At 71.5% G+C, this 57,079-nt stretch carries 53 protein-coding genes and 1 riboswitch (1 of these 54 only partly in view); of the genes, 21 read left to right on the top strand and 32 right to left on the bottom strand.

The genetic code is table 11. From position 1 onward, the window contains the following. The 9 genes in view from murG to rsmH are tightly spaced (at most 52 nt apart) and all read right to left on the bottom strand, a layout consistent with a single transcriptional unit that may run on beyond the window. A protein-coding gene (gene murG, locus OG842_RS29005; RefSeq protein ID WP_124718176.1) for an undecaprenyldiphospho-muramoylpentapeptide beta-N-acetylglucosaminyltransferase crosses the window boundary here: on the bottom strand, positions 1–654 show its 5' portion. The gene continues 441 nt to the left of window position 1, outside the view; only the first 654 of its 1,095 coding nucleotides appear in the window; its start codon is at positions 652–654; the stop codon falls past the left edge of the window. 6 nt (positions 655–660) lie between these two features. After that, complete coding sequence (gene ftsW, locus OG842_RS29000; protein ID WP_266736726.1) at positions 661–2,118, bottom strand: putative lipid II flippase FtsW; 1,458 nt, start codon at positions 2,116–2,118, stop codon at positions 661–663. A 43-nt stretch (positions 2,119–2,161) separates the two neighbouring features. Next, positions 2,162–3,595: a UDP-N-acetylmuramoyl-L-alanine--D-glutamate ligase gene (gene murD, locus OG842_RS28995; RefSeq protein ID WP_266736728.1), complete on the bottom strand. Its 1,434-nt coding sequence runs from the start codon at positions 3,593–3,595 to the stop codon at positions 2,162–2,164. Continuing rightward, positions 3,577–4,647: a phospho-N-acetylmuramoyl-pentapeptide-transferase gene (mraY, locus tag OG842_RS28990; RefSeq protein ID WP_266736730.1), complete on the bottom strand. Its 1,071-nt coding sequence runs from the start codon at positions 4,645–4,647 to the stop codon at positions 3,577–3,579. The genes murD and mraY overlap by 19 nt, the downstream gene beginning before the upstream one ends. Continuing rightward, entirely contained in the window at positions 4,644–6,050 is a 1,407-nt protein-coding gene (locus tag OG842_RS28985; RefSeq protein WP_266736732.1) for a UDP-N-acetylmuramoyl-tripeptide--D-alanyl-D-alanine ligase, read from the bottom strand. The genes mraY and OG842_RS28985 overlap by 4 nt, the downstream gene beginning before the upstream one ends. A 4-nt stretch (positions 6,051–6,054) precedes the next feature. Continuing rightward, complete coding sequence (locus tag OG842_RS28980; RefSeq protein WP_266736733.1) at positions 6,055–7,782, bottom strand: UDP-N-acetylmuramoyl-L-alanyl-D-glutamate--2,6-diaminopimelate ligase; 1,728 nt, start codon at positions 7,780–7,782, stop codon at positions 6,055–6,057. A gap of 18 nt (positions 7,783–7,800) precedes the next feature. Beyond that, positions 7,801–9,768, bottom strand: a complete 1,968-nt coding sequence (locus tag OG842_RS28975) for a peptidoglycan D,D-transpeptidase FtsI family protein (RefSeq protein ID WP_266736734.1) — start codon at positions 9,766–9,768, stop codon at positions 7,801–7,803. Between the two features lie 4 nt (positions 9,769–9,772). Next, positions 9,773–10,354, bottom strand: coding sequence for an FtsB family cell division protein (locus OG842_RS28970; protein ID WP_266736736.1), 582 nt, complete (start codon positions 10,352–10,354; stop codon positions 9,773–9,775). 52 nt (positions 10,355–10,406) lie between these two features. Continuing rightward, the gene (gene rsmH, locus OG842_RS28965) at positions 10,407–11,372 is read right to left on the bottom strand and encodes a 16S rRNA (cytosine(1402)-N(4))-methyltransferase RsmH (RefSeq protein WP_266736738.1); all 966 of its coding nucleotides are present in this window, start codon (positions 11,370–11,372) and stop codon (positions 10,407–10,409) included. Between the two features lie 317 nt (positions 11,373–11,689). Between rsmH and OG842_RS28960 the strand changes: the two genes are divergently transcribed. From OG842_RS28960 to OG842_RS28945, 4 genes are all read left to right on the top strand, one after another. Next, positions 11,690–12,316, top strand: coding sequence for a beta-class carbonic anhydrase (locus OG842_RS28960; RefSeq protein WP_401876411.1), 627 nt, complete (start codon positions 11,690–11,692; stop codon positions 12,314–12,316). A 243-nt stretch (positions 12,317–12,559) separates the two neighbouring features. Then, entirely contained in the window at positions 12,560–13,606 is a 1,047-nt protein-coding gene (locus OG842_RS28955) for an AAA family ATPase (RefSeq protein ID WP_266736740.1), read from the top strand. After that, the gene (locus tag OG842_RS28950) at positions 13,606–14,982 is read left to right on the top strand and encodes a DUF58 domain-containing protein (protein WP_266736741.1); all 1,377 of its coding nucleotides are present in this window, start codon (positions 13,606–13,608) and stop codon (positions 14,980–14,982) included. The genes OG842_RS28955 and OG842_RS28950 overlap by 1 nt, the downstream gene beginning before the upstream one ends. Further along, positions 14,979–17,477, top strand: a complete 2,499-nt coding sequence (locus tag OG842_RS28945) for a transglutaminase TgpA family protein (RefSeq protein WP_266736742.1) — start codon at positions 14,979–14,981, stop codon at positions 17,475–17,477. The genes OG842_RS28950 and OG842_RS28945 overlap by 4 nt, the downstream gene beginning before the upstream one ends. A gap of 332 nt (positions 17,478–17,809) precedes the next feature. On the opposite strand, the gene OG842_RS28940 is transcribed toward OG842_RS28945, so the two are convergent. The 3 genes from OG842_RS28940 to OG842_RS28930 all read right to left on the bottom strand — a co-directional run bounded on the left by OG842_RS28940 (position 17,810) and on the right by OG842_RS28930 (position 19,895). After that, positions 17,810–18,205 (bottom strand): DUF3040 domain-containing protein, encoded by a 396-nt coding sequence (locus tag OG842_RS28940; RefSeq protein WP_266736744.1) that lies wholly within the window; start codon positions 18,203–18,205, stop codon positions 17,810–17,812. 301 nt (positions 18,206–18,506) lie between these two features. Continuing rightward, positions 18,507–19,265, bottom strand: a complete 759-nt coding sequence (locus OG842_RS28935) for a class I SAM-dependent methyltransferase (protein ID WP_266736745.1) — start codon at positions 19,263–19,265, stop codon at positions 18,507–18,509. A gap of 102 nt (positions 19,266–19,367) precedes the next feature. Beyond that, positions 19,368–19,895, bottom strand: coding sequence for an SAV_6107 family HEPN domain-containing protein (locus tag OG842_RS28930; protein WP_266736747.1), 528 nt, complete (start codon positions 19,893–19,895; stop codon positions 19,368–19,370). Positions 19,896–20,063: 168 nt separating this feature from the next. Here OG842_RS28930 and OG842_RS28925 point away from each other — a divergent pair, with 168 nt between their 5' ends. The 5 genes from OG842_RS28925 (at position 20,064) to OG842_RS28905 (ending at position 26,096) form a co-directional block, all read left to right on the top strand. After that, the gene (locus tag OG842_RS28925; RefSeq protein ID WP_266736748.1) at positions 20,064–20,867 is read left to right on the top strand and encodes an ATP-binding cassette domain-containing protein; all 804 of its coding nucleotides are present in this window, start codon (positions 20,064–20,066) and stop codon (positions 20,865–20,867) included. Then, positions 20,839–22,926 carry a YhgE/Pip domain-containing protein gene (locus tag OG842_RS28920; protein WP_266736750.1) on the top strand — a complete coding sequence of 696 codons (2,088 nt, stop codon included), beginning with the start codon at positions 20,839–20,841 and terminating at the stop codon, positions 22,924–22,926. Before OG842_RS28925 ends, OG842_RS28920 begins: the two co-directional genes overlap by 29 nt. A 29-nt stretch (positions 22,927–22,955) precedes the next feature. Next, on the top strand, positions 22,956–23,567 hold the full coding sequence (locus OG842_RS28915; protein ID WP_266736751.1) for a TetR/AcrR family transcriptional regulator: 612 nt from the start codon (positions 22,956–22,958) through the stop codon (positions 23,565–23,567). Between the two features lie 363 nt (positions 23,568–23,930). Next, positions 23,931–24,548, top strand: coding sequence for a DUF4126 domain-containing protein (locus OG842_RS28910; protein ID WP_266736752.1), 618 nt, complete (start codon positions 23,931–23,933; stop codon positions 24,546–24,548). Positions 24,549–24,578: 30 nt separating this feature from the next. Continuing rightward, positions 24,579–26,096, top strand: coding sequence for a phytoene desaturase family protein (locus OG842_RS28905; RefSeq protein ID WP_266736753.1), 1,518 nt, complete (start codon positions 24,579–24,581; stop codon positions 26,094–26,096). Positions 26,097–26,157: 61 nt separating this feature from the next. Here the strand turns inward: OG842_RS28905 and OG842_RS28900 are convergent, their stop codons facing one another. The 7 genes from OG842_RS28900 to OG842_RS28870 all read right to left on the bottom strand — a co-directional run bounded on the left by OG842_RS28900 (position 26,158) and on the right by OG842_RS28870 (position 32,952). Next, positions 26,158–27,153 carry a hypothetical protein gene (locus OG842_RS28900; RefSeq protein WP_266736754.1) on the bottom strand — a complete coding sequence of 332 codons (996 nt, stop codon included), beginning with the start codon at positions 27,151–27,153 and terminating at the stop codon, positions 26,158–26,160. 49 nt (positions 27,154–27,202) lie between these two features. Then, positions 27,203–28,120 carry a methylenetetrahydrofolate reductase [NAD(P)H] gene (gene metF / locus OG842_RS28895; protein ID WP_266736755.1) on the bottom strand — a complete coding sequence of 306 codons (918 nt, stop codon included), beginning with the start codon at positions 28,118–28,120 and terminating at the stop codon, positions 27,203–27,205. A gap of 168 nt (positions 28,121–28,288) precedes the next feature. After that, a complete protein-coding gene (gene thiE, locus OG842_RS28890; RefSeq protein WP_266736756.1) occupies positions 28,289–28,942 on the bottom strand; it encodes a thiamine phosphate synthase in 654 nt (217 codons plus the stop codon). A 106-nt stretch (positions 28,943–29,048) separates the two neighbouring features. Beyond that, positions 29,049–29,414, bottom strand: coding sequence for an Rv2175c family DNA-binding protein (locus OG842_RS28885; RefSeq protein ID WP_266736757.1), 366 nt, complete (start codon positions 29,412–29,414; stop codon positions 29,049–29,051). Between the two features lie 43 nt (positions 29,415–29,457). Next, positions 29,458–31,164 carry a peptide-N4-asparagine amidase gene (locus OG842_RS28880; RefSeq protein WP_266736758.1) on the bottom strand — a complete coding sequence of 569 codons (1,707 nt, stop codon included), beginning with the start codon at positions 31,162–31,164 and terminating at the stop codon, positions 29,458–29,460. A gap of 158 nt (positions 31,165–31,322) precedes the next feature. Further along, complete coding sequence (locus tag OG842_RS28875) at positions 31,323–32,579, bottom strand: NAD(P)/FAD-dependent oxidoreductase (RefSeq protein WP_401876401.1); 1,257 nt, start codon at positions 32,577–32,579, stop codon at positions 31,323–31,325. A 28-nt stretch (positions 32,580–32,607) separates the two neighbouring features. Next, positions 32,608–32,952: a hypothetical protein gene (locus tag OG842_RS28870; protein WP_266736760.1), complete on the bottom strand. Its 345-nt coding sequence runs from the start codon at positions 32,950–32,952 to the stop codon at positions 32,608–32,610. A 51-nt stretch (positions 32,953–33,003) separates the two neighbouring features. Then, positions 33,004–33,116: riboswitch (TPP riboswitch) on the top strand. On the opposite strand from OG842_RS28870, the gene thiO reads away from it, so the two are divergent. The 6 genes from thiO (at position 33,114) to OG842_RS28840 (ending at position 38,913) form a co-directional block, all read left to right on the top strand. After that, entirely contained in the window at positions 33,114–34,298 is a 1,185-nt protein-coding gene (gene thiO / locus OG842_RS28865) for a glycine oxidase ThiO (protein WP_266736762.1), read from the top strand. (Overlaps the previous riboswitch by 3 nt.) Beyond that, complete coding sequence (gene thiS, locus OG842_RS28860; RefSeq protein WP_266736763.1) at positions 34,295–34,531, top strand: sulfur carrier protein ThiS; 237 nt, start codon at positions 34,295–34,297, stop codon at positions 34,529–34,531. The genes thiO and thiS overlap by 4 nt, the downstream gene beginning before the upstream one ends. A 2-nt stretch (positions 34,532–34,533) precedes the next feature. Further along, positions 34,534–35,328: a thiazole synthase gene (locus tag OG842_RS28855; RefSeq protein WP_266736764.1), complete on the top strand. Its 795-nt coding sequence runs from the start codon at positions 34,534–34,536 to the stop codon at positions 35,326–35,328. 112 nt (positions 35,329–35,440) lie between these two features. Beyond that, complete coding sequence (gene pknB, locus OG842_RS28850; RefSeq protein ID WP_266736766.1) at positions 35,441–37,357, top strand: Stk1 family PASTA domain-containing Ser/Thr kinase; 1,917 nt, start codon at positions 35,441–35,443, stop codon at positions 37,355–37,357. A gap of 6 nt (positions 37,358–37,363) precedes the next feature. Continuing rightward, entirely contained in the window at positions 37,364–38,218 is an 855-nt protein-coding gene (locus OG842_RS28845; RefSeq protein WP_266736767.1) for a deoxyribonuclease IV, read from the top strand. A 92-nt stretch (positions 38,219–38,310) separates the two neighbouring features. Further along, on the top strand, positions 38,311–38,913 hold the full coding sequence (locus OG842_RS28840) for a DUF4396 domain-containing protein (RefSeq protein ID WP_266736769.1): 603 nt from the start codon (positions 38,311–38,313) through the stop codon (positions 38,911–38,913). 44 nt (positions 38,914–38,957) lie between these two features. Here the strand turns inward: OG842_RS28840 and OG842_RS28835 are convergent, their stop codons facing one another. Continuing rightward, complete coding sequence (locus OG842_RS28835; protein WP_266736771.1) at positions 38,958–39,590, bottom strand: sulfite oxidase-like oxidoreductase; 633 nt, start codon at positions 39,588–39,590, stop codon at positions 38,958–38,960. Between the two features lie 154 nt (positions 39,591–39,744). On the opposite strand from OG842_RS28835, the gene bfr reads away from it, so the two are divergent. Then, positions 39,745–40,224, top strand: a complete 480-nt coding sequence (bfr, locus tag OG842_RS28830) for a bacterioferritin (protein WP_266736773.1) — start codon at positions 39,745–39,747, stop codon at positions 40,222–40,224. Positions 40,225–40,242: 18 nt separating this feature from the next. Here the strand turns inward: bfr and OG842_RS28825 are convergent, their stop codons facing one another. Next, positions 40,243–40,557: a (2Fe-2S)-binding protein gene (locus tag OG842_RS28825; RefSeq protein ID WP_266736775.1), complete on the bottom strand. Its 315-nt coding sequence runs from the start codon at positions 40,555–40,557 to the stop codon at positions 40,243–40,245. Between the two features lie 170 nt (positions 40,558–40,727). Beyond that, the gene (locus tag OG842_RS28820) at positions 40,728–42,074 is read right to left on the bottom strand and encodes a class II 3-deoxy-7-phosphoheptulonate synthase (protein WP_266736776.1); all 1,347 of its coding nucleotides are present in this window, start codon (positions 42,072–42,074) and stop codon (positions 40,728–40,730) included. 91 nt (positions 42,075–42,165) lie between these two features. Here OG842_RS28820 and OG842_RS45270 point away from each other — a divergent pair, with 91 nt between their 5' ends. Together OG842_RS45270 and OG842_RS28815 are read left to right on the top strand one after the other, a co-directional pair. Then, positions 42,166–42,234 carry a trp operon leader peptide gene (locus OG842_RS45270; protein ID WP_351257743.1) on the top strand — a complete coding sequence of 23 codons (69 nt, stop codon included), beginning with the start codon at positions 42,166–42,168 and terminating at the stop codon, positions 42,232–42,234. 93 nt (positions 42,235–42,327) lie between these two features. Beyond that, positions 42,328–44,214: an anthranilate synthase family protein gene (locus OG842_RS28815; protein ID WP_266736777.1), complete on the top strand. Its 1,887-nt coding sequence runs from the start codon at positions 42,328–42,330 to the stop codon at positions 44,212–44,214. A gap of 36 nt (positions 44,215–44,250) precedes the next feature. On the opposite strand, the gene OG842_RS28810 is transcribed toward OG842_RS28815, so the two are convergent. From OG842_RS28810 to OG842_RS28795, 4 genes are all read right to left on the bottom strand, one after another. Continuing rightward, positions 44,251–45,255, bottom strand: a complete 1,005-nt coding sequence (locus tag OG842_RS28810; RefSeq protein ID WP_266736779.1) for a 2-hydroxyacid dehydrogenase — start codon at positions 45,253–45,255, stop codon at positions 44,251–44,253. A 122-nt stretch (positions 45,256–45,377) separates the two neighbouring features. Next, positions 45,378–46,070, bottom strand: coding sequence for a response regulator (locus tag OG842_RS28805; protein ID WP_266736780.1), 693 nt, complete (start codon positions 46,068–46,070; stop codon positions 45,378–45,380). Then, the gene (macS, locus tag OG842_RS28800; RefSeq protein ID WP_266736782.1) at positions 46,067–47,290 is read right to left on the bottom strand and encodes a MacS family sensor histidine kinase; all 1,224 of its coding nucleotides are present in this window, start codon (positions 47,288–47,290) and stop codon (positions 46,067–46,069) included. The genes OG842_RS28805 and macS overlap by 4 nt, the downstream gene beginning before the upstream one ends. Positions 47,291–47,341: 51 nt before the next feature. Further along, positions 47,342–48,085 carry a lysophospholipid acyltransferase family protein gene (locus OG842_RS28795; protein ID WP_266736783.1) on the bottom strand — a complete coding sequence of 248 codons (744 nt, stop codon included), beginning with the start codon at positions 48,083–48,085 and terminating at the stop codon, positions 47,342–47,344. Positions 48,086–48,279: 194 nt separating this feature from the next. Here OG842_RS28795 and OG842_RS28790 point away from each other — a divergent pair, with 194 nt between their 5' ends. Then, complete coding sequence (locus OG842_RS28790) at positions 48,280–49,059, top strand: alpha/beta hydrolase (RefSeq protein ID WP_266736784.1); 780 nt, start codon at positions 48,280–48,282, stop codon at positions 49,057–49,059. After that, complete coding sequence (locus OG842_RS28785) at positions 49,052–49,738, top strand: hypothetical protein (RefSeq protein ID WP_266736786.1); 687 nt, start codon at positions 49,052–49,054, stop codon at positions 49,736–49,738. The genes OG842_RS28790 and OG842_RS28785 overlap by 8 nt, the downstream gene beginning before the upstream one ends. Before the next feature lie 123 nt (positions 49,739–49,861). Here OG842_RS28785 and OG842_RS28780 read toward each other — a convergent pair whose 3' ends face one another. The 6 genes from OG842_RS28780 to OG842_RS28755 form a co-directional block, all read right to left on the bottom strand. After that, the gene (locus tag OG842_RS28780; protein ID WP_266736787.1) at positions 49,862–50,620 is read right to left on the bottom strand and encodes an endonuclease/exonuclease/phosphatase family protein; all 759 of its coding nucleotides are present in this window, start codon (positions 50,618–50,620) and stop codon (positions 49,862–49,864) included. A gap of 78 nt (positions 50,621–50,698) precedes the next feature. After that, a complete protein-coding gene (locus tag OG842_RS28775; protein WP_266736788.1) occupies positions 50,699–51,640 on the bottom strand; it encodes an ROK family glucokinase in 942 nt (313 codons plus the stop codon). 74 nt (positions 51,641–51,714) lie between these two features. Then, on the bottom strand, positions 51,715–52,173 hold the full coding sequence (locus OG842_RS28770; RefSeq protein ID WP_266736789.1) for a DUF5304 domain-containing protein: 459 nt from the start codon (positions 52,171–52,173) through the stop codon (positions 51,715–51,717). Positions 52,174–52,256: 83 nt separating this feature from the next. Next, positions 52,257–53,543: an ArsA family ATPase gene (locus OG842_RS28765; RefSeq protein ID WP_266736790.1), complete on the bottom strand. Its 1,287-nt coding sequence runs from the start codon at positions 53,541–53,543 to the stop codon at positions 52,257–52,259. Positions 53,544–53,548: 5 nt separating this feature from the next. Then, on the bottom strand, positions 53,549–53,998 hold the full coding sequence (locus OG842_RS28760) for an SRPBCC family protein (RefSeq protein WP_266736791.1): 450 nt from the start codon (positions 53,996–53,998) through the stop codon (positions 53,549–53,551). Positions 53,999–54,105: 107 nt separating this feature from the next. Further along, a complete protein-coding gene (locus tag OG842_RS28755) occupies positions 54,106–54,912 on the bottom strand; it encodes a metallophosphoesterase family protein (protein WP_266736792.1) in 807 nt (268 codons plus the stop codon). 349 nt (positions 54,913–55,261) lie between these two features. Here OG842_RS28755 and OG842_RS28750 point away from each other — a divergent pair, with 349 nt between their 5' ends. Further along, positions 55,262–57,058: an AMP-dependent synthetase/ligase gene (locus OG842_RS28750; protein WP_266736793.1), complete on the top strand. Its 1,797-nt coding sequence runs from the start codon at positions 55,262–55,264 to the stop codon at positions 57,056–57,058. The last annotated feature ends 21 nt before the right edge of the window (positions 57,059–57,079 follow it).

Raw genomic sequence — 57,079 nt, 5'->3', positions numbered from 1 at the left:
CTGGATACCGGAGCGCTGCAGCAGCGGGGCGACCCGCTGGACCACCTCGTTGAGGTGGCGGGCGCCCTGCGAGCCGCCGGAGACCAGCAGCGTCGGCAGGTTGGGGTCGAGGCCGAACGCGGCACGCGCCTCGGGGCGGACCCGGGCCCGGTCCAGGGTGGCGATGGTGCGGCGCAGCGGGATGCCGATGTAGCGGGCACCGCGCAGCTTGCTGTCGGGGGTGGAGACGGCGACGCCGTGGGCGTACCGCGAACCGATCTTGTTGGCCAGGCCGGGACGGGCGTTGGCCTCGTGGACGACGATCGGCACCCCGGCCCGCTTGGCGGCGAGGTAGCCGGGCAGGGCGACGTAGCCGCCGAAGCCGACGACGCAGTCCGCCTTGGTGCGTTCCAGGATCTGCTCGGCGGCCTTGATGGTGCCGCGCAGCCGTCCCGGGACGGTGATCAGTTCCGGGGTGGGCTTGCGCGGCAGCGGCACGGCCGGGATCAGGGCGAGTTCGTACCCCCGCTCGGGTACGAGCCTGGTCTCGAGTCCGCGCTCCGTGCCGAGGGCAGTGATTCCCACGGTCGGGTCCTGCCTGCGCAGGGCGTCCGCGAGGGCAAGCGCGGGCTCGATGTGGCCGGCGGTCCCCCCGCCGGCGAGTACGACATGCACCGAAATTCACCGCTCTCCGGACGGACGCTTCTTGACGCGCCGTCTCATCGTCTTCCATCTCACCCCGGGCCTCCGCATGGCCAGGGCCGCCTTCGCTGCGGGATCCTCTCGCGCGAACGCGATCAGCAGCCCGACGGCGAACATGGTCGGCAGCAGGGCCGATCCTCCGTAAGAAAACAGCGGGAGCGGGACTCCGGCGATCGGCAGCAGGCCGAGCACCGCACCGATGTTGATCACGGCCTGCACCGTGATCCAGGTGGTCACACCTCCCGCGGCGTACCTCACGAAGGGGTCCTCCGTGCGTCCGGCCACGCGGATACCCGCATAGCCTAGAGCCGCGAAGAGGGCGAGTACCGACAGCGTCCCCGCCAACCCCAGTTCCTCCCCGGTGATGGCGAAGATGAAGTCGGTGTGCGGTTCAGGTAGTTGGCCCCATTTTTCCACACTCGCACCCAGCCCGGAACCGAACCATCCGCCGGACGCCAGAGCATAGATGCCGTGCACCGCCTGCCAGCAGGAGTCCCCCGGTCCGGGCTCGCTGGCGCCGATGCAGGCGAGCCTGGACATCCGGTTCGGACTGGTCTTGATCAGCACGAAGGCGATCAGTGCGGCGAAGCCGAGCACCCCGCCGAAGAGCCGGGTGGGTGCCCCGGCCAGCCAGAGCAGTCCGAACAGGATCGCGGTGAGAATGATCGCAGTTCCCATGTCGCCGCCGAGCATGATCAGCCCGAGGAGCATGAAGGCGACCGGGACGAGCGGGACGAGCAGGTGCTTCCACTGGGTCAGCAGCCGTTTGTCCTGTTTGCGGGCGAGCAGGTCCGCGCCCCACAGGACCAGGGCGAGCTTGCCGAACTCACTGGGCTGGAGCTGGAAGGGGCCGCCCAGGTAGAGCCAGTTCTGGTTGCCGTTGACCGACATCCCTATCCCCGGCACCTGGACCAGCACCATCAGGAAGACGGTGCCCATGAGCAGCGGGTAGGCGAACGCCCGGTGCAGTTTGGCGGGCATCCGGGCGGCGAGCGCCATCAGTGCGGCGCCGATGACGGCGGCCAGGAACTGTTTGCGGAAGAAGTAGGTGCCCGGTTTGTCGAGTTCCAGCGCCTTGATCATCGACGCGGAGTAGACCATCACCAGGCCGAGCACGGTGATCAGCAGGCCGGCGCCCAGGATCAGGTAGTACGCGGTCAGCGGGCGGTCCCAGGCCCGGCGCACCCGCTCGTACATCCCCCGCAGGCCCCCTCGGGGGGAACGGGGCGCGCGGGAGCCGCCGGTGCGCCCCTTGGTGCGGGGCGCCGAGGGGCGCCGGGAGCCTACGGCCGACCGGACCCTGAGGACGGGGCCGAACGGCGCCGTGGCGCCCGCACCCGCTCCCGCGAGCAGGGGTGGGGCGACTGCCCGACTGATCGCCGCGGTGGCCCGTGAGCGGCCCCCACGGGGCCGCGCGGAGCTTTCTTCGGCCGGCATCGTCGCTGTCCCCTCCACTGCTCGTGCGCGGAGGCCGGGCCCGTCAGGCGCTCTCGGCAGCGAGTGCGCGGACGGCGTCCGCGAACGCCTCGCCCCGCTTGTTGTAATTGACGAACATGTCCATCGAGGCACAGGCCGGGGCCATCAGTACGGTGTCTCCCGGCCGGGCGAGCCGTGCCGCCTCGCGGACCGCCTCGGACATCGCCCCAGTGTCGGTCCGGTCGAGGTCGACCACCGGGACCTCGGGGGCGTGTCGCGTGAGGGCTTCCCGGATCAGTTCCCGGTCCCGGCCGATCAGTACGACGCCCCGCAGCCGCCCGGCGGCGCCGGTCACCAGCTCGTCGAAGGTGGCCCCCTTGGCCAGGCCCCCGGCGATCCAGACGATCGGGTCGTAGGCCGCCAGGGATGCTTCGGCGGCATGGGTGTTGGTGGCCTTGGAGTCGTCGACGTACGCGACCTGCGCGACGTTCGCGACGTGCTCGATGCGGTGCGGGTCGGGGCGGAAGGCCCGCAGTCCGTCGCGTACGGCCGCGGGCTCGACGCCGAAGGCGCGGGCCAGGGCCGCGGCCGCGAGGGCGTTGGCGACGTTGTGCGGGGCGGGCGGGTCGATGTCCTTGACCTCGGCGAGCTCCTGGGCCTGCTTCTGCCGGTTCGCCACGAAGGCGCGGTCGACGAGGATGCCGTCGACGACGCCCAGTTGGGACGGGCCCGGGGTGTTCAGGGTGAAGCCGATGGCCCGGCAGCCCTCCTCCACGTCGGCCTCGCGGACCAGGTCCTCGGTCGCCGGGTCGGCCGCGTTGTAGACGCAGGCGACACGGTTGCCCTCGTAGATCCGGCCCTTGTCCGCGACGTACGCGGCCATGGAGCCGTGCCAGTCGAGGTGGTCCGGGGCCAGGTTGAGGACGGCGGCGGAATGGGCGCGCAGCGAGGGCGACCAGTGCAACTGGTAGCTGGACAGCTCGACGGCGAGTACGTCGTACTCCTCGTCGCCGAGGACGGCGTCCAGGAGGGAGACGCCGATGTTGCCGACGGCCGCGGTGCGCAGCCCGGCCGCCTCCAGGATCGAGGCGAGCATCCTCACGGTCGTGGTCTTGCCGTTGGTGCCGGTGACCGCGAGCCAGGGGGCGGCGCCGGGGCCCCGCAGCCGCCAGGCGAGTTCGACGTCGCCCCAGACGGGGACGCCCGCCTCGGCGGCTGCGGTGAAGAGCGGCTTGTCGGGCTTCCAGCCCGGGGTGGTGACGATGAGCTCGGTGGACTCGGGCAGGGTCGCCCCGTCGCCGAGGCGCACGGTGATGCCCTGCGCCTCCAGCTCCGCGGCCTGCGTGCGGGAACGCTCGTCGTCCCCGTCGTTGACCACGGTGACGACGGCCCCGAGGCCGTGCAGCACCTTGGCCGCCGGGATTCCGGAGACTCCGAGTCCCGCGACGGTGACGTGCTTGCCCTGCCAGTCCTGGTCGCTCACTTGTCGGCTGCCCATCCCGCGTAGAAGAGTCCGAGTCCGACGATCACGCACATGCCCTGGATGATCCAGAAGCGGACCACGACAAGGACTTCGGACCACCCCTTGAGTTCGAAGTGGTGCTGGAGCGGCGCCATTCGGAAGACCCGCTTGCCGGTCATCTTGAAGGAACCGACCTGGATGACCACGGACATGGTGATCATCACGAAGAGGCCGCCGAGGATGGCCATCAGGAACTCGGTGCGGGAGCAGATCGCCAGACCGGCGAGGGCGCCGCCGAGGGCGAGCGAGCCGGTGTCGCCCATGAAGATCTTGGCGGGCGAGGTGTTCCACCACAGGAAGCCGAAGCAGGCGCCCATCAACGCAGAGGCGACGACCGCGAGGTCCAGTGGGTCACGTACCTGGAAACAGGCGTTGGGATTGGTCAGGGTTTCCGCGTTGACGCAGGACTCCTGGAACTGCCACAGCCCGATGAAGGTGTACGCGCCGAAGACCATCACCGACGCGCCGGTGGCCAGTCCGTCCAGACCGTCCGTCAGATTCACACCGTTGGACATGGCGAGGATCATGAACAAGGCCCAGACGACGAACAGCACCGGGCCGATCGACCAGCCGAAGTCCGCGACGAACGACAGCTTGGTGGAAGCCGGGGTGTTGCCCTGCTTGTCCGCGAACTGGAGCGAGAGCACCGCGAAGGCGATGCCCACGATCAGCTGGCCCGCCATCTTCGCCTTGGCCCGCAGCCCCAGCGAACGCTGCTTGACGATCTTGATGTAGTCGTCGAGGAAGCCGACGAGGCCCATGCCCGTCATCAGGAAGAGCACCAGCACGCCGGAGAATCGCATCTCCTCGCCGGTGATCAGCTTCGCCGCGATGTACGCGATGATCGTCGCCAGGATGAAGGCAATGCCGCCCATGGTGGGCGTGCCCTTCTTGGACCCGTGGGTACGCGGGCCGTCGTCCCGGATGAACTGCCCGTATCCCTTGCGGGCGAGCAGCTTGATCAGCAGCGGAGTCCCGACCAGGGTCAGGAAGAGCCCGATGGCCCCCGCGAAGAGGATCTGCCTCATCGGCCGGCGACCTCGCCCTCGGACGCGTTCTCCAGCAGTGCCATGGCGACCTGCTCCAGGCCGACCGACCGGGACGCCTTCACCAGCACGACGTCTCCCGGGCGCAGTTCACTGCGCAACAGGTCGACCGCGGCCTGTGCGTCGGACACGTGCACCGACTCCTCACCCCACGAACCCTCGTTGTATGCGCCCAGTTGCAGCCAGGAGGCTTCTCTGCCCCCGACCGCGACGAGCTTGCTGACGTTGAGCCGGACGGCGAGCCGTCCGACCGCGTCGTGCTCGGCGAGCGAGGCGTCGCCGAGCTCGGCCATCTGGCCGAGCACCGCCCACGTACGCCGGCCCTTCCCCATGGCGGCCAGCGCGCGCAGCGCGGCTTTCATGGATTCGGGGTTCGCGTTGTAGGCGTCATTGACGAACGTCACGCCGTCCGGACGCTCGGTGACCTCCATGCGCCAGCGGGAGAGGGTGCCCGCCTCGGAGAGCCCTTCGGCGATCTCGTCTGCGGACAGGCCCAACTCATGGGCGACGGCGGCCGCGGCGAGCGCGTTCGACACGTGGTGCTCACCGTACAGGCGCATGGTCACGTCGCTGCACCCGGTGGGTGTGTGGAGCCGGAAAGCGGGGCGTCCGTCGTCGGTGAGACGGACGTTCTCGCCCCGTACGTCCGCATCCGCGGCTTCGCCGAAGAACAGCACCCGGGCCTTCGTGCGGGAGGACATGGCGCGTACGAGCGGGTCGTCGGCGTTGAGTACGGCGGTGCCGTCCTCGGGCAGCGACTCGACCATCTCGCCCTTGGCCTGGGCGATCTGCTCGCGGCCGCCGAACTCGCCGATGTGGGCGGTGCCCACGTTGAGGACGAGGCCGACACGGGGCGGGACGAGGCCGGTGAGGTAGCGGATGTCCCCGATGTAGCGTGCGCCCATTTCGAGGACGAGATGGCGGGTGTCCTCGGTGGCGCGCAGCGCGGTGAGCGGCAGGCCGATCTCGTTGTTCAGGTTGCCCGCCGGGTAGACGGTGGGCCCCTTGCGTTCGAGCAGCTGGGCGATGAGGTCCTTGGTGGAGGTCTTGCCGGCCGAGCCGGTGAGGGCGACGACGGTGGTGCCGAGGCGGCCCACGACGGTTCGGGCGAGCGCGCCGAGCGCGGCCACGACGTCGTCGACGACGATCGCCGGAACACCGACGGGGCGGGCGGCCAGCACGGCTGCCGCGCCCGCCTCGACGGCGCGCTGCGCATAGTCGTGGCCGTCGACCCGCTCACCGGCGAAGGCGGCGAACAGGCTGCCTTGCTCCACCTCTCGGGAGTCGATGACGACCGGCCCGCTGACTGTTGCTGCCGGATCGGGTATGTCGTGCGACTGCCCGCCGACGATTTCGGCGATCTCGGCGAGGGAAAGGGTGATCACTTGGTCATCCCTGACTGTTGTTCTCGTGGGTGTGGGCGCGGTGGCCGGCGCTCTCGGTGCGCTCGTGCCCCAGGGACCGCTCGATGGCCGCGCGCAGGACCACGCGGTCGTCGAAGGGGCGTACCACGCCATGGATGTCCTGGCCCTGCTCGTGGCCCTTGCCGGCGATCAGCACGGTGTCACCGGGCTGGGCGCGGGCCACCGCGGCGGCGATGGCGGCGGCCCGGTCGGCGTCGACCAGGACGTCGCCCCGCTCGTGGACGGGCACCTCGGCGGCGCCCGCGAGCATGGCGGCGAGGATTCCGAGGGGGTCCTCGGAACGGGGGTTGTCGGAGGTCAGTACGGCGGTGTCGGCGAGGCGGGCGGCCGCCGCGCCCATCGGGCCGCGTTTGGTCGTGTCGCGGTCGCCGCCGCAGCCGAGGACGATGTGCAGCCTGCCCTCGGTGACCGTCCGCAGGGAACGCAGCACGGATTCGACGGCGTCGGTCTTGTGCGCGTAGTCGACGACCGCGAGGTACGGCTGTCCGGCGTCGACGCGCTCCAGCCGGCCGGGGACGCCGGGGACCCCCGCGACGCCGTCGGCCGCGACCTGCGGGTCGATGCCCGCGACGGCGAGCGTGACGATCGCGGCCAGGGTGTTGGCGACGTTGAACGGGCCGGGCAGCGGGGCGCGGGCGGCGATCCGCTCGTCCTTGGGGCCGACGACGGTGAACGTGGAGCCGAGCGGCCCGAGTTCGACGTCCTCGGCGCGCCAGTCGGCGTCCGGGTGGCCCTCGGCGGAGAAGGTGACGACCGGGACGGACGCCTCCGTGATCAGCCTGCGGCCGTACTCGTCGTCGAAGTTGACGACGCCCTGCCGGCTGCGGCCGGGGGTGAAGAGCTGCGCCTTGGCCTGGAAGTAGTCCTCCATCCCGGAGTGGAACTCCATGTGTTCCGGGCTGAGGTTGTTGAAGACCGCGACGTCGAAGACGCAGCCGTCGACCCGGCCGAGCACCAGGGCGTGGCTGGAGACCTCCATGGTCACCGAGTCGACGCCGCGCTCGCGCATGACGGCGAACAGGGCCTGCAGATCGGTGGCTTCGGGGGTGGTGCGCTCGGACTTGATGCGCTCGTCGCCGATCCGCATCTCCACCGTGCCGATGAGCCCGGTGGCCCGCCCGGCGCCGCGGAAGCCGCCCTCGACGAGGTAGGCGGTGGTGGTCTTGCCGGACGTTCCGGTGATGCCGATCTGGAGGAGACCGGTGCCGGGCCGTCCGTAGATCTCCGCGGCGAGCTCGCCCATCCGGCCGCGCGGGTCCTCGGTGACCAGCACCGGAAGTCCGGTGGCGGCGGCGCGCTCGGCGCCCGCCGGGTCGGTGAGGATCGCCGCCGCGCCGAGACCGGCCGCCTGGGCGGCGAAGTCCGCGCCGTGGAAGCGGGCGCCCGGCAGGGCCGCGTAGACGTCGCCGGGACGTACCGCCCGGGAGTCGTGGGTGATGCCGGTGACCTCGCCGGTTCCCGGCGGCTCGGCGCCCAGGCGGGCTGCCAGTTCGCCGAGCGGGGTCGGCCCGATCCGGTCCGGACGGGGCGCTCCCGGGTAGTTCACAGGGGCGGCCTTCTGGGTGGTTTGGGACTGATCAGCGTGGGGCACGGCGGTGAGCGTACCGGGCGAACCCGGCCTCTCGCGAAGTGAGGGGCCGGGGTTCTGGTGGTTCCCGTTCCGGTTCCCGGGATCGGGCGTGATGGTTGTCACTGGATGGTTTCCCCGAGTTCACTCGCCGGGATCGAAGGACACCGGCAGCCGGGCTGGCTTGCTGCCGGACGGTGGGGTCTGGAGGGTCTTGAGTGCGAACTCCATGACCTGCTTGTAGATCGGACCGCAGATCTGGCCGCCGAAGTAGCTGCCCTTGGTCGGGTTCTGGATCGCGCAGTAGACGGTGATCTGCGGGTTGTCGGCGGGCGCGAAGCCCGCGAAGGACGCGGTGTAGCCGTGGTAGCCGCCGCGCACCGGATCGACCCGGTTGGCCGTACCGGTCTTGCCCGCCACCCGGTAGCCCGGGATCTTGGCCTTCGTGCCGGTGCCCTCCTCGTCGCCGACCACCGACTCCAGCATGGTGGCGAGCGTCTTGGCGGTCTTCGCGCTGACCACCCTGGTCCGCTCGGGCGGGGCGGCGGCCTGGAAGCGGCCGTCGGCGTCCTTGGTGCCGCGTACCAGGGTGGGTGCGACACGGACCCCGCCGTTGGCGATCGTCGAGTAGATGGAGGCGGCCTGCATGGCGTTGAGCGAGAGGCCCTGGCCGAACGGGATCGTGTACTGCTGCGAGGTCGACCAGTTCTCGGGCTTGGCGAGGATGCCGGGGGTCTCGCCCGGGTAGTCGAGACCGGTCGGTGAGCCGATCCCGAACTTGCGCAGGTAGGAGTAGAGGACCTTGTTGGCCTCGGCCTGCGTCTTCCCCAGCTCGCCGGTGGCCAGGATGGTGCCGATGTTGCTGGACTTGGCGAGTACGCCGTTGAGCGTCAGGTACCAGGTGGGGTGGTCGATGTCGTCCTTGAAGAGCCGGTCGCCGCGGTGCAGCCGGTTGGGGACGGTGACGTGGGTGCCGGGGGTGGCGGCGCCCTCCTCCAGCACGGCGGCCATGGACATGACCTTGCTGGTGGAGCCGGGCTCGTAGACGTCCTGGAGGGCCGCGTTGCCCAGCGTCGCCGCGTCGGCCTGCGAGAGGTCGTTCGGGTCGAAGCCGGGGGCGTTGGCCATGGCGAGGACCTCGCCGGTCCTGGTGTTCTGGACGACCACGTAGCCGCGGTCTGCCTTGGACTTCTTCACCTGGTCGGTGATGGCCTGCTGGGCGGCCCACTGGATGTCCCGGTCGATGGTCAGCTCGATGTCGGCACCGGGGACGGCGGGGACCTCCTCGGTTCCCGCGGTGGGCACCCGACGGCCGCCTGCCTGGGCGTACCTGATCTTGCCGTCCTCGCCCGCGAGCTCCTTCTCCAGCTGCGATTCGAGGCCGCCCGCGCCCTTGCCGTCGGCGTTGACGTAGCCCAGTATCCCGGCGGCGAGACCCCCGTTGGGGTAGACCCGCTTGGTGGTCGCCTCCTGGAAGACGCCGGCCAGCACATTGGCTCCGGCGCCGCCGTTCGCCCGGTCCTTGCCCGCCTTCTCCGCGAAGACGGACTTGAGGTCCTTGATCTGGTTCCAGACCTGCGGGGTCTGCCTGCGGGCCAGGACGACGTAGCGGCCCTTCTGGGACAGCTTCCGGGTCAGCTCGGTGGCATCGGTGCCGAGGATCGGGGCGAGGAGCGCCGCCGCCTGCTGGGGCGCGTCGGGGGCCTTGCTGAACTCGGGCGTGAACATCGAGGGGTCGGCGGTGATGTTGTACGCGTCGACGCTGGTGGCCAGGGCGATCCCGCTGCGGTCGGTGATCTCGCCGCGCTCGGCGGAGATCGTGTAGCTCAGGTAGCGGTTCTCCTTGGCCTTGGCCGAGTAGGCGGCGGCGTCGACGGCCTGGACCTGGAGCAGCCGGACGACGAACGCCAGCATGACGAGCGTCAGGGCGAGGCTGACCAGGCGGAGCCGGGGGCGTGGACTGCCGAGCCGCAGGGGGGTCGTGCTCCGGCTGCGGGGCGCGCGGGGGCGTGGTGCCGGGGAGGAGCGGCGGGAGCGCCCCTGGCCGCCTGCGGCGCTGCGCGGGCGTGCGGGGCCGGGGACCCGGCGGCGCGGTGGTTCCTTGGGCGGCACTGCGTCACCTGCCGGGGCTCGTCGGGGGCTGGTCTGCCGGGGTAAGCGCCCCGGCGGGCGGGGTCGCGGAGGTGCTGGACCGTGCGGCGGCGCCCGAAGGCGTGGCCGATGCCGGCGCAGCGGGCGGGGCCGGGGCGGTGGACCGGGGCCGGGTGCCCGCGGTCGCGGGGGGTGCCGCCGGCGCACTGCTCTTCGGGGCCGGCGGCGGGGCGGGCTCGGCGGTGGTCTCGGCGGGTACGCCGCGGACCGTGCCGTCCGGATTCAGGAAGGCGGGGCTGCCGCCGGGCACCATGCCCAGCTCGCGGGCGCGCCGCTCCAGGGCGTCCGGCTTGGAGTAGTTGTCGACGTCGTGCTGGAGCGCCTGTTCCTCGTCGGTGAGCTCCGTGGTCCGCTTCTTCAGCTCGCTCAGCCGGAACGACCCTTCGTTGAGGGCCGAGTTGAGCACCAGGAGCGTGATCAGGCCGCCGCCGAGCAGCACCACGACCAGCAGCACGAAGGGCGTACGGGCCGCGTTGCTGGGCCCGGACGGCATCAGCCGGACGAGCCGCGCGGCACGCCCTTTCAACTGCCCGGACGGTCCGCTCACCGCGCCGCCGCCCCGCACGTCACCGGTTTCCGGGTTCCCGGACGCCGGGCTCTCATCGTTCCTCCTCGCGGATCCGCTGGGCGCCGCGCAGCCGGGCGGGGGCGGCCCGCCGGTTCTCGGCGACCTCCTCCTCGGTGGGCAGCTCCGCACCGCGGGTCAGCAGCTTCAGCCGGGGCTGGTAGCGCTCGGGGACGACCGGCAGGCCGGGCGGCGCCGTGGTGGCGGCGCCGGCCGCGAACACCTGCTTGACCAGCCGGTCCTCCAGCGAGTGGTACGAGAGGACGGCGATCCGGCCGCCGACGGCAAGGCTCTGGACGGCCGCCGGAATGGCCCGCTCCAGGACGCTGAGCTCGCCGTTGACCTCGATGCGCAGCGCCTGGAAGGTCCGCTTGGCGGGGTTGCCGCCGGTGCGCTTGGCCGCCTGGGGCAGCGAGTCACGGATCAGCTCGACGAGCCGGGCGCTGTTGCTGAACGGCTCCTTCTCGCGCTCGCGCACGATCGCGGAGACGATCCGCTTGGCCTGCTTCTCCTCGCCGTACGCGCGCAGGATCCGTACGAGCTCACCCGGCGGGTAGGTGTTGAGCACCTCGGCCGCGCCGATGCCGGTCGTCTGGTCCATCCGCATGTCGAGCGGGGCGTCCTGGGCGTACGCGAATCCGCGGTCGGCCTCGTCCAGCTGCATGGAGGAGACGCCGAGGTCGAACAGGACGCCCTGGACCTTGGGGATGCCGAGCCTGTCGAGCACCTCGGGCAGTTCGTCGTACACGGCGTGCACCAGGGTGGCCCGGTCGCCGTACGGGGCGAGCCGCTCACCGGAGAGCCGCAGCGCCTCCTTGTCCCGGTCCAGCCCGATCAGCCGTACGGAGGGGAAGGAGGCGAGCAGCGCCTCGCTGTGTCCGCCGAGGCCGAGCGTGCAGTCGACGACCACGGGCGCCTGCGGGCCCGGCGCCTCCAGAGCCGGGGCCAACAGGTCCAGGCATCGCTGGAGCATCACCGGGACGTGTCGGGTCTGGCTCATGCGCCCTCTCAGGCTCAGGTCCCGTGTGGCCGCACGTACGGCCTGGTCCCCGCCCGCTCAGAAGGGGAGGCGGGCCGGCGCCGGGGAAGGGGCGTCGGCCGACCGCGAGCGGGAGAGGGCCGGGCCCGTACGTACGCCGCACACACAGGGGAAATCTACGGAATGTGCAGGGTGTCGGTAACTTCCCGTCACTTTAGTCCACCCTGCCATTCGATCGATTCCCGATCAATCAACCCGGCAGCGCGTCGCCGGACCCCCTGTTCACCCGCTCGACGCAACGACTGTGAAGCTTGTGGGTTACCTCACAACAAGCCTCGTTGACGTTCTTTGTCCCTTCTCACAGCACGACGGGAACAGGTGCGGGAGCTAACGTCATAGCCATGTCGACTTCCGCGCACTCCCCCGTCAGGCCCTCCGCGACCGATGCCGACCAGGCCCGTTCCGGAGGCACGGTCACCGATCGCCTCGTCGAGGCGAACGTCCGGTACGCCGCCGGCTTCGAAGACCCGGGCATGGACGCCAAGCCGGTGCTGCGCGTCGCCGTGGTCGCCTGCATGGACGCCCGGCTCGACCTGCACGACGCACTCGGCCTGGCGCTCGGCGACTGCCACACCATCCGCAACGCGGGCGGCGTGGTCACCGACGACGTGATCCGTTCGCTGACCATCAGCCAGCGGGCCCTCGGCACGCGCAGCGTCATACTGATCCACCACACCAACTGCGGCCTGGAGTCGATCACCGAGGAATTCCGCCAGGAGCTGGAGGTGGAGGTCGGCCAGCGTCCGGTCTGGGCGGTCGAGGCGTACAAGGACGCCGACCAGGACGTACGGCAGTCGATGCAGCGCGTGCGCACCTCGCCGTTCCTGCTGCACACCGACGACGTCCGCGGCTTCGTCTTCGATGTGACCACCGGCCTGCTGCGGGAGATCCTTCCCGCCTCCTGACGTCCCGGACACCCCTCCCAGGAACCGAAAATCCCATCGAAACCGGCATTTCGCCCCCAGTTGTCCACAGGCGAGTGACACGAAGCGGTAACGGCAACAAGAATGCGCGTGTGACATCCCGCCGGACGTGTCCGAGGGGATGTCCCTGTTTCGGGGTGGGCCGGACCGCTGCGTGCGCGTCGGCCCGTGAATGGGGTACCCCACGGCTCCTGGTGAGCGTGGGGCAGGGCCGAGGAGGGCCGGGTGACGACCTATGACGATCGAGCGAGCCTCACAGATCTGACCACGACCGCGGAGCGGGTGCGCAGGTCGGTGGAGAGTGTGATCGAGGGCAAGCCTGAGGTCGTACGGCTTTCGCTGACCGTACTGCTGGCGGAGGGGCATCTCCTCATCGAGGACGTCCCCGGGGTCGGCAAGACGATGCTGGCCAAGGCGCTGGCACGGTCCATCGACTGCTCGGTGCGGCGCATTCAGTTCACACCGGACCTGCTGCCCTCGGACATCACCGGTGTGTCCATCTTCGACCAGCAGCGGCGTGACTTCGAATTCAAGCCGGGTGCGATCTTCGCCCAGATCGTGATCGGCGACGAGATCAACCGCGCCTCGCCGAAGACCCAGTCGGCGCTGCTGGAATCCATGGAGGAGCGCCAGGTCACCATCGACGGGCACAGCTACGAGCTGCCCGACCCGTTCATGGTGGTGGCCACGCAGAACCCGGTGGAGATGGAAGGCACCTATCCGCTGCCCGAGGCCCAGCGCGACAGGTTCATGGCGCGGGTCTCGATCGGCTATCCGAGTGCGGACGCCGAGCTGCGGATGCTCGACGTGCACGGCGGCCTCCCGCCGCTCGACGATCTTCAGCCGGTGGCGCACGCCCACGACATCGTGAAGCTGATCGACGCGGTACGGACGGTCCATGTGGCCGACGCCGTGCGGCGGTACGCGGTGGAGCTCGTCGCGGCCACCCGGAGCCATCCCGATCTGCGGCTCGGCGCCTCGCCGCGGGCCACACTGCACCTGCTGCGCGCGGCGAAGGCCTCCGCGGCGCTGAGCGGCCGGGACTACTGCCTGCCGGACGACGTGCAGGCGCTGGCGGTCGCGGTGCTCGCGCACCGGCTGCTGCCGACGGCACAGGCCCAGCTCAACCGCCGTACCGCCGAGCAGGTCGTGCTGGAGATCCTCCAGCAGACACCCGTTCCGACCGCGGGCGGCGCCACCCAGGTGCAGCCGCAGCATCATCCGGGCCGGGCGGCGTACGGCCGGCAGCAGCCCGGCGCACGGCGGTTGTGATGGCCGCCGGGGGGCCGGCCGCGACGGACGACGGCGGGGAGAAGGGCGGTCTGCGGGCGGCTCTGAGCGGGCTGACCACGCGTGGGCGGTCCTTCCTGGCGGCCGGTATCGCCGCGGCGGTCTGCGCCTATGTGCTCGGGCAGGCGGATCTGCTGCGGGTCGGGCTGCTGCTCGCCGCGCTGCCACTGGTCTGTGTGGTGGTGCTCGTCCGCACCCGCTACCGGGTCGCGGGCACCCGGCGGCTCTCGCCGTCCCGGGTCCCGGCGGGCTCGGAGGCGCGGGTCCACCTGCGGATGGAGAACGTGTCGCGGATGCCCACCGGGCTGCTGATGCTTCAGGACCGGGTGCCCTACGTGCTCGGGCCGCGGCCCCGGTTCGTATTGGACCGGGTGGAGGCGGGCGGCCGCCGCGAGGTGTCCTACCGGGTGCGGTCGGATCTGCGCGGGCGCTACCCGCTCGGGCCGCTGCAGCTGCGGCTGAGCGACCCCTTCGGGATGTGCGAGCTGACCCGTTCGTTCAGCGCGTACGACACCCTCGTCGTCATTCCACGGACCGAGCCGCTGCCACCGGTGCGGCTGGCCGGCGAGGCCGCGGGGTACGGCGAGGGGCGGCAGCGGTCGCTGGCGCTGGCCGGTGACGACGACGTGATTCCGCGCGGCTACCGGCACGGCGACGATCTGCGCCGGGTCCACTGGCGCTCGACCGCGCGCTACGGCGAGCTGATGGTGCGCCGCGAGGAGCAGCCGCAGCGGGCCAGGTGCACAGTGCTGCTGGACACCCGGCGGATCGCCTACCAGGGGGCGGGGCCCGACTCCGCCTTCGAGTGGGCGGTGTCCGGGGCCGCGTCCGCGCTGGTGCACATGCTGGAGCGCGGCTTCGCCGTCCGGCTGCTGACCGATGACGGGAACGCGGTGCCGGGCGAGGGCATGGGCGGTTTCGCCGGATCGACGCAGGAGTCCGCCGACTCGGCGGGTCTGATGATGGACACCCTGGCGGTGGTCGACCACTCCGACGGCAGCGGTCTGTCGCGCGCGTACGACGTGATGCGCGGCGGCAACGAGGGGCTGCTGATCGCGTTCTTCGGCGATCTGGACGAGGAGCAGGCGGCGGTGGCCGCACGGATGCGGCAGCGCAGCGGCGGCGCCGTCGCGTTCGTGCTGGACAGCACGGACTGGGTACAGGGCGATGTCCCGCCCACCGGGGCGGAAGCGGCGTCCGAGCGGCGGCTGCGGCTGCTGCGGGAGTCGGGGTGGACGGCCGTGGCGGTTTCGCCCGGGAACGGGCTCGCCCGGTACTGGCAGCAGGCGGGGCACCAGGGTGTGGCGGTGCAGTCCGCCGCCGGCGGCACGACGGGTTTCTCCGGGGGATGGTCATGAGCGGTCGTGGTCGGCTGGCGCTGTGCGCCTTTGCGGCGACGCTGATGGCGGCGGCCTCGATGCTGCCGCTGGTGGAGCCGGCCGGGTGGATCCTGCAGGCGGCGTTCCTGCTGGCGGTCCAGAGCGGGATGGGGGCGCTGGTCCGCCGGGCGCCCGCGCCCCGCGTGCTGGTCGTCGGGGCGCAGGTGCTGGTCACGCTGGTCCTGCTGACGGTGGTGTTCGCCAGGCAGCAGGCGATGGCCGGTCTGCTGCCCGGCCCGGAGGCCGTCCAGCGGCTCGCGCATCTGCTGACGTCGGGCGCCGAGGACGTCAGCAGGTATGCCGCCCCCGCTCCCGTGACGGACGGCATCCGGCTGATACTGATCGGCGGTGTGCTGCTGGTCGGCCTGGCGGTGGATGCCCTCGCGGTGACGTTCCGCAGCGCTGCCCCGGCCGGCCTGCCGCTCCTCGCGCTGTACTCGGTGGCCGCAGGGCTGTCCGGGGGCGGGGCCGACTGGCTCTGGTTCCTGCTGGCGGCCGGTGGCTATCTGCTGCTCCTGCTGGCCGAGGGCCGGGACCGGCTCTCCCAGTGGGGGCGGGTCTTCACCGGCGCGGCCAGCAGGTCCCCGGGAGGTCCGGCGGTGGGTGCGGCGCTCTCGGGCAGCCGGCCGACGGCCCCGGTCCGTACCGGTCGGCGCATCGGCGCGCTGGCGCTGGGCGTCTCGCTGATCGTCCCGGCGGCACTGCCCGCGCTCGAGGGCGGAATGCTGTTCGGCGCGGGCGGCGACGGGGGCGGCAAGGGTGGCGGCGGCACGATCTCCGCGGTGAACCCGCTGGTCTCGTTGCAGGACAACCTGAACCAGCCGGAGGACCGGCAGGTGATGTCCTACCGCACCAATTCCGGTGCCCCGCAGGACTTCTATCTGCGGATTCTGGCCCTGGACCAGTTCAACGGGAGCGAGTGGCGGCCCTCCACGCGCCAGCTGAAGGACGTGCCCGAGCGGCTCCCGCAGCCGGAGGGCCTCGGCCCGGACGTGGCGGTCACCGAGATCACGTCGAACATCTCCGCGTCCCGTTCGTACCAGCAGACCTATCTGCCGCTCCCCTACCCGGCGACCGAGGTCAGGATCAACGGCCGCTGGCGGTACGAACCGGTGGGGCGGACCCTCGTGGGCGACCGCGGTGAGACGACCCGCGGTGCGCAGTACCGGGTCTCCAGCCTGATGGTCGAACCGACCGCCGAGCAGCTCGCCGGGGCGGGCCCCGCGCCGGCCGCTCTGCGGCGCGAGTACACCCGCGTTCCCGACTCGCTGCCGAAGGTGGTCGAGGAGACCGCGGACCGGGTGACCAAGGGCGCCGCCAACGATTACGAGCGGGCGGTGAAACTGCAGAACTACTTCGCCTCGGAGGGCGGCTTCAGCTACGACACCTCGGTGAACTCTGGCACCGGAAGCGCGGCGATCAGCCGGTTCCTGAAGGACAAGCAGGGCTTCTGCGTCCACTTCTCCTTCGCGATGGCCGCGATGGCCCGGACGCTGGGCATTCCGGCCCGGGTCGCGGTGGGATTCACCCCCGGCACCGAGCAGTCGGACGGTTCGGTCACGGTGGGGCTGCGCGACGCGCATGCCTGGCCCGAGCTGTACTTCCAAGGTGTCGGGTGGACCCGTTTCGAGCCGACGCCGACGCGGGGCACCACGCCGCCGTACACCCAGCCGGATGCCCCCGTGGGCGACACGGACACCCCGGCCCAGCCCGAGAAGGGCCCCTCGGCGGCTCCCTCGATCGCGCCGTCCGTCCCGGACAACTGCCCGGCGCAGATGCGCAAGCAGGGCGAGTGCGGCAGCCCGGCGGCACAGGGCGTGAAGCCTCCGACGGACTCCGGGACACCGGCGAGCACCGTCGCCGGTGTGGTCCTGCTCGCCGTGGTGATCCTCGCACTGCCCCTGCTGCCACTGTTCTGGCGGCTGCGGGCACGCAGGCGGAGGCTGGGTCTCTCTGCCGGGCGTACGCCGGTGCGCGGCCGGTCCGCGGTGTCACCGACGGGGCAGGGCGTCACGGGCCGGGGCACCGAGCCGCACCTGCCGTCGCACGCGACGGCAGGAACGCTCGCGGCCTGGCAGGAGATCACCGACACCGCCTGGGACCACGGCATCGAGCCGGACGACTCCCGGACCCCGCGCAAGGCGGCGGACCGGGTGGTGCGGCTGGGCCGGCTCGAACCCGATGCGGCGGAGGCGGTGCACCGGGTGGCCGGGGCGGTGGAACAGGTGCTGTACGCCCCGGAGCCCCGGGCGAGCACCGGTCTTGCCGAGGACGTGGAGACGGTACGGGCCGGTCTGCGGGCAGCTGCCGACCGCTTCACCCGGATCCGGGCGATCATGGCACCGCGCTCGGCCATTCGGGTGGTCTGGGCGGCATCGGAGCGCTGGGTGGCCTTCACCGGCAGGTGCGCTGCACTGCTCGACCGCAGCCGGTGGGCCGGGTGGCTGCGACGCCCGTCACGCCAGCAGGGGTGACCGGGGCGACCGGGGGCGTGGCCGCGACGTGACGGTCAGCGGCCCGCCACCGGTCCCCGCCTCGGGGCGGCTCCATCAGCCTTGCCCCGACCGACGGTTCCATCAGCCGTGCCCGGACCGTCCGACGGCCCTCGCCCGGCTCCCGGGCACGCCCGGGACTCCCCGGGCACGCCCGCTCGAAGCCACGCCTGCGGACCGGCCGGCCCGATGTCCGTCAGCAGTCACCGGCCCGGGGCATACGCGACGGCCCGGTGCACACATGACGGTCCCGGGCACACGTGAGGGGCGGCCGCGTCTTCGCGGCCGCCCCTCACCCAAGTGTGTCCGAGGGCCTACTGGCCCTGCTCGTCGCGGCGGCGCTGCCACCGCTGCTCGATGCGGTTCATCACGGTCCGGCGCTGCCTGCTGGGCCGGCTGCGCTCGCCACCGCCTCCGGCTGCCGGGTGCTCGCCCGGCTTGGGTGCCTTGCGCCAACCAGTGACCGCAAGGACCGCGCAGCCCAGCATGACGAGAAAACCCACCACGCTGATCCAGATGAGCTGGGCGACCATTCCGGCCATGAGGAGCGCGATACCCACCAGGAAGCCTGCGACCGCCTGGTAGACCCGTCGCCGGGTGTACGTACGCAGCCCGCTTCCCTCGAGCGCTGTCGCGAACTTGGGATCTTCGGCGTACAGCGCTCGCTCCATTTGCTCGAGCATTCGCTGCTCGTGCTCCGAGAGCGGCACGGAGTCCTCCTCGTCGTCGGCCGCGGGGGGCGGCCGGTATGCGGCCCTTCCAGGATAGGCAGGGAATCGCCCCCGTGAAACCCGCCTTCTTGCCCATCAGCCAGTCCGGGCCGCCACGACGGCTCAGCTGCTGAGGCGTTGATTCCCCAACCTCCGATCCGTCATGCCGGATGGTGTCCCCCGATCATACGGGGCGAAGCCCCCGATCGGGGGGCCCGGTGCGTACTCCGTCTGCCGCTGCGTCGCTGATCAGCCGCGCTACGGCCGAGCTACCACCGGACCGGGCCGGACCGGACCGCGCTCAGGCGCGCTTCGTGCCCAGAACGTGCAGCTGCGTCGCGACGGAGTGGAAGGCGGGCAGCTCGGCCGCGGCGGACTCCAGCTTGAGCAGGGCCTCCACGGCACCGGGCTCCGTGTCCACCAGGACGCCCGGCACGAGGTCCGCGAAGATCCGTACGCCGTGGACCGCGCCGACCTCGACGTCGGCGCCGGAGACCAGCTCGGTGAGCTGCTCCGCGGTGTAGCGCCGGGGCACCGGGTCGCCTTCGCCCCAGCGGCCCGCCGGGTCACCGAGCGCCTGCCGGGCCTCGGTGAAGTGGCCGGCGAGCGCCCGGGCCAGGACGGCACCGCCGAGCCCGGCGGCGAGCAGGCTGAGCGCACCGGACGGCCGGAGCGCCGCCACGGCATTGCGTACGCCCTCGGCCGGGTCGTCCACGTACTCCAGGACGCCGTGGCACAGCACCGCGTCGTACCCACCGCGCTCGACCACCTCGAACAGGCCGTGGATGTCGCCCTGGACCCCGCGGACCCGGTCGGCGACCCCGGCCTCGGCCGCGCGGCGCTCCAGCGCGAAGAGCGCGTTGGGGCTGGGGTCGACGACCGTGACGCGGTGGCCGAGACGGGCGACCGGCACCGCGAAGTTGCCGGTGCCGCCGCCGGTGTCCAGGACATCCAGGGCGTCCCTGCCGGTCGCCTTCACCCGGTGGTCGAGGGCGTCCTTGAGGACCTCCCAGACCACGGCGGTACGGAGGGAGGCGCGGGGGCGCAGCTGGTCCGACACGGCAGATGACTCCTCGGCACGGTGCCGCCTGGGACGGCGGAGCGTGAACAGTGCAGGTGGTACGAGCAATGCCCACCCTATTGCCTCACGCCGCCGCTGCCGTCATCCCGCGTCGGGCCGCTCCCTCCTGGCCTGCGGGAGCACCGGCTGGAGCACCAGCAGCCGCTCGACCAGACGCAGGAACATCGCCGCGTCACGGAGCAGGTCGTCCGCGTCCCGCCGGGTCGCGGCGCCGGGTATGCCGGCTTCCGCGCGGGCCCGGCGGCGGGCACCGGAGGCGAACAGCGCGCTCCACTCGGTCAGCTCGGGGGCTATTTCGGGCAGGAGCTCCCAGGCGCTGCGGATGCGCTCCCGGCGCCGCCCGGACGTCTCCGGACGGGCCCGCGCCGCGAGCACCGCGGCCGCGGTGCGCAGCGCTGCGAGGTGGGCGGTGGCATACCGCTCGTTCGGCACATCGAGAACGGCGGCCTCGTCGAGGCCGGTGCGGGCCTTGGCGAGCAGATCGAGGGCGGCGGGCGGCGCCGTGGTGCGGCGCAGAACGGGGTGGACATCGCTTGCCGGGCCGGTCAGTGAGGGGGCAGGGCCGTCTGCGCGGCGCCGGGGTGCGGCTGCTGCGGACGAGTGGGCCATGACGAAACCTCCTGTCTCGTGTAACGGCTCCGTGGCCGTATGTATCCATCGTGAGGGGCACCACTGACAATCGACCTCGACCCCGCTCTGACCTGCTCTTTTGCTTCGTTCGCAAGTTCGGGCTACCTTTTTGAACTGACCGGTCAGTTCAAAACAGGGGGAGGGTCTGTGGACAGCCCGCACGGGGCATCCGTCACCGCCGAGGATTTCGGCCTCAAGGGGCCGCGCGGCTGGGCCTTCCGAGGCATCGGGATCGATGCCGGGCCCGGCTCGCTGGTGGCCATCGAGGGCCCCTCCGGCTCGGGCCGCACCTGCCTGCTGCTCGCTCTCACCGGCCGGATGCGCCCCACCGAGGGCCACGCGAAGATCGGCGGGCTGCGCCTGCCGCGCAAGATGGCCGCCGTACGCCGCATCGCCGCGCTGGGCCCCGTCCCCGGGGTCAGCGAGCTCGACCCGGCCTTCACCGTCGCCGAGCACCTGCGCGAACGGGCCCTGCTGCAGCGCCGCTTCGACGGTTCGCTGCGCACCCTGCTGCGCCCGCGTGCCGAGCGGATCGCCACGGCCCAGGGACGGATCGACGCGGCGCTGGACGCCGCCGGACTCGACCCGGCCACCCTGCCCAAGGCCGAGCGGACCTCCGTACGGGATCTGGAGCGGCTGGAGGCGCTGCGGCTCTCCATCGCACTCGCACTGATCGGCGGCCCCCGGCTGCTGGCGGTGGACGACACCGATCTCAAGCTCTCCGACGCCGAACGCACCGAGGCCTGGGAGCTGCTGCAGTCCGTCGCGGACAGCGGCACTACCGTGCTCGCCGTCTGCAGCCAGGCCCCCGAGAACGCGATCACCCTGCGCACGGACGCCGCTGCCGAAGGAAGGACGGCCGGGGAGGACGCGGCCGAAGAGAACCCGACCGGGGAGAACACGACCGAGGAAGGAACGGCCGATGCGTTCGCCGAGACTGGCCGCGCTTGAGCTCAGGCGCTTCGGCAGGGGGAAGCTGCCGCGCGCCGCGCTCGTCGCACTGCTGCTCCTGCCGCTGCTCTACGGCGCGCTGTACCTGTGGTCCTTCTGGGACCCGTACGGCCGCCTCGACAAGATCCCCGTCGCACTGGTCAACAACGACAAGGGCGCCACCGTCGCCGGCGAGCGCATCACGGCCGGCGACGAGATCACCGGCAAGCTCCTCGACTCCAAGGTCTTCGACTGGCACGAGGTGAGCTCCGCCGAGGCCGGCAAGGGCGTGGAGGACGGGACGTACTACCTCTCGCTCACCATGCCGTCGGACTTCAGCAAGCAGATCGCGTCCAGTTCGGGCGACTCCCCCGAGACCGGCGCCCTCCAGGTGCGGACCAACGACGCCAACAACTACATCGTCGGGCAGATCTCCCGGACGGTCTTCTCCGAGGTGCGCACCGCCGCGTCGACCAACGCCTCGCGCAGCTTCTACGACCGGATCTTCATCAACTTCTCCGACCTCCACGATGCGACGGCGAAGGCCGCCAAGGGGGCCGACGACCTCAAGGGCGGCATCGGCAAGGCCAAGAAGGGATCGCAGGACCTCGCGGACGGGTTGAAGGACGCCAAGGCCGGCAGCGGGCGGCTGGCCGGAGGGATCGTCAAGCTGAACAAGGGCGCGGGCGATCTGGAGACCGGCTCCCGGCAGGTGGCCGACGGCACCCAGCAGCTCGCCGACAAGGTGAACGGGGTGGCGGCCGACGTCCGCCCGTTCCTGAAGGACAACGGCAAGTCGATCGGCGACACCGCCCGGCTGGTCTCCGACACCTCGAAGACCGTGCGGCACAACCTCGATCTGCTCGTCGAGGCGGCGCCCACCGCGGCCACCGACGCCCACACGGCCTCCGACGACCTGGCCGGGATCCACCGCACCAGTTGCGTGGACCAGCAGCCCGCCGACCCCGATCTCTGCCCGCCGCTGAAGCGCGCCATGACCGCGGCGGCCGATGTCGCGAAGGTCGCCGACGACGTGAACGTACTGGTCACGAACCAGAACGGGGACCTGAAGAAGCTGAGCAACCAGCTGACCACCCTCCAGCGGCAGGCCGACGACCTGGCCGAGCGCGCGCCGCACCTGGGCGAGGACCTGGAGTCCGCGGTCAAGAAGATCAACACGCTCAACTCCGGCGCCCACAAGGTCGCCAAGGGCGCCGACGACCTGCACACCGGCCTGACCACTGCCAGGACCGGCTCCGCCGACCTGGACTCCGGCGTGAGCGACCTCAAGAAGGGCGCGACGAACCTGGACAGCGGGCTGATCCGGCTCGGCGACGGCTCGACCACCCTGGCCGAGGGACTCAACGACGGCGTCGGCATGATCCCCGACTACGACAAGAAGGACCGCGACGCCCGTACCGGGGTCATGGCCGACCCGGTGCAGCTGGCCTCCCAGTCGCTGCACGCGGCCCCCAACTACGGCACCGGCTTCGCGCCGTACTTCATCCCGCTCTCCCTCTGGGTCGGCGCGATGGTGGCCTACATGCTGATCCAGCCGCTCAACCGGCGCGCGCTCGCCGCCGGGGCCTCCGCCTGGCGGATCGCGTTCGCGGGCTGGCTGCCGGTGGCCGCGATCGGTCTGCTCCAGGTGGCGGCGCTGATGTCGGTACTGCACTGGGGGCTCGGTCTGCAGATGGCCCGCGCCGCCGGAACGGTCGGCTTCCTGGCACTGGTGACCTGCTGCTTCGCGGCCATCGTGCAGTGGCTGAACGCCCGGTTCGGAGCCGCGGGACGGATCCTCGTACTGGCGGTGCTGATGCTCCAGCTGACCTCGGCCGGGGGAACGTATCCCGTCCAGACCAGCCCCGGGTTCTTCAACGCGATCCACCCCTATCTGCCGATGAGTTACATCGTCGAGGGGCTGCGCCGGCTGATCACGGGTGGCGACCTGGGCCCGGTCTGGCAGGGCAGCGCGGTGCTGCTGGCCTTCACTGCGGGGGCGCTCGCCCTGACCGCGGTGGCCGCGCGCCGCAAGCAGGTGTGGACCCTGGACCGGCTCCACCCGGAACTGAGCCTGTGAGCACGCCGGAACCTGTGAGAATCGGGGGCATGGAAAGCAGCAGCACCACGCGGCGCCGGGCCACCCGGCAGAAGCTGTACGAAGCGGCCGTGACGCTCATCGCCGAGAAGGGCTTCTCGGCGACCACGGTCGACGAGATCGCCGAGCGCGCCGGGGTCGCCAAGGGCACGGTCTACTACAACTTCAAGAGCAAGACCGAGCTCTTCGAGGAGCTGCTGCGTCACGGCGTGGGGCTGCTGACGGCCTCGCTGCGCTCCGCGGCCGAGGAGACCGGGGAGCGAGGCGGCACCCGGGTCGAGGCCCTGGACGCGATGATCCGGGCCGGCCTGGTCTTCATCGACCGCTATCCCGCCTTCACCCAGCTGTACGTCGCGGAGCTGTGGCGCACCAACCGGGCCTGGCAGGGCACCCTCCTGGTGGTGCGTCAGGAGGCCGTCGCGGTGGTCGAGCAGGTGCTGCGCGAGGGTGTGGGCAACGGTGAGCTGAGCGAGGAGATCGACATCCCGCTGACGGCTGCCGCGCTGGTCGGCATGGTGCTGGTGGCGGCCCTGGACTGGCAGGCGTTCCAGCCTGAGCGTTCGATCGACGATGTGCACTCGGCGCTGTCGTTGCTCCTGCACGGGCGGGTCAGCGGACGCTGACCGTCCGGGGCCAGGGCCCTGCCGCACAGAGAAGAACGCCGGTCCGGCGAGGCTCGATCCCCCCGAGCCTGCGCCGGACCGGCGTCTTCCGTGCTGCCGGAGAGCCTTCCCCCGTGACCTCGTTCTCCCCCGTGGTCCACAAGCTCTCCGTGGTACTCCCCCGACCGGAGGGAGCGCCGCGACCGTTCCGCCGCCCCGTGCCGGCGGTGCGGAGCCGCGCCCTCTCCGTGGGCTCCACTCTCCCGTCCGCGCAGGTGGGAACCCATCCGCACACCTACTCATCTCCTCGTCTAGGTACGGATACTCAGGGCTGCGCTCCGAACCCCTCCCCCGGCGTTACGCCATCTGGTTACGATCGCGTCCGTGTCCGTACTTCCTCTGGTATTCACAAGCGGCTGGGCGAGCGGGATCAACGCCTATGCGGTGGCCCTGCTGCTCGGCCTGTTCGGCGTCACCGGTCTGAGCGACGAGGTGCCCGCGTCGCTGCAACGCACCGATGTCCTCGTGGTGGCCGGTGTGCTCTTCCTGTGCGAGGTGGTCGCGGACAAGATCCCGTACGTGGACTCGGTCTGGGACTCGGTGCACACCGTCATCAGGCCCCTCGCCGGTGCCGTCGTGGCCGCGCTGCTGGCCGGCGAGAGCGGTTCGCTGCCGGAGCTCGCGGCGGCGGCGATCGGCGGTTCCACCGCGCTGATGAGCCATCTGGTGAAGGCGGGCACCAGGATGGCGGTCAACTCCTCCCCCGAGCCGTTCAGCAATATCGCCGTGAGCATCGCCGAGGACCTGGGCGTCGCCGGGATCGTCACCTTCGCGATCTTCCATCCGGTGGCGGCCGCGGTCGTCGCGGGGACGCTGTTGCTGCTGGGCATCGTCATAGTGGCCTTCCTGGCCTCCAGAATCCGCCGGTTCATGCGCCGCAGAGCCCAGCGGCGGGAGGAGAAACGCCTGGCCGGAGCGGGTTCGCCCCGGCCACCGGGGTGACTGTCGGCGGTGGCCGTTAAGGTCACTGACATGGCACGTATTGCGGTGATCGGCGCCGGGATGGGCGCGATGGCGGCGGCCGCCCGGCTCGCCGTGGCAGGCCACCGGGTGACGGTGCACGAGCGGTCGGAGACCTTCGGCGGCTCGGTCGGCCGGTATGCCCATGAGGGCTTCGTCTTCGACACCGGTCCGGCGCTGCTGCATCTGCCCGCCGTCTACCGCGACTTGTTCGTGAAGACCGGCAAGGAGCCGCTGGAGCGGTGCGTCACCATGACCCAGGTCGATCCGGCGAGCCGCCATCTGTTCGCCGACGGCACCGCCGTCTCGCTGCCGAACGCCTCACGGGCCGGGGTCGTCTCCGCGCTGGACGGCGCGCTCGGCGGCGGTGCGGGCGCGGCCTGGGGCGGGTTCCTGGACCGGGCGCGCGATGCCTGGGACCGGTCCCGGCGTCCGCTCCTGGAGGAACCCCTGCGCTCCGACTGGCAGGTGCTCGGCCGCGATCCGTATCCGGCGCTCCGGCAGCGCCGCCTGCTGCGCTCCGCCCGGCAGGCGGGCACGGTCGCGGAGATCGGCGCGTGGGAGCTGGCGGACCCCCGGCTGGCCGCGCTCCTCGACGGGTACGCCCTGTCGTACGGGCTCGACCCGCTGCGCGCACCGGCGGCGGCCGCCCTGCTGCCGTACATGGAGGAGACGTTCGGCAGCTGGTACGTCTCCGGCGGGATACGGGCCCTGGCGCGGGCCGTGTACGAGCGGTGCCTGGCCCGGAAGGTGGAGTTCGTCTTCGGCGCCGAGGTGGCCCGGGTCGTCGAGAAGGACGGCCGGGCGGCGGGCGTGGAGCTCGTGGACGGGACGGTCGCGGAGGCCGGTCATGTGGTGCTGGGGGCCCGGCCGTGGGCGGGGCTGGTGCCCGGTCAGGAGCTTCGGCAGGACGGTGACGTGACGGTGCGGCCGGGGCCGGAGCAGGGGGCGGTGCCGGGCCGGTTCATGGTTCTGCTCTCGTTGCGCGGCGCCCGGCCCGCGGATGCCGTGCACCGGACGGTGGTGCACGCGGCGGACGGTACGGCGGAGCGCGAGGCGGTGTTCGGCGGCCGGCTCGCCGAGCGTCCCACGGTGACGGTGCTGCGCCCTGACGACCCGTCGACCCGCCCCGACGACGGCCACGAGGCGGTGACGCTGATGGCGACGGTGGCCCCGCACGGCGCGGTGGAATGGACGGACCCGGCGGTGCGCGAGCGGTACGCCGATTCGCTGATCGAGGCGGCGTCCGCGGCCGTGCCCGGGATACGGGAGCGGCTGCTGCGGGCCGAGGTGCGGACGCCGGCCGAGACGGCTGCCGACACCGGCGCCGAGGGCGGTTCGGTGCCCGCGCCCGCGCTGGCCGGGGCGGGCGGCGCGTATCTGCACCCGGGCAATCGCACCCGGCTGCCGGGGCTCTACGCCGCGGGCGGCTGGTCGCACCCGGGCGGCGGGCTCGCGCACGCGGGCATGTCCGGAGCGCTGGTCGCCGGGCTGATCGTGGAGGGCGACGGCTTCCGCGGCTCGCAATGACCCGGAAGGCCGACGGCCGGGCCCGGCCGCGATCCGGCGGCCCCGGGCGGCCGGCCCGCCGTCAGTAGCGGTACTGCTGCTCGTCGTAGCCGTTGCCGTTGTTGTAGCCGTTCGGGTACGGAGCGGGCGGCGCGGGCGGCTCCGGCGGTGCGACCGGGTACTGCTCGCCCTCGCGCTGCTGCGGCACCCAGACACCACCCGGCGGAGTATCGGGGCCGTACTGCTGGGCGTACGGGTCGGCGGTGTACTCCTGCCGGCCACCGAAGCTGTCGTAGTTGTTGCCGCCGTCGTAGTTGTTGCCGCTGCCGTTGCCGTGGCTGTCGTACGCGTCGTACTGCGGGGAGCCGCCGGTGGTGCCGGTCCCGATGTACGGGTCGGAGTAGGCGGCGTACTGCTGCCGGTCGGTGCCGTAGTCGTACTGACCGGCGAGCGGGTCCTGCCCGGTGTAGGCGTCCTGGCCCGCGTAGCTGTCCTGGCCGGCGTAGGTGCCCTGGCCCGGCGCACCGTACGCGGCGGAGTCGGCGTACGGGTCGTAGGCGGCGTACTGGGGCTGGGGCTGCTCCTGCCGGCTCTGCTCCTGCTGGGACCGGTGGTGGTCGGAGTAGATGCCGTACTGCCCGGTGTCGTCCGGCATCGGCTCGGGCTCGTAGACCGCGGCGGCCGGAGGCCCGGGGGGCGGAGTTCCGGGGGCCGAGGGCTGCGGGGCCCCCTCGTCGTACGCCATCTCCAGGTCCGACACCTGGAGGGTGGGCCCACGGCCCTCCCGGTCGCCGCCGCCGCGGCGACGACGGCTCTCGCCGGGGCTGCCCCCTATGGCCCAGCCGGTGGAGAAGCCGCGCCGGAAGGAGAGCGTGACGTACGTCTGGCCGGTCGCGAAGGCGATCGTGCCGAGGACGATGACGAACACCGACGGCATCAGCACGCCGACGACCACGATGCCGAAGCCCGCGAAGGCGAGCAGCCGCCATCGAAGGCGCGCCTTGTACTGCAGGAGCACCTCGCCGAGCAGCCACAGCGCGACGATTCCGAACGCGATGTAGAGGACCGTCCAGCCCATGCCCGCCCCCTCCTACGGCCACCGCCCGGGTCGCGGCGGGTACGGCCGGTCACGACTGCTTGTGCAGTCCGAGATTCTCGTAGATTTCGAGCGTCGCAGTCGAGTTGTTGAGCGTGATGAAGTGCAGTCCGGGCACACCCTCGGATCGCAGCCTCGCGCAGAACTGCGTTGCGAAGTCGATGCCAATGGAGCGTACAGCGGCGGGATCGTCCTTGGCGGCGAGGATGCGTTCTTTCAGGGACGAGGGGAAAGACGCGTTGCTGAGCTGCGCGAATCTGTCCAGCTGCTTGACGCTGGTCAGCGGCATGACTTCGGGAATGATCGGGGTTTCGCAACCCGCAGCGACCACTCGGTCACGCATACGCAAATAGTCCTCCGGATTGAAGAACATCTGAGTGATCGCATAGTCGGCACCGGCGCGGCACTTGTCCACGAAATGCCGGATGTCGGTGTCCCAGTCGGTCGATCGCGGGTGCATCTCGGGAAATGCCGCGACGCCGACGCAGAAATCGCCGGATTCCTTGATGAGCCGGACGAGATCGGCCGCGTACCGCACACCCTGCGGGTGCTTGATCCATTCGCCCATCGGGTCGCCCGGCGGGTCTCCGCGCACGGCGAGGATGTTCCGGATCCCGGCGTCCGCGTACTGCCCGATCATGTTGCGCAGCTCGGCGACGGAGTGGTTGACCGCCGTGAGGTGGGCGACCGGGGTGAGGGTGGAATCGGCCGCGATCTGCTCGGTGGCCTTCACCGTCCCGGCCCGGGTGGAACCACCGGCCCCGTAGGTCACGGAGACGAAACTCGGCCGCACCGCCTCGACCCGGCGCAGCGCGTTCCAGAGGTTCCGCTCACCCTTCTCGGTCTTGGGCGCCCAGAACTCGAACGAGTACGAGGTCTTGCCGGTCGCGAGAAGCTCACGCACCGTGCGCGCGTGATCTGTCCTGGTGGATGGTGTGCCAAGGGCCATACCGGCAGGTTAACCAGAGCGTGGCGCCCGATGGACCGGACCAGTGCGAATTGCCCGAATTGACTGGTTGTTTGTCCATCCCTCGGACAGTCGGCCGGATATCGCCTCCGCGACGCTCGGACATCACCCCCGCGTCGCCCGGAAACCGCGTCCGGCAGGTCCGCCGGATCACTCCGCGACGCGCGCCCGGACCCTCCTGGCCAGGTCGGCGGTGGCGGCGGCCGGGTCGGCGGCCTCGGTGATCGCCCGGACGACGACGACCCGGCGGGCCCCGGCGTCCAGCACCTCGTCGAGATTACCGGCGTCGATCCCGCCGATGGCGAACCAGGGGCGCGGCTGGTCGAGCGAGGCGGCGTACCGCACCAGGTCCAGGCCGGGGGCGTGGCGTCCGGGCTTGGTCGGGGTGGGCCAGCACGGACCGGTGCAGAAGTAGTCCACGCCGGGCTCGGCGACGGCCGCGTCGACCTCGGACCGGGCATGTGTGGAGCGGCCGATCACCACGTCCTCGCCGATGATGGCGCGGGCGGCGGGCACCGGCAGGTCCCCCTGGCCGAGGTGCAGCACATCGGTGCCGATGGCATGGGCGACGTCGGCCCGGTCGTTCACCGCGAGGAGCTTGCCGTGGCGCCGGCACGCGTCGGCGAGGACGGCCAGATGGTCGAGCTCCTCGGCCGCCTCCATGCCCTTGTCGCGGAGCTGGACGATGTCCACTCCCGCGGCGAGGACGGCGTCGAGGAACGCGGGGAGGTCGCCCTGACGCCTGCGTGCGTCCGTGCACAGATAGAGCCGGGCGTCGGACAGCAGCGCGCGAGGCGTGGACATGGTGCGGTTCCCCCCTGGGAGAGCGTGGTGGAGCGGCTGCCGCCGGACGGTGCGGGGCGCGGGCCGCGCGGTGTCGCGCGGCCCGCCCCTCGCATACGGCCGGTCGTCAGACGGCGAGCGCCTGGGCGCGGCGCTTCACCTCCGTGCCGCGATTCTCGCTCAGTGCCTGGGCGGGGGTGCCCGGCAGGGTCGGGTCGGGGGTGAAGAGCCACTCCAGCATCTCTTCGTCGTTGTAGCCGTCGTCCTTCAGGAGCGTCAGGGTGCCGGAGAGGCCCTTGACCACCTTGTCGCCGTCGATGAAGGCGGCAGGCACCTGGAGCGTCCGGTTCTCACCACGTCGTACGGCGATCAGCTGGCCCTCCTTGACCAGCTGCCGCACGCGCGTCACCTCGACACCGAGCATTTCGGCGATGTCGGGCAGGTGCAGCCAGTCGGGGACGAGAGCATCGATCTTTGCGTCAATCTCGGTCACGAGGACAAGCCTGCCATCCCGCGCTGACAGCCGATACCCGGACTCAGCCCTTCAGGGCCTCGCGGACCACGTCGGCGAGGCGGCAGTGGCTCTGCCGGTCGCCCGTGACCCAGCCGTGCGCGGTCGTCAGGGAGCGCGAATAGCAGGCTCCGGTGTCCGTGGTGCCCCGGTACGTCTCGGACGAGGCGCCGTCGGCGGCCCTGACCGTGCCGTTCTCACGGGCGAGGCTGCCGGTCGAGTCCACGGTGTCGTCCGTGACCGCGTCCGTGCGCCACGCGTGCGCGGAGCCCTTCCGGGACGTGTCGACGAGCACGCGGCGCTGAGTGACGGAGGCCCGCATGTCGTAGTTGTTGTAGTCGCCGTACAGCGGGATGTCCAGGTCCACATCGATGGGGTAGGACCAGGTATTCCGCTGCGCCTCGGTGCGGCCGCCGATCCTGGTGGTCACGGTGGTGGTGCCGTGGTCACGCTGGCGCATCGTCTGGTGGCTGCCCGTGCGGGAAACATTGTCCGTGTTGGTGTACGCGAACTTCTGCTCGACGGTGGTGGTGACCCGGCCCTTCGAGGTCTCGACATAGCCCGAGATCTTCCAGGAGCGGCCGGTCGACACGGAGACGTCCGTGGAACCGTCCTTGCCCGGGGTCTGGACGGTCTTCACGACCGGGGTGTGACCGAGGGTGTTGGTGGTCACCTCGCCGCGCGTGCGGGACGCGTGCGCGTCCGTGTCGAGGAAGAGCGAACCGTCGACGGTCCAGCCATCGGCCGCACCGTACGGGGTGATGCTGATGGCGTGCGGCTTGCCGTCGGCCAGCAGACCCGCGAAGGGGGTGAGGTCGATGTCGTACGCCTCGGTCTTGAACTGGTCGATGGCCGGAATCGGGCGCCACAGGGTCGGCACGATGCCGCCGGAGTACACCACGGGGTACGGCTGGGCGAGGCCGGCGGGCTGTCCGTCCACCGCGACCTGCACCTCACGGTAGGGGCCGCCGCCGCAGAGGTAGTCGGGGGCGGTTTCCGCCAGGTCGCTGGGGACCGCGTCGAACCACTGCTCGTCGCAGCCGCCACCGCGTGCGTAGACCTCCAGGCGGGCCTTGGTCAGGTTGCGCGGGAAGGTGACCTCGGTGCGGGTGGAGCCGCCCTTGCCGACGTTCATCCAGGGGGCGCTGTCGGAGCCGGTGTTGCCGAGCGGGACGACGCGGTCGGCCGTGGTGGCCGCCGGGTGACGCTTGTCGGCCTGGTAGTACGTGATCTTCAGCTTGATCCTGTACACCCCGGTGTAGGTGTCGTTGACAACGTTGCCCAGTTCGAGCTGGAGCTTCTGCGGGTCCTTGAGGAGCGGTGCGAAGTCGGTGATGTCCTTGGCGACGTGCCAGCTGATGCCGTCGTCGTCGGGCTCGGCGGTGCTGGTACGGAAGACCTCCGCGCCACCGATGAAGACCGCTGCGAGGCGGTCGTACTGACGCCCCTTCACACTGCCCGACCAGTCGAGGACGACCTTGTTCCACGGCCCCTCGCACTGCTTGGGCGGGGTGAGCGTGGTGGTGTACGGCGGTCCGCCGAGGGTGTAGCCGAAGTCGTGGTCGACAGCCGTCACCGAGCAGCTCTTGGTGTCCGGACGGGAGACCGGCGGCAGCGCGTCGATCGGGTCCTGGTAGTCGACGGCCGGGTTGGAGTCGGGCTTGGGCGTGGCGCCCGCGTAGGCCGGGGCGGCAAGTGCGCCGCCGACGAGGGCAATCAACGCCGAAGCCATGGAGACTCCACGCAGCGCGCGGGCCCATCTGTGCCGAAACATGTGCATCCTTCGAGGAGTATGAAATGAGCACTCTAAAAGATGCACAGTGCACTAATTTTTGCCTTCCTCCAAGGGGTCGTCCAGATAACGGACGCCAACGTTCGTTGTCCGTACTCCTACTGACGGATCGCCGACTTCAGCGGTACGGACGGGTCACCGGCCCTCTCCGGATCGAGCCGCGCCCCCGCCTCGATGAGCTTGCGGCCCTGTGCCAGATCGCGCGGCCGGCCGACGGCGAGAACCGCGACCAGGACGCCGTCGCGCAGCCAGCACACCGACCAGGCGGGCCCGGCCGGATCGCCGCGCCACAGCAGGGTGTCGGCGCTCCCGTGGTGGCCCGCGTACTGCACGAACCGGTCGAACTGCTCGGACCAGAAGTACGGCACGGGGTCGTACGTCACCGGCTCCGGGGCGCCGCCGGCCGCCGCGCCGATGATGTTGGCGGCGGCGGTGCGCGGGCCCTGGAGCGCGTTGTCCCAGTGGTGGACGAGCAGACGTTCGCCGTAACGGGCGGAGGGGAACGAGGCGCAGTCGCCGACCGCGTACACATCGGGCGCCGAGGTGCGCAGCGCCCCGTCGGCGGTCACCGATCCGTCGGGGCCGAGCGCGATGCCGGAGCCGGCCAGCCAGCCGGTGGTGGGCCGGGCGCCGATTCCGACGACGACCGCTCCGGCCGGGACGGTGCGGCCGTCCGCGAGGACCACCCGGCCCGGCTCGACGCTCTCGACCCGGGCCCCGGTGAGGAGTTCGGCACCGATCTCCGCGTACCAGGCGGCCATCGGGGCGGCGACCTCCGCGGGCATCGCGCCCGCCAGGGGCCGGTCGGCGGCCTCGACGACGGTGACGGCGCAGCCGGCGGCGCGGGCCGCGGTGGCGAACTCGGCGCCGATCCAGCCCGCGCCGACGACCACGACGTCGTGCTGCTGGTCGAGGACCGGCCGCAGCCGTGCCGCGTCGTCGAGGGTGCGCAGCAGGTGGACGCCGGGAACGCCCTCGGTGCCGGGCAGGACGACCGGTTCGGCGCCGGTCGCGATGACCAGGCTGTCGTAGGGAACGGGCCCTGCCGGGGTGTCCAGTTCGTGCGCGCCGGGCCGTACTCCGGTGACTTCGCGGCCCAGTTGCAGATCGATGTCCAGCGCCTCGAAGTCGATGTCGAAGGCGGAGTCCTCGGCTTTGCCGAGCAGCACCGCCTTGGACAGCGGGGGCCGGTCGTAGGGCTGGTGCGGTTCGGCGCCGATCAGGGTGACGGGGCCGGTGAAGCCCTGTTCCCGCAGGGCCACCGCGGTCTGCACCCCGGCCATGCCCGCACCGACGACGACCACGCGGTGTCCTGCCCGCCGGTCCGGCTGCTCTGACTGCTGCTGATCGCTCACACGTACACCATAATCACCTGACGGATCGTCAGGAAAGGGCGAGTTCCTCGACCGTGCTCGTCCCGCTGCCCTCCTGCGACTCCCACGCCCACCGCTCGTCCAGCCGGACCCGGCCGTCCGGGAGGTCGACGACGGTGGAGACGCAGTGGCCGCAGGAGGTCGTCCCGTCCTGCTTCAGCTGGACGTAGCGGAAGTCGAGGGTGTCACCGTCCCGGGTGCCGACGAGATGGCCGCGCACCACGTCGCCGCCCGCGTACTCGGCCCAGATCCGGCCGTCGTCCTCGTGGTACGTGAAGCGGGTACGGGTGCCGACCTGGCCGGGCGCCTGGTCGGCGACCGGGGCGAGGACGAGTCCGTCGAGCGAACGGGCCACGGTGACCGCTCCTTCACTGGTCCTGCGGGACTGGGTTTAGGGTGGCCAACGTAAAGCACTCGCGGGAGCCCGGACGCACCGGGCTGAGAGGGAGGCTGGGCGGCCTCCGACCGTACGAACCTGATCCGGGTCATGCCGGCGAAGGGAGGGGCTGGAAGCCCATGCGTTCTGCTCGGAACGGAAACGGATCCGATGTCCTGGTCATCGGGGGCGGGATCATCGGCCTGGTGACGGCCTGGCGGGCCGCTCAGCGCGGACTGCGCACGGCACTCGCCGACCCCGAACCGGGTGGCGGTGCCGCCCGGGTGGCGGCCGGCATGCTGGCCGCCGTCACCGAACTCCACTACGGCGAACAGCTGCTGCTGGGCCTCAACGTCGCCTCGGCGGCCCGCTATCCGGCCTTCGTGGCCGAGCTGGAGGCGGCGAGCGGGCGGAAGACGGGCTTTCGCGCCTGCGGCACCCTGGCCGTCGCGCTGGACTCCGACGACCGCGCCCATCTGCGGGAGCTGCACGCCCTCCAGCAGCGGTCGGGCCTCGAATCGGAGTGGCTCACCGGCCGTGAGTGCCGCCGGCTGGAGCCGATGCTCGCGCCGGGCGTCCGGGGCGGTCTTCGGGTCGACGGCGACCACCAGATCGATCCCCGCCGGCTGGCCGCCGCCCTGCTGACCGCCTGCGAACGGGCCGGGGTCGTCTTCCACCGCGGCCGGGTGGAGCGCCTGAGCGTGGTGGGCGGCCGGGCCGCCGGAGCGGTGCTCAACGGCGGTACGGAGCTGGCGGCCGACCAGGTCGTGCTCGCCGCGGGCAGCCTCAGCGGGCGGCTGCCGGGGCTGCCGGACGAGGTGGTGCCACCGGTCCGGCCGGTGAAGGGCCAGGTGGTGCGGCTGACCGTGCCCGCCGGGTACGCGCCGTTCCTGAGCCGCACGGTCCGGGCCGTGGTCCGGGGCGGCCACCTCTATCTCGTACCGCGCGAGAACGGCGAGCTGGTCGTCGGCGCCACCAGCGAGGAAATGGGCTGGGACACCACCGTCACCGCGGGCGGCGTCTACGAGCTGCTGCGCGACGCCCACGAACTGGTCCCCGGCATCACCGAGCTGCCGCTCACCGAGACCCTGGCCGGTCTTCGCCCCGCCTCCCCCGACAACGCCCCGCTCCTCGGCCCCACCGCCCTGCCCGGCCTCCACCTCGCCACCGGCCACCACCGCAACGGGGTGCTGCTCACCCCCATCACCGGTGACGTCATGGCGGAGTTCCTCACCGGCGGCGAGCCGCCCGAGCAGGCCCGCCCCTTCACCCCGCACCGTTTCTCCTCCGCCGCCGCCTCCGTACGTCAGGAGCAGCCCGCATGACCGAGCCCGCACCGCTCTCCGGGGCGACCCTCCTCTCCGTCTCCGTGAACGGCGAGGTCCGACGCCTCGCCGGAGGCACCACCCTGGCGGCGCTCGTCGCCACGCTCACCACCACGCACTCCGGTGTCGCGGCCGCCGTCAACGAGACCGTCGTACCGCGCGGCCAGTGGTCCGCCACCGCACTCCTCGACGGTGACCGCGTCGAGGTCCTGACCGCGGTCCAGGGAGGCTGATCATGTCGGACGACCTCTTCACCCTCGGCGACACCACGTTCGGCTCCCGGCTGATCATGGGGACCGGCGGAGCGCCGAGCCTCGACGTGCTGGAGCGCTCCCTGACCGCCTCCGGCACCGAGCTGACCACCGTCGCGATGCGCCGCCTCGATCCGACCGTGCAGGGTTCGGTGCTCTCCGTCCTGGAACGGCTCTCCATCCGCGTGCTGCCCAACACGGCGGGCTGCTTCACCGCGGGCGAGGCCGTGCTGACCGCCCGGCTGGCCCGCGAGGCGCTCGGCACCGACTGGATCAAGCTGGAGGTGGTGGCCGACGAGCGGACCCTGCTGCCCGATCCGATCGAGCTGCTGGACGCCGCGGAGATCCTGGTGGACGACGGCTTCACCGTGCTGCCGTACACCAATGACGACCCGGTTCTGGCGCGCCGGCTCCAGGACGTGGGGTGCGCCGCGGTGATGCCGCTCGGCTCCCCCATCGGCTCCGGGCTCGGCATCCGCAACCCGCACAACTTCCGGCTGATCGTCGAGCAGGCCCGGGTGCCGGTGATCCTCGACGCGGGCGCCGGGACGGCCTCCGACGCCGCGCTCGCGATGGAGCTGGGGTGCGCCGCGGTGATGCTGGCGTCCGCGGTGACCCGGGCCCAGGAGCCCGAGTTGATGGCCGCGGCGATGCGTCACGCGGTGGAGGGCGGGCGGCTGGCGTACCGGGCCGGCCGGATTCCGCGCCGCCACTTCGCGGAGGCGTCGTCGCCGGTGGAGGGGCGGGCGGTGCTGGACCCGGAGCGGCCGGCCTTCTGAGCCGCCGGCACGGAGGTGGAGCGCATGTCCCTGTCACGGCTCGGCTGCAGTACGGCCCCGGGTCTGCCCCGGCCGGTGGGCCGTGTCCGTGGCGGCTCGTAGACTCGCCTGCGTGGATACGACCCTCCAGGACCCTCTCGTCGGGCAGCTGCTCGACGGCCGCTACCGCGTCGATGCCCGCATCGCCGTGGGCGGCATGGCCACGGTCTACCGGGCCGTGGACACCCGGCTCGACCGGGTGCTCGCCCTCAAGGTGATGCACCCGGCGCTGGCCACCGACGCCTCGTTCGTCGAGCGCTTCATACGCGAGGCCAAGTCGGTGGCCCGGCTCGCGCACCCCAATGTGGTCGCGGTCTTCGACCAGGGCGCCCAGGGGCAGTACGTCTACCTCGCGATGGAGTACGTCGCGGGCTGCACCCTGCGCGACGTGCTGCGCGATCGCGGCGCCCTGCAGCCGAGGGCCGCCCTGGACATCCTGGAGCCGGTCCTCGCCGCGCTCGGCGCCGCGCACCGGGCGGGCTTCGTGCACCGCGACATGAAGCCGGAGAACGTCCTGATAGGGGACGACGGCCGGGTCAAGGTCGCCGACTTCGGGCTCGTACGCGCGGTGGGCGCCGTCACCAACACCACCGGGTCCGTCCTGGGCACGGTCTCCTATCTCGCCCCCGAGCAGATAGAGAACGGCACCGCGGACACCCGGACCGATGTGTACGCCTGCGGTGTCGTCCTGTACGAGATGCTGACCGGCTCCAAGCCGCACGGCGGCGACACCCCCGCCCAGGTCCTCTACCAGCACCTCAACGAGGCCGTGCCGCCGCCGTCGGCCGCCGTCCCGGGGCTCCCGGCCGAGCTCGACGGCCTGGTGGCGAGCGCCACCGCCCGCGATCCCGAGGCCCGCCCGTTCGACGCGGTGGCGCTGCTCGCCGAGACCCGTGCGGCCCGCTCCGGCCTCACCGACGCCCAGCTGGACGCCGTACCGCCGCAGGCCACCGCCGAGACGCACGACGCCGCCGAGGACCGCACCAGCGTGATCCCGCGGCTGCTCCCGGCCGGCCAGGGCGTCTCGCACCACACCAGCCGGCTGGAGATGCCCCCGCCGGTGCCGCCTCGGGCCACGCCGGAGGACCGGCGCCGCCGCGGACCGAGGCGCTCGGTCATCGCCGTGGTGGTCGCCGTGCTGCTGGCGCTGGGGATCGGTACCGGTGTCTGGTACATCAACTCCGGGCAGTTCACCCGGGTCCCCTCGCTGCTCGGCCAGACCGAGAAGGACGCCCGGCAGCGGCTCACGAAGGCCGGTCTGGAGCTCAAGGGCGTCGACCGGGCCTACAGCGACACCGTGGAGCGCGGCAAGGTCATCAGCAGCGACCCGGGGTCCGGCGACCGCGTCAGGGGCAACGACGCGGTGAAGCTCGTCGTCTCGCGCGGCCCCGAGATCGTGAAGGTGCCCGACCTCCGGGATCTCTCGATCGCCGACGCCAGGCGTGAGCTGAAGAAGGCCGGTCTGGTGCCGGGCATGATCACCAAGGAGTTCAGCGAGGAGACGGTCCGGGGCGACGTGATCCGCACGGACCCGGTGGCCGGCACCGAGCGCCACCCGGACTCGGCGGTCGCCCTCCACGTCAGCAAGGGCGCTCCGGTGGACGTCCCCGACGTCAGCGGACTGTCCGTCGAGGACGCCACCGCAGCGCTGGCGGACGAGGGGCTGAAGGCCAAGGTGCTGCCCGACCGGGTCAATTCCCCCGAGGTCGCGGGCGACATCGCCCGGCAGTCGCCGGGCGCGGGCTCCGAGGCCGCCGAGGGCGACACCATCACGCTCACGGTCTCCAGCGGGCCGCGGATGATCGACGTCCCGGACGTCACAGGCAAGGACGTCGACGAGGCCACCGGCGAGCTGGAGGCCGCAGGCTTCGAGGTGAAGGTCGACCGCCCGTTCCTGTCCTTCAGCGACACCATCGCGAGCCAGTCCGTCGACGGCGGGGATCAGGCCCCCGAGGGCAGCACCATCACCATCAAGACCAAGGGACTCTAGATCCATATGCGCAACCCAGTCGGCGGCCACGTCCCGGTGGCCGGCGGCCTCGCCAAGGCCGGCCTCCCCTACGCCCGCGAGATGGGGGCGGAGGCCGTCCAGGTCTTCGTCGCCAACCCGCGCGGCTGGGCGACACCCGTCGGCAACCCGGCCCAGGACGAGCAGTTCCGCGCCGAGTGCGCCGACGCGTCCATACCTGCGTACGTCCACGCCCCGTATCTGATCAACTTCGGGTCGCACACCGAGGCGACCGTGGAGAAGTCCGTGGAGTCGCTGCGCCACTCGCTGCGCCGGGCCCGCGAGATCGGCGCCCTGGGCGTCGTGGTGCACACCGGATCGGCGACCGGCGGCCGGCCGCGCGAGCAGGCCCTCGCGCAGGTACGCACGCACATGCGGCCGCTCCTGGACGAGCTGACCCACGACGACGACCCGTATCTGCTGCTGGAGTCGACCGCCGGGCAGGGGTTCTCGCTCTGCTCGCGGACCTGGGACTTCGGCCCGTACTTCGACGCGCTCGACGCCCACCCCAAGCTCGGCATCTGCCTGGACACCTGCCACATCTACGCGGCGGGCCACGACCTGACCGGCCCGGAGGGCATGCGGCAGACCCTGGACCTGCTGGTGGCGACGGTCGGCGAGGGCCGGCTGAAACTGATCCACGCCAATGACTCCAAGGACGTGGTGGGCGCCCACAAGGACCGGCACGAGAACATCGGCTCCGGGCACATCGGCGAGGAGCCGTTCCGTGAGCTGTTCTCGCATCCGGCGACCGAGGGCGTACCGCTGATCATCGAAACGCCGGGCGGCAAGGAAGGCCACGCGGCGGACGTGGCGCGGCTGAAGGGGCTGCGCGACAGCTGATTCCCCATGTGATTCCCCATTGAGGAATACCCCATGGGGGTATACGGTTCCTGCTGTCGGCAGGAACCGCTACTCGGCTTTGGGGGATCGCCATGCAGCACGACACACGCCACGGCCAACACGGCCAACACGGCCGGCACGGCCACGACGCGGACCACGCCGCTCATGTGGACCACTCGACCCAGCCGGACCACGCAGGCCACTCAGTCCACACAGACCACTCAGATCACGCCGGCCACTCCACCCACAGCGTCGGCAAGGTCGGCTGGGCCATGGCCGCACGGGCCACGCTGCACTGCCTCACCGGCTGCGCCATCGGCGAGATCCTCGGCATGGTGATCGGCACGGCGCTCGGCTGGGGCAACATGGCGACGATGGCGCTCGCGATCGTCCTGGCCTTCTTCTTCGGCTACACGCTGACCCTGCGCTCCATCCTGAAGGCGGGCGTCGACTTCGGCACCGCCCTGCGGGTCGCCTTCGCCGCCGACACCCTGTCCATCGCGGTGATGGAGCTCATCGACAACGGGGTGATCGCGCTGTGGCCGGGCGCCATGGACGCCACGCTCGCCGACACGCTGTTCTGGGGCGCGCTCGCGATCTCGCTCGCCGTCGCCTTCGTCGCCACCACACCGGTCAACAAGTGGATGATCGGCCGGGGCAAGGGGCACGCGGTGGTGCACCAGTACCACCACTGAGGAACCGGGCGGCGGGCCACCGGCCCGGCCCGGGAGCCGTCAGGTCAGAGCTCGGGGCCGTCCCCGGGCTCTTCCTGGTAGGAGTACCGCTGCTCGCTCCACGGGTCACCGATGTTGTGGTAGCCGCGCTCCTCCCAGAAGCCGCGGCGGTCGGCCGTCATGTACTCGACGCCCCGGACCCACTTGGGCCCCTTCCAGGCATAGAGATGCGGCACGACGAGGCGGAGCGGGAATCCGTGCTCGGCGGTGAGCAGTTCCCCGCCCTTGTGGGTGGCGAAAAGCGTTCGGTCCGAAGCGAAGTCGGAGAGCCTCAGATTCGAGCTGAATCCGTACTCGGCCCAGACCATCACGTGCGTGACGTTCGGTGCGGGCGGCGCGAGTTCGAGGACCGTGCGGGCGAGCACTCCGCCCCATTCGGCACCGATCATGCTGAATTTCGTGACGCAGTGCAGGTCGGCGACGACCGAGGTGAACGGCAGTACCGAGAATTCCTGGTGGTTCCAGCAGTGCTTCTCACCGTCCGCGGTGGCCCCGAAAACCCGGAACTCCCAGCGGTCCGGCTTGAACTTGGGCACGGGCCCATAGTGGGTAACCGGCCAACCGCGCTGGAGTCGCTGGCCCGGCGGAAGCTCGGACTGCTCTGACGCGCGGTGTTCCCGGCTTTCCGGCTGACCCATGCCTCCATGGTGACAGACAGGTAGGGGTGGTCCTGACCAGGACCGGGGGCGATTCGGACAACTCACAGTAAGCCTGTACTTACTGGACGACCATCGGGTGCGATGCGAAGATGCGGCCAACTTGCCAGTTCACCGGTTGGAAGGAGCCTCTGCGATGCAGGGCGACCCCGAGGTCCTTGAGTTCCTGAACGAGCAGCTGACCGCAGAGTTGACTGCCATCAACCAGTACTTCCTGCACGCGAAGATGCAGGACAACTTCGGCTGGACGAAACTCGCGAAGTACACCCGCTCCGAGTCGTTCGACGAGATGAAGCACGCCGAGATCCTCACGGACCGCATCCTCTTCCTCGACGGACTGCCCAACTACCAGCGGCTGTTCCATGTGCGGGTGGGCCAGACCGTCACCGAGATGTTCCAGGCGGACCGCCAGGTCGAGGTGGAGGCGATCGACCGCCTCAAGCGCGGGATCGAGCTGATGCGGGGCAAGGGCGACATCACGTCGGCGAACATCTTCGAGTCGATCCTGGCGGACGAGGAGCACCACATCGACTACCTCGACACCCAGCTGGAACTGGTCGAGAAGCTCGGTGAGCCGCTCTACATCGCCCAGCAGATCGAGCAGCCGGACAGCTGAGGGATGCGCCGGGCCGGCTCAGGCCGCGTCGGGAAGCAGAACTCCCGGCGCGATCCCCGGCGCGATGCCGGGGGCGATACCCGGTTCGGCGCCAGGTCCGGATCCGGAACCCGTGGCGGTTTCTTCGGCGGCGCCGGGCATCCGCTTCTGGTCGAGCAGTTCGCGACGCGGGCAGGCTCCGCGGCCGAGCATCGCCTGGATGGCCCGGACGCAACCGCCGCAGTCCGTGCCCGCCTTGCAGGCGGAGGCTATCTGCCGCGGCGTGCACGCCCCGGCGTCCGCATGCTCCTTGACCTGCTTCTCCGTGATGCCGAAGCAAGAGCAGACGTACACGCGGTTCACCTCCCGGCGGGATCGGTCGTTCACTGCCACCCCGTTTATCGGTGAGGCTAACCTAACCTTACCCGGCACCCGGAGGCGTTAAAAGCCTCCGGACGCCCTGTGGGGCACGGATCACATCGATCCGTGCCCCACAGTCGTACGCGCGCCACCTGCGGTGATGCCTACTGGTCCCGGTACATCTCGGCGACCAGGAACGCCAGGTCCAGCGACTGGCTGCGGTTGAGCCGCGGGTCACAGGCCGTCTCGTAGCGCTGGTGCAGGTCGTCCACGAAGATCTCGTGTCCGCCGCCGACGCACTCGGTGACGTCGTCACCGGTGAGCTCGACGTGGATGCCGCCCGGGTGCGTACCGAGGCCCTTGTGCACCTCGAAGAAGCCCTTGACCTCGTCCAGGACGTCGTCGAAGCGACGGGTCTTGTGGCCGGAGGCGGCCTCGAAGGTGTTGCCGTGCATCGGGTCGGTGACCCACGCCACGGTGGCGCCGGAGGCGGTGACCTTCTCGACCAGGGCCGGGAGCTTGTCACGGACCTTGTCGGCGCCCATACGGACGATGAAGGTCAGCCGACCGGGCTCGCGCTCGGGGTCGAGGCGGTCGATGTAGCCGAGCGCCTCGTCGACCGTGGTGGTCGGGCCGAGCTTGATGCCGATGGGGTTACGGATCCGCGACGCGAACTCGATGTGCGCACCGTCCATCTGGCGGGTGCGCTCACCGATCCAGACCATGTGGCCGGAGGTGTCGTAGAGCTCGCCGGTGCGCGAGTCGGTGCGGGTCAGCGCCGACTCGTAGTCCAGCAGCAGGCCCTCGTGCGAGGCGTAGAACTCGACCGCCTTGAACTCGGCCGGGTCCGTGCCGCACGCCTTCATGAAGTTCAGCGCGTTGTCGATCTCGCGGGCGAGCGCCTCGTAGCGCTGGCCGGACGGGGACGACTTCACGAAGTCCTGGTTCCAGGCGTGCACCTGGCGCAGGTCGGCGTAACCGCCGGTGGTGAAGGCGCGGACCAGGTTCAGAGTGGAAGCGGATGCGTGGTACATCTGCTTCAGCCGCTCGGGGTCCGGGACGCGGTCCTTCTCGGTGAAGGCGAAGCCGTTGACGGAGTCGCCGCGGTAGGTCGGCAGGGTGACGCCGTCGCGGGTCTCGGTCGGCTTGGAGCGCGGCTTGGAGTACTGCCCGGCGATCCGGCCCACCTTGACGACGGGCACGGAGGCCGCGTACGTCAGGACGGCACTCATCTGGAGCAGCGTCTTCAGCTTGGCCCGGATGTGGTCGGCCGACACTGCGTCGAAGGCTTCGGCGCAGTCACCACCCTGCAACAGGAACGCCTCGCCCTTGGCGACGGCTCCCATGCGGGCGCGCAGCTGGTCGCACTCACCCGCGAACACGAGGGGCGGATACGACTCGAGGTCCGCGAGTACATCGCGCAGAGCCTCGGCATCGGGGTACTCGGGCTGCTGCGCCGCGGGAAGGTCTCGCCAGGTGTTGCCACCGGCGACGGAGGTATTGGCGTTCACGGTCACAACCCCAACATTACGGGGTTCGGCGGTGGGTCCGGCCACAAGCTCAATAGTTGAGACACGCGCTCGGACGAGACCGGCGTCCGCTATGGTTCGGAACATGTTCGCGCTGACAAACCAGAACTGGTGGTGGACCGCTCATCCGGCGGCCCACTGACAATCGCGCGCGACAGACCACGCGAAGGCCGCCCGAGGGGCGGCCTTTTCCGCGTTTTCGGGAGCCGTTCCTCCATCCGGAAGGAACAACCCCATGCCTCACCGCACCGATGTCGTCATCGACAGGCTCCTGGGCGACGACTGCCCGCCGTTCGCGCTGCTGCGCAGGCGCACCCCCGGCCGCGACCAGGACACCGTCGAGGTGCTGATCGGCCGGGTCCGCGAAGCGGACCGGCTCGCCGACCTCCCCGTCGGTGAGCTGCCCTCGCTCGCCCTGGTGCCGTTCCGGCAGATCGCCGAGCGCGGCTTCGACGTGCGCGACGACGGGACCCCGCTGTCCGTGCTGGTCGCAAAGGAGTCGTACGAGCTGCCGCTCACCGAGGTGCTGGACCGGCTGCCGGTCCGGGAGGTGCGGGTCCAGGGCGGCGCCTTCGACGTCGGGGACGAGGAGTACGCCGGGATCGTGCGGAGGGTCATCGAGGACGAGATCGGGCAGGGCGAGGGCGCGAACTTCGTCATCCGGCGGACCTTCCGGGGCGAGATCCCCGGCTTCGGGCGGGCCGACGCACTGGCCCTCTTCCGGCGGCTGCTGGCCGGTGAGCGCGGCGCGTACTGGACCTTCGTCGTGCACACCGGGGCCAGGACGCTGGTCGGCGCCAGTCCGGAGGTGCATGTGCGGATGTCGGGCGGGACGGTCGTGATGAACCCGATCAGCGGTACGTACCGCTACCCCGCCGAGGGCCCGACGGCGGAGAGTCTGCTGGCCTTCCTCGCCGACCGCAAGGAGACCGAGGAACTCTCCATGGTGGTCGACGAGGAGCTCAAGATGATGTGCACCGTCGGCGACATGGGCGGGGTGGTGGTCGGGCCGCGGCTCAAGGAGATGGCCCATCTCGCCCATACGGAGTACGAGCTGCGCGGGCGTTCCTCGCTGGACGTGCGGGAGGTGCTGAAGGAGACCATGTTCGCGGCGACGGTCACCGGCTCCCCGGTGCAGAACGCCTGCCGGGTCATCGAGCGGTACGAGCCCGGCGGGCGCGGCTACTACGCGGGGGCCCTGGCGCTGCTGCGGCAGGAGCCGGGCGGGGCGCAGACCCTGGACTCGCCGATCCTGATCCGTACCGCCGACATCTCGGCCGGCGGCGAGCTGCGGGTACCGGTCGGGGCGACGCTCGTGCGTCACTCCGATCCGGAAGGCGAGGTCGCCGAGACCCATGCGAAGGCGGCCGGGGTGCTCTCCGCGCTCGGGGTGCGGCCCGGCCGGCCGGTGGACGAGGCGGCCCGGCCGCGGCTGGCGGGCGACCCGCGGGTGCGGGCGGCGCTGGACGCCCGGCGGGACGGTCTCGCGCCGTTCTGGCTGCGGATGCAGGAGCGTACCCACGAGCTCTCGGGCCGGACGCTGGTGGTCGACGGGGAGGACACCTTCACCGCGATGCTGGCGCATCTGCTGCGCTCCTCGGGTCTGGATGTGTCGGTGCACCGCTACGACGAGCCGGGGCTGCGCGAGCTGGTGCGGGCGCACACCGGTCCGGTCGTGCTGGGGCCCGGGCCGGGGAATCCGGGCGACACCGCCGATCCGAAGATGCGGCTGATGCGCGGGCTGGCCGCGGAGCTGGTCCGGGATCACCGGTACGGCCTGCTGGGGGTCTGCCTCGGCCATGAGCTGATCGCGGCGGAGCTGGGGCTGGACATCGTCCGCAAGGCCGTGCCCTACCAGGGTGCGCAGACCCGGATCGAGCTGTTCGGGCGGCCGGAGACGGTCGGGTTCTACAACAGCTTCACCGCGCGCTGCGACGGGCCGGTGGCCGACGAGCTCGCGGCGCACGGTGTCGAGGTGAGCGTGGACGCGGCCACCGGTGAGCTGCACGCGCTGCGCGGTCCGGGCTTCGCCTCGGTGCAGTTCCACCCGGAGTCGGTGCTGACGCTGCGCGGTGCGGCAATCGTGGCGGAGCTGCTGGCGGGGCTGCCGGTGGCCGGCTGAAGGAAGGGTGGACGGGACCCCGGGCGGGCCGGGGTCTCAGCTCGCCGGGAGCGCGGGGACGAGGACGTTGTCGCTGCGGCGGCCGGCCAGGTAGTCGGCCACGTTCTGCACGGTGGTGTCGATGATCTGGCCCACCGCGTCCTGGGTGTAGTACGCCTGGTGCGAGGTGACGATGACGTTCGGGAAGGTGACGAGCCGGGCCAGGGTGTCGTCGTCGACGCCCTCCAGCGACTTGTCGAGGAAGAAGAGCCCGGCCTCCGCCTCGTACACGTCGAGTCCGACGCCCAGGAAGCGGCCCGCGCGCAACTCGGTGACCAGTGCCTTGGTGTCGATGAGTCCGCCGCGACTGGAGTTGATGAGGATCGCGTCGTCCTTCATCCGGGCCAGTGCGTCCGCGCCGATGATGTGGTGGGTCGCCGGCAGCAGCGGGACGTGCAGGCTGATCAGGTCGGACTCGGCGAGCAGCCGTTCCTTTTCCACGTACTTCATGCCGAGGGCGACGCAGGCGGGGTTCTCGGCGACGTCCCAGCCGAGCAGCTGCATGCCGAAGCCGTGAGCGATCCGGGTGAAGGCCTCGCCGATCTTGCCGGTGCCGATCACGCCCGCCGTGCGGCCGCGCATGTCCCGGCCGAGGAGCCCGTCGAGCCGGAAGTCGAAGTCGCGGGTGCGGCTCGCGGCCCGGATGATCCGGCGGTTGACGGCCATCGCGAGGGTCCAGGCGAATTCGGCGACCGAGTAAGGCGAGTAGTAGGAGACCCGGGCGACCCGCAGGGCGAGGCGTTCGGCGACGTCCAGGTCGATGTTGTTGAAGCCGGTGGAGCGCTGGGCGATCATCTGCGTGCCGCCCGCCGCGAGGGTCTGCAGGACGCCTGCGCCCAGGTCGGCGTTGACGCTGGTGGAGATGATCTCGTAGCCCGCCGCGATGGGGGCGGTGTCCTTGTTCAGGAACACGTCCAGGCAGCGGACCTCGTGCTGTCCGGCGAAGGCCTTCTCGATCAGCGGCTTCTCGTCGGACTGCACACCGAAGGCCAGGATTTCCACGACTTCTCCCGTTCCTCGCGCGGATCGGCAGATCCGGGACATGGGCAGATCAGGGGCATGGGCCGGTCATCGCGAATATACGGCCCGTGCCCCTGCTCCGCCGCCCGGCCGGGGCCGCCGGCTCAGACGTCGTCGAGACCGCGCTCGATCGCGTACCGCACCAGCTCCACCCGGTTGTGCAGCTGGAGCTTGCCCAGGGTGTTCTGCACATGGTTCTGCACGGTGCGGTGCGAGATGACCAGCCGCTCGGCGATCTGCTTGTAGGAGAGGCCCTTGGCGACCAGCCGCAGCACCTCGGTCTCGCGCTCGGTGAGCTGCGGGGCCTTGGGCTCGTCGGACGCGGCGGGTGCGGGGTCGGAGGCGAGCCTGCGGTACTCGCCGAGGACCAGTCCGGCCAGGCCCGGGGTGAAGACGGGGTCGCCGACGGCGGTGGACCGCACGGCCTCGGTCAGCTCCTGCGTACTGGCCGACTTGAGCAGATAGCCGGTGGCGCCGGACTTGACCGCCTCCAGCACGTCGGCGTGCTCGCCGCTCGCGGAGAGCACCAGCACCCGCAGTCCCGGGTGGGAACCGACGAGTTCCTTGCAGACCTGGACGCCGGGCATGCCGGGCAGATTGAGGTCGAGCACCAGGACGTCGGGGGTGGCGGCCTTCGCCCGGCGGACGGCCTGCGGTCCGTCACCCGCCGTCGCCACCACGTCGAAGCCCGACTCGGAAAGGTCGCGGGCGACGGCGTCGCGCCACATCGGGTGGTCGTCGACCACCATCACCCTGATGGCCCGCTCCTCGGCAGCCTGGGTGTTCTCCGTGCTCATCTCGCTGATCCCGCCTTCCCCCGTGAAACCTTCGGAACCTTCAACTCGACCTCGGTGCCCTGGCCGGGCACCGAGATCAACTCCGCCGTGCCGCCCAGGTCGCGCAGTCTCCCCCGGATCGACAGGGCCACCCCCATCCGCCCCTCTCCCTCGGCCTGGGCGAGCCGCCCCTCCGGGATTCCCGGGCCGTCGTCCCGGACCGTCACGATCACCTCGTCCGGCCAGTCCTCGACGAGGATCCACGCCTGGGCATTCTCCCCCGCGTGGACCCTGACATTGTCCAGGGCGGCACTGACGGCGGCGGCCAGCTCCGTCGCGACCGCGGGGGCGAGCAGTACCGGAGCGCCCGGCTCCGCGAAGCTGACCCGGGAGCCGGCGTGCGGGGCGAGCAGGGAGCGCAGATCGCAGTCGGCCCGGTCGGACGGTTCGTCGTCGACCTCGACGCTGCGGACCACGGCGCCCTCGGCGGCGTCCTCGGAGACCCGGGTGGTGGGCACCAGACCGCTGGATACCAGGGTGCGCAGGGCGACCTCCTGTTCCCCGGCCATCCGGCCCAACTCGGCCGCCTCCCCGCCGAGCGCGGTGCCGCGGCGCTGCACCATCGCGAGGACCTGGAGCACGCTGTCGTGGATGTCCCGGGCCAGCCGTTCCCGCTCGCGGGTGGCGGCCTCGATCTCCAGGGCGCGGGCCAGGGTCCGCTCACTGGCCCTGGCGACCTCGATGACGTACCCGATGGCGATGGAGGCGACCCAGACCAGCAGCACGTTGTGGAAGGTGTCCCGGCTGGGATGGCCGCGCTCGACGATGTTGGCGACGGCGACGAAGCTGGACGCGAAGGCCGCCCACCGCCAGCCGCCCTTGATCGCGAAGGCCAGTACGGAGCCCGCCGTCCAGATGGACGGCAGCGTCGGGCCGTCCACCCGCTGGGCCTCGAAGTCGGCGAGCGGGGTGAGGAGTATGCCGGTGAGCGCGATGGTCAGATCGGCGCCGAGGAAGCGTTTGGTGCAGGCGGTGGCGCCCGCGACCTTCGGGAGGGTGGCGAGCGTCCAGACCACCATCACCACCAGGAAGGCGATGGCCACCCACGGCCGGTCGTACTTCTCCCGGCCGAAGACGGCGAGCAGGACCGCGTACAGCATCGTGAGAACGCGGTACGCCCTCAGCGCGCTCCACAGCGGCTGCTCGACCGACATCCGTACGACGCGTTCGCGCCTGGCCACTTCCCCCACCCCCTGGACGGAACGGGCGCGTTCAAGCGCCGTACCGTCGCGTCACGCTTGCGTTCCGGACCCGGTGTCCTTGTGCTTCTCGGCCTCGGCGCGGCGCTTCGCCTCGTCCGCGATCTGCCGCTTGGCCGCCGTCGCGTAGATGTCGACGTACTCCTGGCCGGACAGCTTCATGATCTCGTACATCACCTCGTCGGTGACCGAGCGCAGGATGAAGCGGTCCCCGTCCATGCCGTGGTAGCGGCTGAAGTCGAGCGGCTTGCCGATCCTGATCCCCGGGCGCATCAGCTTGGGGATCACCTGGCCGGGCGGCTGGATCTTCTCCGTGTCGATCATCGCGACGGGGATGACGGGCGCCCCGGTGGCAAGCGCCACCCTGGCGAGCCCGCCGGGCTTGCCGCGGTAGAGACGGCCGTCGGGCGAGCGGGTGCCCTCCGGGTAGATGCCGAAGAGGCCGCCGCTCTCGATGACCTCGATGCCCGCCTTGATGGCCGCCTCACCGGCGCCGCGGGCGCCCGAGCGGTCCACCGGGAGCTGGCCGACGCCCTTGAAGAAGGCCGCGGTCAGCTTGCCCTTCACGCCGGGTGCGGTGAAGTACTCGGACTTGGCGATGAAGGTGACCTTGCGGTCCAGGACGGCAGGCAGGAAGAAGGAGTCGGAGAACGACAGATGGTTGCTCGCGAGGATCGCCGGCCCCTGCGCGGGGATGTTCTCCAGGCCCTCCACCCATGGCCTGAAGGCGAGCTTCAATGAGCCGCCGATGGAGAACTTCATTGCGCCGTAGATCAACTCGGGTGCCTCCTGTGTGCTGTCGGACAGACCTTAACCCGTGGGGCGCCCGCGCTCCCGCCCGGCACGGAGCGACTGCGGCGGCCGGAGCCGGTGACGGCCCTGGTCGGTGTCAGTCCGGTCGCGTACGGTGAAGTAATCCTCTGCACTCCCCCCTTTCGCTCCCCTGCGAGCCTCACGAACAGGAGACCCTGGTGCCGGTCCTTCCTGGAGCCGAGCCGTTCCGCCACGAGGGCGGAGAGGTCGGCGTCCTCCTCTGTCACGGATTCACCGGTTCCCCGCAGTCGATGCGCCCCTGGGCCGACCATCTGGCGGAGCGCGGGCTCACCGTCTCGCTGCCCCTGCTGCCGGGGCACGGCACCCGCTGGGAGGACCTGCAGCTCACCGGCTGGCAGGACTGGTACGCGGAGGTGGACCGGGAGTTGCGCGCCCTGCTGGAGCGTTGCAGCCAGGTCTTCGTCTTCGGGCTGTCCATGGGCGGTGCGCTGACGCTGCGGCTGGCGGCGAAGCACGGAGACGCGATCAGCGGTCTGGTGCTGGTCAACCCGGCCAACAAGGTGCACGGCCTGTCGGCGTACGCGCTGCCGGTCGCCCGCCATCTGGTGCGGACGACGAAAGGGCTGGCGAGCGACATCGCCCTGGCGGGCTCCGACGAGGTGGGGTACGACCGGGTGCCGCTGCACGCGGCGCATTCGCTGCGGAATTTCTTCCGCCTGGTGGATGCCGAACTGCCCCAGGTCACCCAGCCGATCGTGCTGCTGCACAGCCCGCAGGACCATGTGGTGCCGCCCGCCGACTCGGCCCGCATCCTCAGCCGGGTGTCGTCGACGGACGTCGAGGAGATCCTGCTGGAACAGAGCTACCACGTGGCGACGTTGGACCACGATGCGGAGCGGATCTTCGACGAGAGCTACCGGTTCATCGGCCGCCTCGCCCCGAGCGTCGGAAAGAAGGGGAGCACGTCAGGTGGCTGAGCACGACGCGGAGCGCGCGGGCAGCGAGGAGGAGCACGAGCCCCTTCCCGCGGAGGGAGCGGCCGTGCCCGACGACGGCACGGGCCCGCAGGACGCCGCCGCCCAGCAGGCGGCACCGGGCAGTGACGGCAGCCGGCCCGAACCGCCGGCCGACGAGGACGCGGTGTGGAAGGCGATCGTCGCGGGGTACGGCGAGGAGCCGCCGGACCCGCCGGGCGCCAGGCCGTTCAGGTCGATCGAGGATCTCGCGCTGCCGGAGGACGACGACGACCGGCCCGGCGTCCTGGATCCGGACAAGGGGCTCGGCAAGAAGTCCGTGAAGCCGCCGGAGAAGCCGCTCGGCAGCTCGGTCGTGTTCGCCCCCGGAGTGGTGGGCCCGCGCGACTACGAGGTCGCGGAGCCCAAGGACGACGACCTCGACGAGAGCGACGAGGGGCACTTCGTCCCCCCGGAGCCGCCGCCGCTGCCGGAGGCCGATGTCACGGCGAAGTTCGCCTGGCTCGCGGTCGTCGGCGGTCCGGTGCTGATGCTGATCGCGGTGCTGCTGCGGTGGGACATGACCTGGTGGCTGACGACGGTCTGCGTCGGCGGTTTCCTGGGCGGTTTCGTCACGCTGGTGGCTCGGATGAACGATGACGACGAGGACGGCGACGACCCCGGGCGCGGGGCGGTGGTCTGAGCCGGGGGCTTCGTTCCGGCCGGGGCGGCGCTCCGGCCGGGCGGCGCTCCGGCCGGGCGGCGCTCCGGCCGGGCGGCGCTCCGGCCGGGCGGCGCTCCGGCCGGGCGGCGTCGCGGGAAGTGCTCAGGGCAGGATCGCGGGCACCCGTAGCGCCGCCAGCACCGGCAGATGGTCGGTGGCCGCCCGCAGGTCCGCGTCGGTGACCCCGGGCAGCCCGGCGGGAACACCGCAGCCGAGCACCTCGATCCCGTCCGTCGCGAAGACCGCGTCGATGCGCCGTCGCGGGTGGTCCGGCGAGTAGGTGTGCTCCCCGCCCCACGGGCGGACCGCCCAGCAGTCCTGGAGCCGCCCGGCCAGCCGCTGGAAGGCGCTCCCGGTCGGTACGTCGTTGAGGTCGCCGGCCGCGATGGCGTGCTCGACGCCCATCTCGTCCAGCCGTTCCAGCAGCATCTCGGTCTGGTCCAGGCGTTCGTCCCGTTGCAGGCTCAGATGAAAGCTCAGCAGACCGATCCGGGTGCCCGCGATCCGTACCACCGATGTGGCGAAGCCCCTGCGGTGCAGTCCGGGGGTGAGCGGCAGCAGCACGTCCTGCGTCCGCTCCACGGTGGCCCGCAGCGAGCAGAGCAGCAGCGGCCCGGCCGCCGTGGCGCCGCCGCTGAGCACCACCAGGTCGGTGCGGGCCGCGAGCCAGGCGGCGCGCTTGCGCCAGCGGAAGAAGCGCGGGGCCTCCTGGATGAGGACCAGGTCGGGGGCGCAGGCGGTGATGACGCGGGCCAGCGCCTCGCAGTCGTCGCGCATCGACCGGATGTTGTAGCTGAGCACTCTGATGACGGCCGAACCATCCGGCTCGGTACGGGAGTCGGGCAGTGGCGTCGGAACCATGCCCCTCACGATACGACGGACGCCCGCCGCTGCCACAGGGGCGCGACGGGCGTCCGGGTCGGTCCGGTCGTGATCGGCTCAGCCCTGGCGGGCGAGGTCCGCCGCGCCCACCAGCCCTGCCTCGCCGCCCAGTTGGGCCGCGAGCACCTGGGCGTGCGGGCGCCATTCACCGCCGATCAGCCAGCGCCGGAACGACTTGCGGATCGGATCGAGCACCAGCTCGCCCTCGTCCGACACACCGCCGCCGACGATGAACGCGGACGGGTCGAAGAGCGAGGCGAGGTCGGCGAGCCCGGCGCCGGCCCAGCGGGCCAGTTCACGGAACGAGTCGATCGCCACCGGGTCGCCCTGCCGGGCGGCCTGGCTGATGTGCTTGCCCTCGATGCCGTCCACCGTGCCGTCGCCGAGCGACAGCAGGACCGTGGCGTTCTCCGGGGTGGCGTTGGCGCGCTGCTTGGCGTACCGGACGAGTGCGCGTCCGGACGCGTACTGCTCCCAGCAGCCCTGGCTGCCGCAGCCGCAGAGCAGCCCGTCCGGGACGACCCGGATGTGGCCGAACTCGGCGGCCACGCCGAAGCGTCCGCGGCGCAGCTTGTTGCCGATGATGATGCCGCCGCCGAGGCCGGTGCCGAGCGTGATGCAGATGACGTCGTCGTGGCCCTGGCCGGCGCCGAAGCGGTATTCGCCCCAGGCGGCGGCGTTGGCGTCGTTCTCGACCACGACGGGAAGGCCGACGCGCTGTTCGACCTTGTCCTTCAGCGGCTCGTGCCGCCAGTTGATGTTCGGTGCGAACAGCACGGTGGCGCGCTTGTCGTCGACGTATCCGGCGGCACCGATGCCGACGGCCTCGATCTGGTGGCCCTCGCTCGCCCCGGACACGGCCGTGGCGATCGCGTCCACGATGCCTTCGGCCGTCGGCGGGGTCGGCACCTTGTGCGTCGAGAGGATGCGGCCCTCTTCGTCGACCACTCCAGCCGCGATCTTCGTGCCGCCGATATCGACGCCGATGGTGAGTCCCATGAATCCCTCAGTTCCGGTCGAGCCCCGCTGGGGCCAACCGTACCCGAGCCGGGGGCCCGGCCCTTCGGTGCCGGTCAGTCCAGGTCGATGTGTTCGCCCGCGGCGGGGCCCTCGTCGCGGGGGTCGGAGGGGTCGTCGGCCTTCTTCCCGGTGCCGGCCGGGTCGCCGGCGTCCTGGGTCCAGCGGCGTTCCTGGCCCTCGACGGCGGAGCGGTAGGCGGCGAGGAGTTCGCTGCCGGCCGCGGCGATGTGGTCGAAGACGTCCGGGTTGCGCTCGATGACGGGCTCGACCGCGGACTTCGCCTGCTTGATGATCTGCTGCACGGTGCCCTGGGCCGCCGCGCCGAACAGCGGCGACTGGAGGGACGAGAACTTGTCGGCCACGGCGTCGACCAGCTTGCGCAGTTCCTCGGCGGCGGAGCCGGGCGGCGGGCCGTACTGGGCCCGGCGGCGGGCCTTCTCCGCTTCGAGGTCCTCGGCGCAGGCCTTCGCCCACGCGTCGTCGTCGACGGGACGATCGGTGGCATCGCTCATGGCGGACTCCTGCGACGTGGTGTGCCGGCGGCCCGGCATACGGGGCACGTACTACCGACGTTACCCGAAGCGTGACGCGCCGTTCAGCCCGTCCTCGGCCACAGCCCGGGGTCCGGCGTGAACCGGACCCGGAGCACCCCGTCGGTGAGGGCGGCGCCGGAGACGGTGCAGCGGCGCAGTCCGGACTCCAGCGGGACGATCCGGTGGAACGGGCCGACGGTGAGCAGCAGTTCGTCACCGCGGCGGACCAGCTGGAGGTCCTTCTTGGCGGCGCCGGGCAGCGGCAGGCACCAGACGAGGACCGGGTCGCCGTCGCCGGCGGGCGGGCCGGTGGTCACGATCCGGGCGCCGGGCAGCAGCCCGTCGAGGCCGTCCGGGGTGTCGGGGCTCTCTATCCACCAGGGGTCGTCGGCCCGGCCGGGGCCCCGCCCGTCCAGCCCTCCGGCGAGTCCGGCGTCCCCGGCGGGGCCGTCGGCCGCGGTGTCGAGGCGGGCGAGGTCGTCGAGGCCACGCGGGTCGCGGCCGAGGTGGGGCACCTGGCAGAGCTCGGTGCCGGGCGCCCACTCCTCGTACCAGTGGTCGACGGTCTTCTCCTGCTGTGCGGCGAGCCCGGCGAACCAGGGGTCGCCGGAGTGCCGGGGCAGGACCCGGTTCACCGCGAGGGTGTCGACCCGCAGCCCGTGCAGGGCGAGGCCGGTGCGGGCGGTACGCAGGGCGTCCTCGGCGGCGGGGCCGGGCTCCGCGACCAGCCGGAGCGTGGTGTCGCGGTCCTCGATCAGGGCCTGGACGGCGGCCAGCTCGGCGTCCCTGCGGGCGGCCGCCTCGTACAGCCACTGGGCGGGCATGGGCACCCCGGCGAGCTGGGCGAGCATCGGGCGCAGGGCGCGGGCGGCCTGGCGTTCCGGGGGGAGCAGCCGGCGCAGATAGCGGCGCAGCTGCTCGGGGAGGGCGAGCAGGGCGAGTGCCTCGCACAGCGGTGGCAGGTCGACGACGAGGAGGTCGTGGCCGGCTCGCGACCAGTCGCCCCGGGCGGCGCGGCGCAGCGTGTGCAGGAGGGCGAGCTGGCTGCTGCCGGGGAGTTCGGTCAGCTCCTCGCCGTCCAGCCGGTTCCCGCCGAGCAGGTCGAGTACGGCGGAGGCCTGGTCCTGGAGGGCGAGGAGTTCGCCGCGGAAGTGTTCGCCGGAGTCGATGCGGGCGGACCACAGCCCGTCGGTGACCTCGGTGGGTTCGGTGTCCCCGGGGAAGCCGGGTATGCCGTCGGCGGTCAGCAGCAGGGTGCGCCGGCCGCGGCGGGCGGCGGCCAGCGCGGTCGCCGCCGCGACGGTGGTACGGCCGGCGCCGCCGGGGCCGGTGACGAGGACCGTACGCATCCGGGTCAGACCTTCGGGACGGACTCGACGCGCTTCTTCAGTCCGGCCAGGGCCCGGTCGATGATGACCTTCTCGGCCTTGCGCTTGATCATGCCGAGCATCGGGATCTTGACGTCGACGGTCAGCCGGTAGGTGACCTCGGTGCGGTCGCCGTCGCCGAGCGGGGCCAGTGCGTAGGAGCCGTCGATGGCGCGCAGCATCTGGGACTTGACGAGGGTCCAGCTGACTTCGTAGTCGCCGATCCAGGTGTAGGCGAGGGTGTGGTCGTCCTTGATCGCTCCGGCGTCGAGGACCAGCCGGACCTTCTCGGCGCGGCCCCGGTCGTCCTCGGCGAGGACCTCGGCCTCCTTGACCTCTCCGGTCCACTCCGGATAGCGGGCGAAGTCGGCGATCACTCCCATGACGTCGGCCGGTGCCGCCTCGATCGTGATGCTCGAGCTGGTGTGTTCAGCCATCGCCGTGGCTCCTCCAGTGCGGTGTACCGGTGCGTCGGCAGATGCCTGCCGTCAGAAGGCTATCGCGTGTGCGCGGCGCCTCGTTCCAGGGTCCGGTGCCGGTGTGGTCACCATTCCAGGGCCCAGGGCCTGCCGGTGGACGCGAAGTGGCCGACGTTCACACATTCGGTGGCGCCGATCCGCATGCGGCGGGCCAGCGGCTGGTGGACGTGGCCGAACAGGGCGTACCGGGGGCGGGTCCGGCGGATGGCGTCCAGCAGGGCCCGGCTGCCGCGCTCGAAGCGGCGCGCCACCGTGTCGTAGGTCAGCTCGGGCACATCGGGCGGGATGTGGGTGCAGAGCACGTCGACCGGGCCGATCGCCTCGATCTTCGCCGCGTACTCCTCGTCGCCGATCTCGTACGGGGTGTTCATCGGGGTCTTCAGCCCGCCGCCGACGAAACCGAAGACGCGGCCGCCGATCTCGGCCCGTTCGCCGTCGAGGACGGTGGTGCCGGGGTGTGCGTACTCGGACCACAGGCCGGGGATGTCGACGTTGCCGTAGGTGGCGTACGTCGGCGCGGGGAAGGCCGCGAAGAGCTCGGCGTACTGCTTGCGCACCGCCGAGACGATCGCGGCGTTGCGGTCCCGGCCCTTCCACAGCTCCCGGCCGAACTCCCGGGCCTCCTCGAAGCGGCGCGCGGTGCGCAGCGCGACGATCCGGTCGGCGTTCTCCACGCCGAAGAGATCGGGGAAGATGCCGCGCGAGTGGTCGGCGTAGTCGAGGAAGAGCACCAGGTCACCGAGGCAGACCAGCGCGTCGGCGCCGTCCCCGGCTCGGGCCAGCGCCTCGGCGTTGCCGTGCACGTCGCTGACCACATGGATACGGGTGCGCTGTCGGGTCGATGCGCCTGGGCTGTCCGGTCCGGCTCGCATGACGATCACCCTAGGGGCTGTCCGTCGAGTCAGGAACGGGGCCGCGACGCCCTGACCGTCCCTGACCCGACGGACAGCCCCAGGACTCCACCGGTCACCTGGGCAGAGGCCGCCGGACCTGCGAATACCGTCGCCCGGTCACACGGGTGGACTACTGTGCGGCCAAGGATCAACGTTATGTGTGACGCATAAGACATCTGGCCGGAACCCCCTATCGGGAACCCAGTACTGGTGGGTAACGTCCGGGCAGTCCAGTCGTGCTCACCCCACTGAGCACCCGCCAGTCTTGGACCGCAGCCGGTGCGTCACACAGAGCCGTGGCACCGGAGCCCGATGAGGAGCAGCAGTCTTGCGCGAGTTCAGCCTTCCGGCCCTGTACGAGGTCCCCTCGGACGGCAACCTGACGGATCTCATCCGCCGCAATGCCGCTCAGCATCCCGATGTCGCGGTGATGAGCCGCAAGGTGGGGGGCGTGTGGACCGATGTCGACGCCGCCCAGTTCCTGGCCGAGGTCAGGGGCGTCGCCAAGGGCCTGATCGCCGCGGGCGTCGAAGCCGGTGACCGGGTGGCTCTGCTCTCGCGCACCCGCTACGAGTGGGTCCTGCTCGACTTCGCGATCTGGAGCGCGGGCGCGGTCACCGTCCCGGTGTACGAGACCAGCTCGCCCGAGCAGATCCAGTGGATCCTCGGTGACTCCGGTACCGCCCTGTGCCTGGTGGAGTCCGCCGCGCACCAGGCCTCCGTGGTCTCCGTCCAGGCGGACCTGCCGGCCCTGAAGGGCATCTGGCAGATCGAGGACGACGCGATCCGCGGGCTGACGGCGATCGGCGAGGACGTCTCGGACGAGACGCTGGACCTGCGGATGACGAGCGCCAAGGCGGACGACCCGGCCACCATCGTCTACACCTCGGGCACCACCGGCCGCCCCAAGGGCTGTGTGCTCACGCACCGCAGCTTCTTCGCCGAGTGCGGCAACGTGGTGGAGCGGCTCAAGCCCCTCTTCCGTACCGGCGACTGCTCCGTACTGCTCTTCCTGCCCGCCGCGCACGTCTTCGGACGGCTGGTCGAGGTGGCCTCGGTGATGGCCCCGATCAAGCTCGGCTGCGTACCGGACATCAAGCACCTCACCGATGAACTTGCCTCGTTCCGGCCGACGTTGATCCTCGGCGTGCCGCGAGTCTTCGAGAAGGTGTACAACGCGGCGCGTGCCAAGGCGCAGGCCGACGGCAAGGGAAAGATCTTCGACAAGGCCGCGAACACGGCGATCGCCTACAGCCGCGTGCTGAGTACGCCGCAGGGCCCGCCGCTGGGCCTGAAGCTGAAGCACAAGCTCTTCGACCGGCTGGTCTACAGCAAGCTGCGCGCGGTGCTCGGCGGGCGCGGTGAGTACGCGATCTCCGGCGGCGCGCCGCTGGGCGAGCGGCTCGGCCACTTCTACCGCGGGATCGGCTTCACCGTCCTGGAGGGCTACGGCCTGACCGAGACGTGCGCGGCCACCGCCTTCAACCCGTGGGACCGGCAGAAGATCGGTACGGTCGGCCAGCCGCTGCCCGGTTCGGTGGTGCGGATCGCCGACGACGGCGAGGTGCTGCTGCACGGCGAACACCTGTTCACCGGTTACTGGAACAACGAGTCGGCGACGGCCGAAGCACTGGCCGACGGCTGGTTCCACACCGGCGACATCGGCACGCTGGACGAGGACGGCTATCTCGCGATCACCGGCCGCAAGAAGGAGATCATCGTCACGGCGGGCGGCAAGAACGTCGCTCCCGCGGTGATCGAGGACCGGATCCGCGGGCACGCCCTGGTCGCCGAGTGCATGGTGGTCGGCGACGGACGGCCGTTCGTGGGCGCGCTGGTCACCCTGGACGAGGAGTTCCTGGGCCGCTGGGCCGAGGAGCACGGCAAGCCGGCCGGCTCGACGGCCGTGTCGCTGCGCGAGGACCCGGAGCTGCTGGCCGAGGTGCAGCGGGCGGTGGACGACGGGAACGCGGCCGTGTCCAAGGCGGAGTCGGTGCGCAAATTCCGCATCCTGGACTCGCAGTTCACCGAGGAGGCAGGCCACATCACGCCGTCGCTGAAGCTGAAGCGGAACGTGGTGGCGAAGGAATTCGCGGACGAGATCGAGTCGATCTACCGAGGCTGACCTCCCCGGACGTGCGCGCGT

The organism is Streptomyces sp. NBC_00376 (assembly GCF_036077095.1).
In the GTDB taxonomy this organism is placed as follows: domain Bacteria; phylum Actinomycetota; class Actinomycetes; order Streptomycetales; family Streptomycetaceae; genus Streptomyces.
This window is presented reverse-complemented; position numbering and strand designations above follow the sequence as displayed.

What these genes read in the sequence shown, in the direction of transcription:
- ftsW (WP_266736726.1), bottom strand. Translation starts at nt 2,118, where the DNA reads ATGCCGGCCGAAGAAAGCTCCGCGCGGCCCCGTGGGGGCCGCTCACGG.
- murD (WP_266736728.1), bottom strand. Translation starts at nt 3,595, where the DNA reads ATGGGCAGCCGACAAGTGAGCGACCAGGACTGGCAGGGCAAGCACGTC.
- mraY (WP_266736730.1), bottom strand. Translation starts at nt 4,647, where the DNA reads ATGAGGCAGATCCTCTTCGCGGGGGCCATCGGGCTCTTCCTGACCCTG.
- rsmH (WP_266736738.1), bottom strand. Translation starts at nt 11,372, where the DNA reads ATGAGCCAGACCCGACACGTCCCGGTGATGCTCCAGCGATGCCTGGAC.
- OG842_RS28950 (WP_266736741.1), top strand. Translation starts at nt 13,606, where the DNA reads ATGGCCGCCGGGGGGCCGGCCGCGACGGACGACGGCGGGGAGAAGGGC.
- OG842_RS28945 (WP_266736742.1), top strand. Translation starts at nt 14,979, where the DNA reads ATGAGCGGTCGTGGTCGGCTGGCGCTGTGCGCCTTTGCGGCGACGCTG.
- OG842_RS28930 (WP_266736747.1), bottom strand. Translation starts at nt 19,895, where the DNA reads ATGGCCCACTCGTCCGCAGCAGCCGCACCCCGGCGCCGCGCAGACGGC.
- OG842_RS28920 (WP_266736750.1), top strand. Translation starts at nt 20,839, where the DNA reads ATGCGTTCGCCGAGACTGGCCGCGCTTGAGCTCAGGCGCTTCGGCAGG.
- OG842_RS28915 (WP_266736751.1), top strand. Translation starts at nt 22,956, where the DNA reads ATGGAAAGCAGCAGCACCACGCGGCGCCGGGCCACCCGGCAGAAGCTG.
- OG842_RS28905 (WP_266736753.1), top strand. Translation starts at nt 24,579, where the DNA reads ATGGCACGTATTGCGGTGATCGGCGCCGGGATGGGCGCGATGGCGGCG.
- OG842_RS28900 (WP_266736754.1), bottom strand. Translation starts at nt 27,153, where the DNA reads ATGGGCTGGACGGTCCTCTACATCGCGTTCGGAATCGTCGCGCTGTGG.
- metF (WP_266736755.1), bottom strand. Translation starts at nt 28,120, where the DNA reads ATGGCCCTTGGCACACCATCCACCAGGACAGATCACGCGCGCACGGTG.
- thiE (WP_266736756.1), bottom strand. Translation starts at nt 28,942, where the DNA reads ATGTCCACGCCTCGCGCGCTGCTGTCCGACGCCCGGCTCTATCTGTGC.
- OG842_RS28880 (WP_266736758.1), bottom strand. Translation starts at nt 31,164, where the DNA reads ATGGCTTCGGCGTTGATTGCCCTCGTCGGCGGCGCACTTGCCGCCCCG.
- thiO (WP_266736762.1), top strand. Translation starts at nt 33,114, where the DNA reads ATGCGTTCTGCTCGGAACGGAAACGGATCCGATGTCCTGGTCATCGGG.
- thiS (WP_266736763.1), top strand. Translation starts at nt 34,295, where the DNA reads ATGACCGAGCCCGCACCGCTCTCCGGGGCGACCCTCCTCTCCGTCTCC.
- OG842_RS28855 (WP_266736764.1), top strand. Translation starts at nt 34,534, where the DNA reads ATGTCGGACGACCTCTTCACCCTCGGCGACACCACGTTCGGCTCCCGG.
- OG842_RS28845 (WP_266736767.1), top strand. Translation starts at nt 37,364, where the DNA reads ATGCGCAACCCAGTCGGCGGCCACGTCCCGGTGGCCGGCGGCCTCGCC.
- OG842_RS28840 (WP_266736769.1), top strand. Translation starts at nt 38,311, where the DNA reads ATGCAGCACGACACACGCCACGGCCAACACGGCCAACACGGCCGGCAC.
- OG842_RS28835 (WP_266736771.1), bottom strand. Translation starts at nt 39,590, where the DNA reads ATGGGTCAGCCGGAAAGCCGGGAACACCGCGCGTCAGAGCAGTCCGAG.
- bfr (WP_266736773.1), top strand. Translation starts at nt 39,745, where the DNA reads ATGCAGGGCGACCCCGAGGTCCTTGAGTTCCTGAACGAGCAGCTGACC.
- OG842_RS28815 (WP_266736777.1), top strand. Translation starts at nt 42,328, where the DNA reads ATGCCTCACCGCACCGATGTCGTCATCGACAGGCTCCTGGGCGACGAC.
- OG842_RS28805 (WP_266736780.1), bottom strand. Translation starts at nt 46,070, where the DNA reads ATGAGCACGGAGAACACCCAGGCTGCCGAGGAGCGGGCCATCAGGGTG.
- OG842_RS28780 (WP_266736787.1), bottom strand. Translation starts at nt 50,620, where the DNA reads ATGGTTCCGACGCCACTGCCCGACTCCCGTACCGAGCCGGATGGTTCG.
- OG842_RS28775 (WP_266736788.1), bottom strand. Translation starts at nt 51,640, where the DNA reads ATGGGACTCACCATCGGCGTCGATATCGGCGGCACGAAGATCGCGGCT.
- OG842_RS28770 (WP_266736789.1), bottom strand. Translation starts at nt 52,173, where the DNA reads ATGAGCGATGCCACCGATCGTCCCGTCGACGACGACGCGTGGGCGAAG.
- OG842_RS28765 (WP_266736790.1), bottom strand. Translation starts at nt 53,543, where the DNA reads ATGCGTACGGTCCTCGTCACCGGCCCCGGCGGCGCCGGCCGTACCACC.
- OG842_RS28760 (WP_266736791.1), bottom strand. Translation starts at nt 53,998, where the DNA reads ATGGCTGAACACACCAGCTCGAGCATCACGATCGAGGCGGCACCGGCC.
- OG842_RS28755 (WP_266736792.1), bottom strand. Translation starts at nt 54,912, where the DNA reads ATGCGAGCCGGACCGGACAGCCCAGGCGCATCGACCCGACAGCGCACC.